Annotated in this window: 43 protein-coding genes (1 of these 43 only partly in view); 22 read left to right on the top strand and 21 right to left on the bottom strand. The window is 67.8% G+C overall.

From position 1 onward, the window contains the following. Positions 1-152: 152 nt before the first annotated feature. Both ACWDMM_RS24030 and ACWDMM_RS24025 read right to left on the bottom strand, forming a co-directional pair. Positions 153-803 (bottom strand): DUF1003 domain-containing protein, encoded by a 651-nt coding sequence (locus ACWDMM_RS24030; RefSeq protein WP_195082126.1) that lies wholly within the window; start codon positions 801-803, stop codon positions 153-155. A gap of 37 nt (positions 804-840) precedes the next feature. Beyond that, positions 841-2121 carry a magnesium transporter MgtE N-terminal domain-containing protein gene (locus ACWDMM_RS24025; RefSeq protein ID WP_449939668.1) on the bottom strand — a complete coding sequence of 427 codons (1281 nt, stop codon included), beginning with the start codon at positions 2119-2121 and terminating at the stop codon, positions 841-843. A 63-nt stretch (positions 2122-2184) separates the two neighbouring features. Between ACWDMM_RS24025 and ACWDMM_RS24020 the strand changes: the two genes are divergently transcribed. The 3 genes from ACWDMM_RS24020 to ACWDMM_RS24010 are packed head-to-tail and all read left to right on the top strand — an operon-like array spanning position 2185 to position 4230. Next, entirely contained in the window at positions 2185-3141 is a 957-nt protein-coding gene (locus ACWDMM_RS24020; RefSeq protein WP_195082124.1) for an HpcH/HpaI aldolase/citrate lyase family protein, read from the top strand. Positions 3142-3153: 12 nt separating this feature from the next. After that, positions 3154-3645: a general stress protein gene (locus ACWDMM_RS24015; protein ID WP_195082123.1), complete on the top strand. Its 492-nt coding sequence runs from the start codon at positions 3154-3156 to the stop codon at positions 3643-3645. Between the two features lie 3 nt (positions 3646-3648). Next, on the top strand, positions 3649-4230 hold the full coding sequence (locus ACWDMM_RS24010; RefSeq protein WP_195082122.1) for a suppressor of fused domain protein: 582 nt from the start codon (positions 3649-3651) through the stop codon (positions 4228-4230). A gap of 10 nt (positions 4231-4240) precedes the next feature. Here the strand turns inward: ACWDMM_RS24010 and ACWDMM_RS24005 are convergent, their stop codons facing one another. Beyond that, positions 4241-5332 (bottom strand): magnesium and cobalt transport protein CorA, encoded by a 1092-nt coding sequence (locus ACWDMM_RS24005; protein WP_357207859.1) that lies wholly within the window; start codon positions 5330-5332, stop codon positions 4241-4243. Between the two features lie 75 nt (positions 5333-5407). On the opposite strand from ACWDMM_RS24005, the gene ACWDMM_RS24000 reads away from it, so the two are divergent. The 4 genes from ACWDMM_RS24000 to ACWDMM_RS23985 all read left to right on the top strand — a co-directional run bounded on the left by ACWDMM_RS24000 (position 5408) and on the right by ACWDMM_RS23985 (position 9806). Next, entirely contained in the window at positions 5408-6262 is an 855-nt protein-coding gene (locus ACWDMM_RS24000; protein ID WP_195082121.1) for a PHP domain-containing protein, read from the top strand. Positions 6263-6267: 5 nt separating this feature from the next. After that, a complete protein-coding gene (locus ACWDMM_RS23995) occupies positions 6268-6525 on the top strand; it encodes a hypothetical protein (protein ID WP_323124372.1) in 258 nt (85 codons plus the stop codon). Positions 6526-6576: 51 nt separating this feature from the next. Continuing rightward, entirely contained in the window at positions 6577-8115 is a 1539-nt protein-coding gene (locus ACWDMM_RS23990) for an FAD-dependent oxidoreductase (RefSeq protein ID WP_449939663.1), read from the top strand. 494 nt (positions 8116-8609) lie between these two features. Then, entirely contained in the window at positions 8610-9806 is a 1197-nt protein-coding gene (locus tag ACWDMM_RS23985; protein ID WP_397071423.1) for a malic enzyme-like NAD(P)-binding protein, read from the top strand. A 155-nt stretch (positions 9807-9961) separates the two neighbouring features. Here ACWDMM_RS23985 and ACWDMM_RS23980 read toward each other — a convergent pair whose 3' ends face one another. Genes ACWDMM_RS23980 through ACWDMM_RS23965 form a run of 4 tightly spaced genes read right to left on the bottom strand, consistent with a single transcriptional unit; the run spans position 9962 to position 13442 of the window. Beyond that, complete coding sequence (locus tag ACWDMM_RS23980; RefSeq protein WP_449939661.1) at positions 9962-10696, bottom strand: ABC transporter permease; 735 nt, start codon at positions 10694-10696, stop codon at positions 9962-9964. Beyond that, complete coding sequence (locus ACWDMM_RS23975) at positions 10693-11352, bottom strand: ABC transporter permease (protein WP_449939659.1); 660 nt, start codon at positions 11350-11352, stop codon at positions 10693-10695. The genes ACWDMM_RS23980 and ACWDMM_RS23975 overlap by 4 nt, the downstream gene beginning before the upstream one ends. Before the next feature lie 43 nt (positions 11353-11395). Then, entirely contained in the window at positions 11396-12544 is a 1149-nt protein-coding gene (locus ACWDMM_RS23970) for an ABC transporter ATP-binding protein (protein ID WP_357207761.1), read from the bottom strand. 13 nt (positions 12545-12557) lie between these two features. Further along, positions 12558-13442, bottom strand: coding sequence for a glycine betaine ABC transporter substrate-binding protein (locus ACWDMM_RS23965; RefSeq protein WP_397071483.1), 885 nt, complete (start codon positions 13440-13442; stop codon positions 12558-12560). A 218-nt stretch (positions 13443-13660) separates the two neighbouring features. Between ACWDMM_RS23965 and ACWDMM_RS23960 the strand changes: the two genes are divergently transcribed. The 3 genes from ACWDMM_RS23960 (at position 13661) to ACWDMM_RS23950 (ending at position 17063) form a co-directional block, all read left to right on the top strand. Next, entirely contained in the window at positions 13661-14551 is an 891-nt protein-coding gene (locus ACWDMM_RS23960) for a glycine betaine ABC transporter substrate-binding protein (protein WP_357109981.1), read from the top strand. Positions 14552-14875: 324 nt separating this feature from the next. Continuing rightward, positions 14876-15574, top strand: a complete 699-nt coding sequence (locus ACWDMM_RS23955; RefSeq protein WP_195082113.1) for a PadR family transcriptional regulator — start codon at positions 14876-14878, stop codon at positions 15572-15574. 10 nt (positions 15575-15584) lie between these two features. Beyond that, positions 15585-17063, top strand: coding sequence for a DHA2 family efflux MFS transporter permease subunit (locus ACWDMM_RS23950; protein ID WP_357109984.1), 1479 nt, complete (start codon positions 15585-15587; stop codon positions 17061-17063). A 40-nt stretch (positions 17064-17103) separates the two neighbouring features. Here the strand turns inward: ACWDMM_RS23950 and ACWDMM_RS23945 are convergent, their stop codons facing one another. From ACWDMM_RS23945 to ACWDMM_RS23920, 6 genes are all read right to left on the bottom strand, one after another. Beyond that, positions 17104-17334: a Uma2 family endonuclease gene (locus ACWDMM_RS23945; protein WP_195082111.1), complete on the bottom strand. Its 231-nt coding sequence runs from the start codon at positions 17332-17334 to the stop codon at positions 17104-17106. A 34-nt stretch (positions 17335-17368) separates the two neighbouring features. Continuing rightward, a complete protein-coding gene (locus ACWDMM_RS23940; RefSeq protein ID WP_195082110.1) occupies positions 17369-18931 on the bottom strand; it encodes a molybdopterin-dependent oxidoreductase in 1563 nt (520 codons plus the stop codon). 120 nt (positions 18932-19051) lie between these two features. Further along, complete coding sequence (locus tag ACWDMM_RS23935; protein ID WP_195082109.1) at positions 19052-20845, bottom strand: AMP-dependent synthetase/ligase; 1794 nt, start codon at positions 20843-20845, stop codon at positions 19052-19054. A 119-nt stretch (positions 20846-20964) separates the two neighbouring features. After that, entirely contained in the window at positions 20965-21879 is a 915-nt protein-coding gene (locus tag ACWDMM_RS23930) for an alpha/beta hydrolase (protein WP_195082108.1), read from the bottom strand. Between the two features lie 22 nt (positions 21880-21901). Then, the gene (locus ACWDMM_RS23925; protein ID WP_195082107.1) at positions 21902-22732 is read right to left on the bottom strand and encodes an SDR family NAD(P)-dependent oxidoreductase; all 831 of its coding nucleotides are present in this window, start codon (positions 22730-22732) and stop codon (positions 21902-21904) included. Then, a complete protein-coding gene (locus tag ACWDMM_RS23920; protein ID WP_195082106.1) occupies positions 22729-24258 on the bottom strand; it encodes a flavin-containing monooxygenase in 1530 nt (509 codons plus the stop codon). Before ACWDMM_RS23920 ends, ACWDMM_RS23925 begins: the two co-directional genes overlap by 4 nt. A gap of 71 nt (positions 24259-24329) precedes the next feature. On the opposite strand from ACWDMM_RS23920, the gene ACWDMM_RS23915 reads away from it, so the two are divergent. Together ACWDMM_RS23915 and ACWDMM_RS23910 are read left to right on the top strand one after the other, a co-directional pair. After that, the gene (locus ACWDMM_RS23915) at positions 24330-24962 is read left to right on the top strand and encodes a TetR/AcrR family transcriptional regulator (protein ID WP_323124375.1); all 633 of its coding nucleotides are present in this window, start codon (positions 24330-24332) and stop codon (positions 24960-24962) included. Between the two features lie 170 nt (positions 24963-25132). After that, the gene (locus ACWDMM_RS23910; RefSeq protein WP_449939653.1) at positions 25133-27226 is read left to right on the top strand and encodes an NERD domain-containing protein; all 2094 of its coding nucleotides are present in this window, start codon (positions 25133-25135) and stop codon (positions 27224-27226) included. A 63-nt stretch (positions 27227-27289) separates the two neighbouring features. Here ACWDMM_RS23910 and ACWDMM_RS23905 read toward each other — a convergent pair whose 3' ends face one another. After that, a complete protein-coding gene (locus tag ACWDMM_RS23905; protein WP_449939651.1) occupies positions 27290-31444 on the bottom strand; it encodes a CHAT domain-containing protein in 4155 nt (1384 codons plus the stop codon). Positions 31445-31641: 197 nt separating this feature from the next. Between ACWDMM_RS23905 and ACWDMM_RS23900 the strand changes: the two genes are divergently transcribed. The 6 genes from ACWDMM_RS23900 to ACWDMM_RS23875 all read left to right on the top strand — a co-directional run bounded on the left by ACWDMM_RS23900 (position 31642) and on the right by ACWDMM_RS23875 (position 35773). Beyond that, positions 31642-31989 (top strand): hypothetical protein, encoded by a 348-nt coding sequence (locus ACWDMM_RS23900; protein ID WP_195082103.1) that lies wholly within the window; start codon positions 31642-31644, stop codon positions 31987-31989. Further along, complete coding sequence (locus ACWDMM_RS23895) at positions 31986-32906, top strand: hypothetical protein (protein WP_449939649.1); 921 nt, start codon at positions 31986-31988, stop codon at positions 32904-32906. Before ACWDMM_RS23900 ends, ACWDMM_RS23895 begins: the two co-directional genes overlap by 4 nt. Before the next feature lie 124 nt (positions 32907-33030). After that, the gene (locus ACWDMM_RS23890; protein WP_357207780.1) at positions 33031-33936 is read left to right on the top strand and encodes an aromatic prenyltransferase; all 906 of its coding nucleotides are present in this window, start codon (positions 33031-33033) and stop codon (positions 33934-33936) included. A 188-nt stretch (positions 33937-34124) separates the two neighbouring features. After that, positions 34125-34421: a hypothetical protein gene (locus ACWDMM_RS23885; protein ID WP_357207782.1), complete on the top strand. Its 297-nt coding sequence runs from the start codon at positions 34125-34127 to the stop codon at positions 34419-34421. Between the two features lie 158 nt (positions 34422-34579). After that, positions 34580-34732, top strand: coding sequence for a hypothetical protein (locus ACWDMM_RS23880; RefSeq protein WP_449939647.1), 153 nt, complete (start codon positions 34580-34582; stop codon positions 34730-34732). 807 nt (positions 34733-35539) lie between these two features. Further along, entirely contained in the window at positions 35540-35773 is a 234-nt protein-coding gene (locus ACWDMM_RS23875; protein ID WP_449939644.1) for a hypothetical protein, read from the top strand. A gap of 236 nt (positions 35774-36009) precedes the next feature. Here ACWDMM_RS23875 and ACWDMM_RS23870 read toward each other — a convergent pair whose 3' ends face one another. Next, a complete protein-coding gene (locus tag ACWDMM_RS23870) occupies positions 36010-36252 on the bottom strand; it encodes a hypothetical protein (RefSeq protein WP_195082098.1) in 243 nt (80 codons plus the stop codon). A 369-nt stretch (positions 36253-36621) separates the two neighbouring features. On the opposite strand from ACWDMM_RS23870, the gene ACWDMM_RS23865 reads away from it, so the two are divergent. Both ACWDMM_RS23865 and ACWDMM_RS23860 read left to right on the top strand, forming a co-directional pair. Continuing rightward, the gene (locus ACWDMM_RS23865) at positions 36622-37419 is read left to right on the top strand and encodes a helix-turn-helix domain-containing protein (RefSeq protein ID WP_449939641.1); all 798 of its coding nucleotides are present in this window, start codon (positions 36622-36624) and stop codon (positions 37417-37419) included. Continuing rightward, on the top strand, positions 37404-37628 hold the full coding sequence (locus tag ACWDMM_RS23860) for a DUF397 domain-containing protein (RefSeq protein ID WP_323124377.1): 225 nt from the start codon (positions 37404-37406) through the stop codon (positions 37626-37628). The genes ACWDMM_RS23865 and ACWDMM_RS23860 overlap by 16 nt, the downstream gene beginning before the upstream one ends. A gap of 393 nt (positions 37629-38021) precedes the next feature. Here the strand turns inward: ACWDMM_RS23860 and ACWDMM_RS23855 are convergent, their stop codons facing one another. The 4 genes from ACWDMM_RS23855 to ACWDMM_RS23840 are packed head-to-tail and all read right to left on the bottom strand — an operon-like array spanning position 38022 to position 40479. Beyond that, positions 38022-38474 (bottom strand): hypothetical protein, encoded by a 453-nt coding sequence (locus ACWDMM_RS23855; RefSeq protein WP_195082096.1) that lies wholly within the window; start codon positions 38472-38474, stop codon positions 38022-38024. Positions 38475-38509: 35 nt separating this feature from the next. Then, on the bottom strand, positions 38510-39832 hold the full coding sequence (locus tag ACWDMM_RS23850; protein WP_195082095.1) for a hypothetical protein: 1323 nt from the start codon (positions 39830-39832) through the stop codon (positions 38510-38512). A gap of 3 nt (positions 39833-39835) precedes the next feature. Further along, on the bottom strand, positions 39836-40138 hold the full coding sequence (locus ACWDMM_RS23845; protein ID WP_195082094.1) for a WXG100 family type VII secretion target: 303 nt from the start codon (positions 40136-40138) through the stop codon (positions 39836-39838). Further along, positions 40135-40479 (bottom strand): type VII secretion target, encoded by a 345-nt coding sequence (locus ACWDMM_RS23840; RefSeq protein ID WP_195082093.1) that lies wholly within the window; start codon positions 40477-40479, stop codon positions 40135-40137. Before ACWDMM_RS23840 ends, ACWDMM_RS23845 begins: the two co-directional genes overlap by 4 nt. A 307-nt stretch (positions 40480-40786) precedes the next feature. Here ACWDMM_RS23840 and ACWDMM_RS23835 point away from each other — a divergent pair, with 307 nt between their 5' ends. Both ACWDMM_RS23835 and ACWDMM_RS23830 read left to right on the top strand, forming a co-directional pair. Beyond that, positions 40787-41044 carry a hypothetical protein gene (locus tag ACWDMM_RS23835; protein WP_449939635.1) on the top strand — a complete coding sequence of 86 codons (258 nt, stop codon included), beginning with the start codon at positions 40787-40789 and terminating at the stop codon, positions 41042-41044. Then, positions 41044-41436: a PIN domain-containing protein gene (locus ACWDMM_RS23830; protein ID WP_195082091.1), complete on the top strand. Its 393-nt coding sequence runs from the start codon at positions 41044-41046 to the stop codon at positions 41434-41436. Before ACWDMM_RS23835 ends, ACWDMM_RS23830 begins: the two co-directional genes overlap by 1 nt. Before the next feature lie 163 nt (positions 41437-41599). Here ACWDMM_RS23830 and ACWDMM_RS23825 read toward each other — a convergent pair whose 3' ends face one another. Both ACWDMM_RS23825 and ACWDMM_RS23820 read right to left on the bottom strand, forming a co-directional pair. Then, positions 41600-45337 (bottom strand): multifunctional oxoglutarate decarboxylase/oxoglutarate dehydrogenase thiamine pyrophosphate-binding subunit/dihydrolipoyllysine-residue succinyltransferase subunit, encoded by a 3738-nt coding sequence (locus ACWDMM_RS23825; RefSeq protein ID WP_449939674.1) that lies wholly within the window; start codon positions 45335-45337, stop codon positions 41600-41602. A 175-nt stretch (positions 45338-45512) separates the two neighbouring features. Beyond that, positions 45513-47110, bottom strand: the 3' portion of a protein-coding gene (locus ACWDMM_RS23820; protein ID WP_449939631.1) for an ABC transporter ATP-binding protein. The gene runs 2167 nt beyond the window's last position; the window shows 1598 of its 3765 coding nt (coding positions 2168-3765); the start codon falls outside the window, past its right edge; it ends in the stop codon at positions 45513-45515.

Here is a 47110-nt window from a genome sequence, read left to right as displayed (position 1 = left end):
CCCGAACCACTCACCACCACACCAGCAACAACCAAAGCCGAGACCGTTATCGGAGCAGATACACGCATTCGGCCACACCCAATCCTCGACGTCGTGGGAGCGGCCGTCCGGGACATCCCCTGCCCAGGCCGCTCTGGACAACGTTGTCCAGGTTACCCACCGGTCAGGTCCTTATTCGGTATTTCCGGTTGATCAGGGCTTATCGACGGTGAAACCCCTGCTGGAGCGGCCTTTCGGCCGGAGCTTTTCTTGCGACCGCCCTTTGCGCCGCTTTCCGCCCTGGCCTCCTGATCCGGGGATTCCGCCGACTCGATTCGGTCCAGAATGCCTTTCAGCTCTTCCAATTCCCGGCGCAGGTAATCGCGGGTGGCCACTTCGCCGACCGCGATGCGCAGCGAGGCGAGTTCGCGGGCCAGGAACTCGGTGTCCGCCTTGGTCTGCGCGGCCCGCACCCGGTCCTCCTCCAAGGCGACCCGGTCCCGGTTGTCCTGCCGGTTCTGCGCCAGCAGGATCAGCGGCGCCGCGTAGGCGGCCTGGGTGGAGAACGCCAGGTTGAGCAGGATGAAGGGATACGGGTCCCAGCGCAGCGCGACCACGAACACGTTCACCGCGATCCAGACCAGCACCACGATCGTCTGCACCGCCAAATACCGACCGGTCCCTAAGAATCGGGCCACCCGTTCGCTGCTGCGGGCCAAAGCCTCGGCGTCCCACTCGAATCGGAACCGGCTTTCCACCGGCGTCTCCAGCCGTTGGCGGGCCCTGCTGGGACCGAGCCGCGCGCCCGGGTCGTTCTCGCTCACGGTGTGTCCTTTCGGGCGGGCGCGGGGCCGTGCGGGCTCACGCTCCGCCCCGCTCGTCGGTCTCTTCCTGGTCGCGCCAGTCCTCGGGCAGCAGGTGGTCCAGGACGTCGTCGACGCTGACCGCGCCGAGCAGGTGGTTCTCCGCGTCCACCACCGGTCCGCAAACCAGGTTGTAGGTCGCGAAGTACCGGGTCACCGCGGCCAAGGGCAGTTCGGGGCGCAGCGGCGACAGATCGGTGTCGAGAATGCCGCCCACCAGATGGGCGGGTGGCTCGCGCAGCAATTGCTGGATGTGCACCGAACCGAGGTAGCGGCCGGTCGGCGTGGCGGTGGGCGGACGGACCACGAACACCATGGAGGCCAGCGCGGGGGTGAGGTCGGGGTTGCGCACCCGCGCCAGCGCTTCGGCCACCGTCGTCGACGGCGTCAGGATGACCGGTTTCGGCGTCATCAGGCCGCCCGCGCTGTAGGGAGAGTGCTCGAGCAGCCTGCGCACCGGCTCGGACTCCTGCGGGTCCATCAGGGCCAGCAGCGATTCGGCCTCGCCCTCGGGCAGTTCGCCCAGCAGGTCGGCGGCGTCGTCGGGGTCCATCGCCTCCAGCACGTCGGCGGCCCTGCGCACCTCGAGGTGGCCGAGCAAGTCGACCTGTTCGTCGTCGGGCAGTTCCTGCACCACGTCGGCCAGGCGTTCGTCGTCCAGCGCGACGGCCACCTCGATGCGCCGCTTCTCCGGCAGCTCGCGCAGCTGCTGCGCCACGTCGGCAGCGCGCATGCCCTCGAAACCTTCGAGTAGTTGTGTGACGTCCTGTCCCGGCCTGCCGATCTCGTACGGCGTCAGACCGGACACCCTGCTCCAGTCCACCACGTGCACCGTGCGCCTGCGGCCGAGCCTGCGGTGCCCGCGCACGGCCACCCTGCTGACCAGCCAGTCCCTGGAACGGGTCTGCTCGATGCCGAGATCGGCCACGTGGACGTCGATGCCGGCGAGGTCGGGCAGGTCCGGGTCGTCGACCCGCACCACCGAGTCGACGATCTGCGCCAGGGCCAGCATCTCGCCCGGTCGCTGGGTGAAACGGCGCAGGCTGACCGTTCCGGTGTTCAGGGTGACCACGCCGGGCTCGATCGCGGTGATCCGCAGGATCGGCACGAAAATACGCCGCCGGGTGGGCAATTCGACGACCAAGCCGTGTACCCGTGGCTGCTGGCGGTCGGATCGGACGGCCACGACGACGTCCCGGATCCGGCCGATAGACTCCCCGTCCGGTCCCAGTACCGCCAAACCGGCCAGCCTGGCGACGTACACCCTGGTAGCTGCCATGCTGCCAAGGCTAGATGTTCGCGGGCGGGTGTTCGCATCCCGCCACGATCGACGGGAGTGATCATGAAGCCGCGCCGTTCGGTGCTCGCCTGCCCCGGCAGCAACACGAAGATGATCGAGAAGGCCAAGACGCTGCCCGTCGACGAGGTGTTCCTCGATCTGGAGGACGCGGTCGCCCCGGTAGCGAAGGCCGAGGCGCGGGCGAACATCGTCGCGGCGCTGAACGACTCCGGGTGGGGAACGCAGCTGCGGGTGGTCCGGGTCAACGACTGGACCACCGAATGGACCTACGCCGACGTCATTTCCGTGGTCGAGGGCGCGGGCGCGCGGCTGGACGCGATCCTGCTGCCGAAGGTGACCGACGCGGGCCAGGTGCGCGCGCTGGATCTGCTGCTGACCCAGCTGGAGAAGACCTGCGGCCTCGAGGTCGGCCGGATCGGCATCGAGCCGCAGATCGAGAACGCGCTCGGGCTGCGCAACATCGACGCGATCGCCACCGCGAGCCCCAGGGTGCAGACCCTGGTCTTCGGCCCGGCGGACTTCATGGCCAGCATCAACATGCGCACCCTGGTGGTCGGCGAGCAGCCGGAGGGCTACGACACCGGCGACGCCTACCACCACATTCTGATGACCATCCTGCTCGCGGCGCGCGCCCACGGCCTCCAGGCGATCGACGGGCCGTACCTGCAGATCCGGGACGTGGAGGGCTTCCGGAGGGCCGCCGCGCGCACGGCCGCGCTCGGCTTCGACGGCAAGTGGGTGCTGCACCCCGGCCAGATCGAGGCGGCCAACGAGATCTTCAGCCCGCGGCAATCGGACTACGACCGGGCCGAGGAGATTCTGGACGCCTACGCCTTCCACACCTCGGCGGCGGGCGGGGCGCGCGGCGCGGTGATGCTCGGCGACGAGATGATCGACGAGGCCAGCGCCAAGATGGCCCAGGTGATCGCGGAGAAGGGCCGCGCGGCGGGCATGACGCGCACCACGCGTTTCACACCACCGCGAGATGCGTCGGAATAGCAGAATGGAACCATGACGAATCCCTTGGGGAACTCGAGCCGCGCGCGACAGGCTCTCCCGACGCCTCCCTCGGGCTGGCCGGTCGGCTCCTACCCGACCTACGCCGAGGCGCAGAAGGCGGTCGACTATCTGGCCGACAACCAGTTCCCGGTGCAGGACGTGACCATCGTCGGTGTCGACCTGATGCAGGTCGAGCGGGTTCTCTATCGGCTGACCTGGGGCAAGGTGATCGGCGGCGGCGTGGTGTCGGGCGCCTGGCTCGGCCTGTTCCTCGGTCTGCTGCTGAGCCTGTTCACCACCAGCGGCGCCCTCGGCCCGCTGGTCGTCGGCTTGGTCGGCGGCATCATCTTCGGCCTGATCTCGACCTCGATCCCGTACGCGGCGACCAGGGGCCAGCGCGATTTCGCGTCCACCATGCAATTGGTGGCGGGCCGCTACGACGTGCTGTGCGATCCGAAGTCGGCCGAGCAGGCACGGGACATGCTCGCGCGGTTGGCGATCTGACGCATGGAAGTGCTGGAGACGGTCCGCACCGAGGTGCTGGGCCATTTCGGCGTGGACGCCGCGAGCGTCGACGCCGCGTCGGTGACGTTTCTCGGCTTGGAGCCGATCGAGATCCTGCGCATCGTCGCGGGCGACCTGGTGCACTACGTGACGCTGGGCGGCAGCAGGCATCCCATGGGCGATCCCACCGAGGTGCACGCCGATCCGCTGCGCGGGCCGCGCGCGGAACTCGTGCTGACGTTGCGGTCGGGGGTGGGCGCAAGCTCCGGCCTGGCCAAATCGCTCGGCGTGCTGGCCGCCGCGCCGGTGGTGGAAGGCGTTGTGCTGCAAGCCGACGCGCTGCTCGACCTGGGCGAGCCGATGTGGCGCGACGCGCCGTTCACCGCGGTCCTGCTCGGCGACAGCGACATTCCAGAGGTGCCGTTGCCCGACCCGGCCGACCCGGTTCGCTACTTCGCGGTGACGCCGGTGACCGCGACGGAGGCGGCGTGGGTCCGGGTGCGTGGCGCGCAGGCGTTGCGGGAGGCGTGGCAGGAGGCGGGCATCGACGTGCGCGACCCGAGGCGCGGCGCCGCCAGCCTGTGATGCCGCCCGGCTACAGCCACTTGTTGCGGCGGAAGGTGAAGAACAGGCCGGTGCAGATGACGAGGATGAGCACCCACACCATGGGGTAACCCCAGACCTGGTGCAGTTCGGGCATGTGGTCGAAGTTCATCCCGTAGATGCCCGCGATCATCGTCGGTACGGCCGCGATCGCCACCCAGGCGGAGATCTTGCGCATGTCGGTGTTCTGCTGCACGCCGATCCTGGCCAGCGCCGCGCTGATCAGCGCGCTGAGCGCCTCGTCGAAATCGTTGATGCGCTCGGCCACGGCGGCGTGATGTTCGGCGACGTCGCGCAGATAGCGCCTGACTTCCTTCGGCACCGGCAGATCCGGCTTGTGGCTGAGCAGTTCCAGCGGCGCTGCCAGCGGGTTCACCGCGCGCCGCAGCTCGACCACCTCCCGTTTGAGCTGGTAGATGGATTCCACCGTGACCTTGCTGCGGGGGGTGAAGATCTCCTCTTCCATCTCGTCGATGTCGTTCTCGACCGACTGGGCCACCTCGATGTAGGAGTCCACGATCCGGTCGGCGATCGCGTGCAGCACCGCGCCCGGTCCGAGCGCCAGCTGCGCGGGATCCTCCTCGAGAGCCTTGCGCACCTCGGCCAGCCCGGAATGCTCACCGTGACGGACGGCGACCACGAAGTCGGGGCCGGTGAACACGATGATTTCGCCGGTCTCCACGATCTCGCTGATGCTGTTCATCTCGTGCGGGACATAGCTGACCGTGCGCAGCACCAGCAGCAGCGAATCGTCGTACCGCTCCAGCTTCGGCCGCTGGTGCCGTTGCAGGGCATGCTCGGTGGCCAGTTGGTGCAGTCCGAACGTCTCGGCGATGTCGTTCATCTGGGTGTCGTCGGGATCGTGCAGGCCCACCCAGACGAATCCGTTGGCCTCCTCGCGGGCGCGCGCGAGGGCCGCCTTGTGGGTGAATCGTCCGGGCAGGCGCTTACCGTCCACGTACACCGCGCAGTCGACGATCGCCTGCGCCGTCGGAACCGGGATGAACCGCTGCCCTTGCTGCGACGGCGTCCGGCCGGATCCACGAAGTGACGAAAGCGGGGAGAAGGACGGCACGCTGACGATGCTACGTCGCCCCGGCCTGGCGGAACTTCGCCTGCGCGTGCGGGACGACCTCGCGGCACTGTAAGACTTGAAGGCGTGCGCATCGACCTGCATACCCATTCGACCGCGTCCGACGGCACCGACACTCCGGCGGAACTCGTGCGAAACGCGGCCGCCGCGGGCCTGGACGTGGTGGCGATCACCGACCACGACACCACCGCCGGATGGGCGGAAGCGGTCGAGGCGCTGCCGAAGGGGGTGACCCTGGTCCGCGGCATGGAGATGTCCTGCGTCGGCCTGGGGGAGGACGGCTGGCCGGTGCCCGTACATTTGCTGGCCTACCTGTTCGATCCGACCCACCGTGGCTTCGCGGAGGAACGCGAGCGGCTGCGCGCCGAACGGGTGGAACGGCTGCGCGCCATGGCCGAGCGGATGGCGGCCGACGGACTGCCCATCGATCCCGACGCCGTGCTGGCCTCGGCCGGGCCGTCGGCCGGGCGCCCGCATCTGGCCCGCGCGCTGGTCGCCGCGGGCGTGGTGGCGAGTGTGGACGCCGCGTTCGACGAACTGCTCGCGCCGCACGGCCCGTACTACGCCGAGAAGGCCGACACCCCGCTGCGTCGCGCGGTGGAGATGATCGCCACCGCTGGCGGTGTCAGCGTGCTCGCGCACACCAGGGCGCGCAAGCGGGGCAGGCTGCTGGCCCTCGACGACATCCGGGAGCTGGCCGCGCTCGGCCTCGGCGGCCTCGAGATCGCGCACCCGGACCACTCCGCGGCCGACCGCGCGTTGCTCACCGATCTCGCCGCGGAATTGGGCCTGCTCACCACCGGTTCGTCGGACTACCACGGGACGAACAAGACCATCCGGCTCGGCGAGTTCACCACCGATCCCGAGCAATTCGAGAAGCTGGCCGGCAAGGCCTCCGGCGTTCCGGTGATCGCCTCGTGAGACTGGTGCGCGGCCTCAGCGGCATCGTCGCCGGCGGCACCGTGGTCGGCATGCTGATCGTGGTCGGCGCCGCGGTCATCGCGCAGCGGCGCGGCTTTCCCGGTCCCGGTGGCGAATCGGTCGCCTGGCATGTGGCGGCCGCGGTGGTCGCCCTCGGGGCGCAGATCTATTCGGATCGGCATCGTGGTTGGGCCGCCTTTGCCGGATCGATGGTCGTTTTTCTGGCTGCTGGACTATTGCTGTGGACGCAATGGTGGAGCTGACCCCCGAGTTTTGGTTGCGGGCCGATGAATTGTGCCCGAACATTTTTCTTTATGACCGAACTCGAGACGGACGTACTGGTAATCGGCGGTGGTCCCGCCGGTGCCTGGGCGGCCGTCTCCGCCGCCGCGGCCGGCGCCGCCGTGGTGCTGGTCGACAAGGCGCGCTGCGGGTCGAGCGGGCCGACGGCGTACGGCGCGATCCCCCTGTGGCACCTTCCGCCCGGCCCGGCGCGGGACGAGGCGGTGCGGCGCGGGCACGCGCACGGCGGCGCGCTGGGTGATCCGGAGTGGATGCACCGGGTGCTCGAGGAGACCCATCAGCGGATCGAGCAATTGGCCCGGTGGGGTTATCGCATCACCGGTGACCCGGCGCGTCCGGCGCGGCGCAGCTATCTGGACGGCGGCCGCTATCTGCGGCGAATGCGCCGCGCGGCCCGGGAAGCCGGGGTGCGCGTATTCGATCATCACCCGGCGCTGCAACTGCTGGCCGACCCCGAGGGTGTGGTGCGCGGCGCCACCGGATTGTGCGCCCAGGACAAGTTCCGGCGCTGGACCGTGCGTGCGGGCGCGGTCGTGGTCGCCACCGGCGGCTGCGCGTTCCTGTCCGGCGCCGCCGGCACCGACGTGGACACCGGCGACGGCTTGCTGTTCGCCGTGGAAGCGGGCGCCGAGCTGTCCGGGATGGAGTTCTCCTGCGCCTACAGCCTGATTCCGCCCGGGAAAGCCGAGCCCGCAGCGCTGCGGAGTCTCGCGTTGCGCTTCGCCCCGCTCTACGACGAATCCGGCGCGGAGCTGTCGGGGCATCGCTCGGCGGCGCTCGCAGCCATCGCTGGAGGTCAGCGGGTGTTCGCGGCCCTGGACGACGTGCCGGTCGCCCTTCGCTCCCGGCTGGCGCGTCACGGCTTCGTCGACCGCGCCGAACGGGTGCCGCTGCGCGCCGTGCTGGAGGGCACCGTGCGCGGCACGGGCGGGTTGCGCGTCACCGGACCGGATTGCGCGACGACCGTCGCCGGCCTGTTCGCCGCGGGCGACGTGGTCAGTCGCGAGCCGGTCACCGGGGCGGTGAGCGGGTTCGGCGGACTGAGCGCGGCGTGGGCGATCGCCTCCGGCGTCTGGGCGGGCGCGGGCGCGGCGAAGTTCGCCAGGACAGCTGACCGGCGCGTCCCCGTGCGCGAGGTGCCGGGGGCCGGGCTCAACGCCGTGGCGCGGATCGACCCGAGGGCGGTGATCGGCCTCGTGCAGGAGCACACCTTGCCGTTGCGGCGCAGCTACTGGCGCAGCGCGGGCAGCCTGCGCGACAGCATCGCCGAACTCGACGGCATGTGGCCGGGGGCGGAATTCGACCTCGGCGGCAGCGGCGCCGAGCTGCTGTGGGCCCGGCAGGCCGCCGCGCTGCTTGCGGTGGCGCGCTGGACGAAATACAGCGCGCTGACGCGCACCGAGAGCCGCGGCATGCACCGCAGAACCGATCATCCCGGCGCCTCCGACACCTGGCGGGTGCGGCTGACGTCCGGTGGCGTGTGCAAGGTGTGGGTGCGCCCGCACGCGCCCCGAACCGTGCCGGAGCAAGCCCGCGATATCGTCGCGTGAGGGTGCGCCGCCGCGCGCTCGCACTCACACCGTCGCTGCCCCGAGCGGTGCGATCGCTCACCGCACGCGGCCGCTGAACGGGGAGTTTCCGCTTACCTGAAGGTAATTCCCGGCCCATAACGTTGGGTGATGGAGCGCGACACGGCCCAGGGGGTAACCGGTTTGGCAACTTGCCCACCGGACTGGCAGAATGTGTCGGATTCCTTGCCTCCGCCACCGCCGGGTGAGGGAATCACGGAGGTCTCCGCCTCGCCGACGTACCGTCGCGACCCGGGAGATCACACCGCATGTTCTGTCCGGGCCCACCCGCCCGGTTCTGCTCCGCGGATCAGTGCCGCGCCCGTCATCGAGATATCGGCAAGTCGTGTCCGCTCACCCGCAGCCGCTCGAAACACGCCGGTCAGCGCACCCGATGAGCGTAGTGAAAACACTTATACCCATTACCCGGTGGTAACCGTCCCCCGGTTTAGCCCGACCCGAGCAGGAGTGAAATCGTGTCACCTGTGACTGACGCACCGAATGCCACCGCAAGCCTTTCCGAAATCACCAACGACGAAATTTTCGCGGGACATCTCGGCGGCAAGCTCTCGGTCGAACTCAGTGCTCCCCTGGAGACCCAGCGCGATCTGTCGATCGCCTACACCCCTGGCGTGGCCCAGGTCAGCCGCGCGATCGCGGAGGACGAGGCGCTGGCCAAGCGCTACACCTGGACCGATCGGCTCGTGGTCGTGGTCAGCGACGGCACCGCAGTGCTCGGCCTCGGCGACATCGGCCCGCGCGCCTCGCTGCCGGTGATGGAGGGCAAGGCGGCCCTGTTCAAGAAGTTCGCCGGGCTGGATTCGATCCCGATCGTGTTGGACACCAAGGATGTCGACGAGATCGTCGAGACGCTGATCCGCCTGCGGCCGAGCTTCGGCGCGGTGAACCTGGAGGACATCTCCGCGCCGCGCTGCTTCGAAATCGAGAAGCGCGTCATCGAGGCGCTCGACTGCCCGGTGATGCACGACGACCAGCACGGCACCGCCATCGTGGTGCTCGCGGCGCTCAACGGCGCGGCCAAGGTGCAGGGCCGCGGCATCGAGGGCCTGAAGGTCGTGGTGTCCGGCGCGGGCGCCGCCGGTGTCGCCTGCACGAACATCCTGCTGGCCGCCGGTGTCCGCGACGTGACCGTGCTCGACTCGAAGGGCATCGTCAACGCCGAGCGCGGCGACCTCAACGAGGTGAAGGCCGAGCTGGCCACCCGCACCAACCCGCGCGGCCTCACCGGCGGCGCGGCGGAGGCGCTGGCGGGCGCCGACGTCTTCCTCGGCCTGTCCGCCGGTCTGATCGCCGAAGAGCTCATCGCATCGATGGCGCCGGAGGCGATCGTGTTCGCCATGTCCAACCCGGACCCGGAGATCCACCCCGAGGTGGCGCGCAAGTACGCCGCGATCGTGGCCACCGGCCGCAGCGATTTCCCGAACCAGATCAACAACGTGCTCGCGTTCCCCGGCGTCTTCAAGGGCGCGCTGGACGCAGGCGCCCGCCGGATCACCGAGGGCATGAAGATCGCCGCCGCCGACGCCATCCTCAGCGTCGTCGCCGACGAACTCGGTCCGGACAAGATCGTGCCGAGCCCGCTGGACCCGCGGGTCGCTCCGGCCGTCGCCGAAGCGGTCGCGGCCGCCGCCCGCGCCGAGGGCGTCGCGTAACGGCACCCCGCATCAGCCGAAGGGCGCCCATTCGACCGCGAATGGGCGCCCTTTTCACCTCCCGCGCCCGGCCTGACATCGGCGCCGTCGCCGGCTCGAGCGCGCCGGACATCGTCGCGGCACTGCGCGTCACCGATGACTGAACGTTTCGCCGGCTAGCTGCGTACGGTGGCTTCGTCCGCGTCCGGCAGTGGAGCCGCTGATGGACGGGCGACCCGGTGCACGCGGCGCCATCGGTCCACTCCCGGCGCGCTGGCCCACACCGCGACGGCCAGCAGCCCGTCCAGCAGCATCGCCAGCACCGCCACCAGCAGCGCGCCGACCAGCACCCGGTCGTAGCGGTAGAGGCTGATGCCGTCGAAGATGTACCGGCCGAGGCCGCCGAGGTCGACGTAGGCGGCGATCGTCGCGGTGGCCACCACTTGGAGCGTCCCGCCGCGCAGCCCGGTGAGCAGGATGGGCAGCGCGTTGGGCACCTCCACCCGGAACAGGATCTGCCGTTCGGTCATGCCCATGGCGCGTGAGGCGTCCACGACGTCGGCGGGGACGTTCGCGATTCCGGCGTAGGCGCCCGCGAGCAGCGGGGGGATGCCGACGGTGATCAGCGCCAGCAGCGGCGGTATCAGACCGAGGCCGAGCAGCAGCACCAGGAAGGTCAGCAGGCCGAGGGTCGGCAGCGCGCGCATGGCGTTGGCGAAGCCGACCAGCACCGCCGCTCCACGCCGGGTATGGCCGATGATCAGGCCGAGCGGCACCGCGATCACCGCCGAGACGGCCACGGTGAGGAAGCTGTACCAGAGGTGCTGGACGATACGGGTCCCGATGCCGGAAGGGCCGCTCCAGTTGGCGCCGTCGGTGCAGTAGTGCCAGGCGTCGAGGAAGAGGTTCACGACCCGGCGCCTTTCGTCCTGACGTCCGCGCGCACCCACGGCGTCGACCAGCGGCCCAGCGCGTACACCACCCGGTCGGCGACCAGAGCGAGCGCGAGCGTCACGATGATGCCCGCCACGATCTCGTCCGGGTAATCGCGCTGATAGCCCTGGGTGAACAGTCTGCCGAGCCCACCGACGCCGATCAGCGCGCCGACCGACACCATCGCGATATTGGTCACCACCACCACCCGCAGACTGGACACGAAGACCGGCACGGCCAACGGCAGGTCCACCGTGAGCGTGCGGCGCAGCGGGCCGTAGCCCACCGCGTCGGCCGCGTCGAGCACCGTGGCGGGCACCGAATCGAGCGCCGCGGGGACCGCGATCACCAGCAGCGCCGTGGAATAGATGGTGAGCGCGATGATCACGTTCAGTGGATCGATGGCCGAGAGGCCCGCCAGCGGAGGAATGATCACGAACAGCGCCAGCGACGGGACGGTGTAGGCCAGGCTCGCTACGGTCACCGTGACCCGGCGCAGCCACGCCGCCCGCCGCACCAGCGCGCCGGCCGGGATCGCGATCGCCAAGGCAGGCAGTAGCGGCGTCATGGCGAGATAGATGTGGGTCGCGGTGATTCCCATGACCTGCGCGAAGTTCTCGACCAGATACCTCATGCCGCCGCCCGGATTCCGTCGCGCACGGCCGCGTCCGGTTCGTTCACGGCACTCGTTCCTCGAAGAAGTGCCGGTTGCGCTCGGCGTCTTCGTGGGCGCGCTGTCCGGCCAGCTGCTCGAGCACCTCGGCGGCCAGCACCCCGCCGCGCACCGCGCCCGCGCTGTCGACGGCGACGCCGATCCCGGACGGCGAGGAGATCGCGGCGTCCAGCGCCTGGCGCAGGTCGCCGGACGGGGTGAACAGCGAACCGCCCGCCGACATACTGTCGGCGAGTGCGCGGCCGGCCCGGAATCCCTCGACGCCGGTGACGTCCATCCAGCCGATCGGCTTGCCGTCGGCGTCCACCACCAGCACCCACTCGCCCGCCTCCAGCCGCAGCTCGCGCACTTCGTCCGCGACGGCCGTCCGGATGTCGTGCAGCGGAACGTCCTTCGCGGACCGGAAGGACAACCCGCGGTAACCGCGGTCGCGGCCGACGAAGTCGGCGACGAAATCGGTGGCGGGCCGAGCGAGCACGCGCTGCGGCGCGTCGTACTGCTGGAGTACCCCGCCGCGCCCGAACACCGCCACGCGATCGCCGAGCGTGATCGCCTCATCGATGTCGTGGGTGACGAACACGATGGTCTTGTGCAATTCCGCTTGCAGCCTTTGCATCTCGATCTGCAATTCGGCGCGCACCACCGGATCGACGGCGCTGAACGGCTCGTCCATCAGCAGGACCGGAGGGTCGGCGGCGAGCGCGCGTGCCACGCCGACGCGCTGTTGCTGACCGCCCGACAGCTGCGCCGGATACCGCTGGGCCAGCGAGCGGTCCAGGCCGACCCGGTCGAGTACCTCGAGCGCCGCGGCGCGGGCGGCGCGTCGCGAGTCACCGCGCAGCACCGGAACCGTCGCGACATTGTCGACGACCGTCCGGTGCGGCAGCAGGCCGCCGCTCTGGATGACGTACCCGATCCCGCGGCGCAGCCGAACGGGATCGACGGTCGAGACATCCTGTCCGGCCACGGTGATCGTCCCCGAGCTTGGCACGATCATGCGGTTGATCATCCGCATCGAGGTCGTCTTGCCGCAGCCGGAAGGCCCGACGAACACGGTGAACGATCCGGACTCGATGCGCAGATCCAAATCGGTGACGGCGTGCGTGCCGTCCGGATAGGTCTTACTGATACCGGAGAATTCGATATCCGACACCGAATTCCCCTTTCTAGCCCACCGGCTTGTTCAGCCCCTTGGCGGTCACCCAAGCCGCGGCGGCGGCTTTGGGCTCGGTCTTGCCCGCGCCGGAGACCGCCTCGTTGAGCTTGATCAGTTCCGCGGTGGTCAGTTGCGCCGACACCGCGTTCAGCGCCGCGAGCGCCTTGTCGGACTTCTTGCTCGCGTTGAGCAACGGCACCACGTTCTGCGCGGGAAAGTTGTGTTTCGGATCGCCCAGCACCACGAGATCGTTCTGCGTGATGGCGGGCGAGGTGGTGAAGATATTGGCCGCGGTCACCTGGCCTTCCACCAGCGCCCGCACCGTGGCGGGACCGCCGCCGTCGGCGATCCGCACGAAATTGTTCGCCGCGATATCGAGGTTGTAGTTCTTCTTCAGGCCGGGCAGGCCGCCCGCTCGCTCCTGGAATTCGGCGGGCGCGCCGAATTTCACCTCCGGCGAGTGCGCCGCCAAATCCGCGATGGTGCTCAGGTTCCAGCGCTGCGCGGTGGCCCGGGTGACGACGACGGCGTCGGAGTCCTGCCCGGGCGCGGCCGTGCCGATCGCGAGATCGGAACCGAGCGCCGTGCCGAGCGCACTCTCCACGTCGGCCGCGCTGGTGGCGGTGGCGTTCTTGTCCAGGTACTGCAGCAGATTGCCGGTGTACTCGGGGATCACCGAAATGGCGCACTGCCGCAACGCGGGAATGTAGGCTTCCCTGCTGCCGATGCCCAGCTTGGTGTCGACGCTGAAACCGTTGGCGCGCAGCACTTCCGCGTACACCTCGGCGATGGTCTCCGACTCCGGGAAATTCGCGGAACCGACGATCAACCCGTCTCCAGCACAGCTGCCGCCCGCGGCGAGTGGATCGGAATTGCCACAAGCCGACAGGGCCATCGCGACGGCGAGGGCCGTCGCGGCCGCGAGGATGCGGGCCGCGCGCACTGCGACGCGCGCGGCGGGGGTGCGGGTGGATTTCACGAGAGTCCTTCCGACATGACGGCGGGCGCGGTCTCGGCACCGAGCGGCCGCCGGTACATTCTGGGTGTCCATACTGCCCGCTTCCGGGTTTTCCTGTTGGCCGTGTCGAGTCGTCGGAAAGTTGGTGTCGCCGGATGGTGTTGGCCGCGTCACAGCGGGTGCTGGCTCGGTTGCTGGTCGTCGCGTCCGTCGCGCTGGTCGTGTCCTGCGGGAACGACGAGCCGCAGCGGCAGATCACGGTCGGCGCGGGTGACTCGATCGAGTCATCGGTGCTCGCCGAGATCTACGCGGGAGCGCTGGCGCGCACCGGTGCGCGGACCGCGGTGGATCCCGGACTGGGCAGCCGCGCGGATTACCTCGCCGCGCTCGACGCCGACCGGGTCCAAGTGGTCGGCGAGCACACCGGCGCGCTGCTGGCCCATCTCGACGAACGCGCCACGGTGCGGCTGCCCAAGGAGGTGGCGAAAGCGGTGAGCGCCGCTTTGCCCGAAGGCTTGGTCGTCTCCGATCTCGCCGACGGCACCGATCTGCGACCGCGGGTATCGGTCACCGCCCAGTCGGCGGCGCGGGACAGGCTGCGCTCGGTCGGCGACCTCACGCCCCGGTGCGGTGGGCTGACCGTCGGCGTGGCGTCCATGCCCGGCCTGCTGCCGTCGGCTGGAAGCGCTCGCGTCGCCGGGTGTGATTTCGCGGCCACCGTCGCCTTCCCGGATCCCGCGGCGCTGCGGAACGCACTGCTGGACGGCAGGGTTCAGGCCGGTCTGTTCGTCGGCCCTCCCGAGCTCGCGCCCGGCGCGACCGACGGATTGGCCGTGCTGTCCGACGGCGAGTACGCCGTGCGCGCCGAGAACGTGCTGCCGCTGTTCCGCGAAGGACTGCTGGATCAGCGGCAGATCAAGAAGCTCAACTACGTCGCCGGCGAACTGACCACGGACGAGCTGGCCGCCATGATCCGCGCTGTCCGCGACGATGGCGCCGCGCCGAGTGAGGTCGCGCGCGCCTGGCTGGACAAACACGCGTTGTAGGGCACACCGCAGCCGAACACCATCCCGCACAGCGCCGGAGAGGGTCGACCTTCGGCGGGCCTGATCGAGAGGCCATCGAGTACAGCAACTCGATGGCCTCTCGTCGTGTATCGGCCCGGACATCGGGAACGCGATACGCGAGGCGGGCAATTGTGTGACCCATCACGGGCGGCAGCGTCTTGTCCACGGGCTGTTCCACGCCGTATATTCCACGTGGAATATTTAGCGTGGAGCATGTCGGGACCGGGCGATAGCGTGCCGGTCGGCGGCGGGCTCGCGTCGGGGCCGAAGGCCCGGGCGAACGAATGACGGAGGTGATCAGGCATGGGGCAAGGGCAGGCGCATCCATCGGTGACGCCGTTGGCCATCGCCGTGCTCGCGCTGCTGGAGGAGCGGCCCATGCATCCGTACGAGATGTTCCAGACGCTGATCGCGCGGCGGGAGGACAAGCTGGTCAAGGTGCGGCCCGGCTCGCTGTACCACACCGTGTCCCGTCTGGCCGACCAGGAATTGGTCCGCGCCGAGGGCGTCGACCGTGCGGGCAACCGGCCCGAGCGCACCACCTACCGGATCACCGCGCGCGGCAGGGAGGCGCTGCGCGACCGGATCGCCGAAATCGTGCGGCGACCCGTTCCGGAGTATCCGGTCTTCCCGCTTGCGCTGGGGGAATTGCACAATCTGCCCAAGGCGGAGGCGCTCACGCTGCTGCGCGAACGAATCGCCGTACTGGAAAACGAACTGGCCGACGCCGACATGTTGAGCGCGTGGGCCGAAGAGCACGTCGTCCCCCGCCGCTACTGGATCTCCCTGCCCTATCTGCGGGCGATGCTCACCGCCGAGCTCGCCTGGGTCAAGGGATTCACCGCCGAATTGGCCAGCGGCGCACTCGAGTGGGAGGACTTCGACCCGGTGACCGGCGCGCGCTCGGGGGGCGAGCCTGCCGCCGACTCCGCGGTGTCGCCGCCGGTGCCTACCAGCGCCGCGGCGAAATCCGCACCCAGATTTTCGGATGATCCGAGTTAGGAACGAATTGATGTCCACCCAACGCAATCCGTGGCTGGCGCTGCTCGCGCTGGTCGTCGGCTTCTTCATGATCCTGCTGGACATGACGATCGTCGCGGTCGCCAATCCCGCCATCATGACCAACTTGCACGCCGACATCTCCCAGGTGATCTGGGTGACCAGCGCCTACCTGCTCACCTACGCGGTGCCGCTGCTGGTCACCGGACGGCTGGGAGATCGATTCGGCCCCAAGAACATCTATCTGATCGGCCTGGCGGTGTTCACCGCGGCGTCGCTGTGGTGCGGCCTGTCCGGCAGCATCGGCATGCTGATCGCCGCGCGCGCCGCCCAGGGTGTCGGCGCCGCGCTGATGACGCCGCAGACCATGGCCGTGATCACCAGGACCTTCCCGCCGGACCGGCGCGGCGCGGCCATGGGTCTGTGGGGCGGCGTCGCGGGACTGGCGACGCTGGTGGGACCCATCCTCGGCGGTGTGCTGGTGGACGGTCTCGGCTGGGAGTGGATCTTCATCGTGAACGTCCCGGTCGGCGTCGTCGCCTTCGCGTTGGCGGTCTGGCTGGTGCCCGCCCTGCCGACGCACGAGCACAAGTTCGACATCCCCGGCGTGCTGCTCAGCGGCGTCGGCATGTTCCTGCTGGTGTTCGGCATCCAGGAGGGCAACACCTACGACTGGTCGCTGCGGATCTGGCTGCTGATCGGCGCGGGCCTGGTGGTGCTGGCGATCTTCCTGGTCAACCAGGCCAGGAACACCGGCGAGCCGCTGCTGCCGCTGAGCCTGTTCCGTGATCGCAACTTCGCGCTGTCGAATGCCGCGATCGCCGCGATGGGCGCGGCGGTGACCTCACTGATGGTGCCGACGTACTTCTATCTGCAGGCCGTGCGGGAGATGTCGCCGACGAAGTCCGCGCTGGTCTTCGCGCCGATGGCGATCGTGACCGGTTTCTCGGCCCCGCTGGTCGGCAAGTTCGCCGACAAGCTGCACCCGCGGATCGTGCCCACCGTCGGCTTCGGCCTGTTCGCACTGTCGGTGTTCTGCTTCTCGATGCTGATGAAGCCGGACTCGTCGCTGGCGTGGTTCCTGGTGGCCGCGGCGCTGGCCGGTTTCGCCAACGCCTGCATCTGGGCTCCGCTGGCGTCCACCGCCACGCACAACCTGCCGGTCCAGCAGGCCGGGGCGGGCGCCGGTGTCTACAACACCACCCGCCAGGTGGGCTCGGTGCTCGGCAGCGCGGCGATCAGCGCCCTGGTGGCGGCGCGGCTGACGGCGAACGGCCTCGGCGGCGGCCAGGTCGCCGAAGGCGGCGCTGGCCAAGGCCCGCTCCCGGAATTCGTCAAGGATTCTTTCAGCACCGCGCTGAGCCAATCCGCACTGCTGCCCGCTGCCGTCCTGCTCATCGGCGTCGCCGCCTCGGTCCTGTTCATCCGCCACGGCGAGTCCGCACAAGCTCAACCTGAGCGGAAATTGGTCAAGGCAGATCTCAGCAGCTGAAGTCCCGCTGATGCCCGCGCGCAAAGCTTCCGGGCGGGCATCAGCGTGCCAGCACGCCCGGCCTCGTCCAGTCGATTTTGATCTCGATCGGCACATCGATCACCGTCTGCGATTCGCTCGGCTCCAGTTTCCTACGCAATCGGTACTGGCTGAGCACTTGGTCGAGTACATAGACCTCGATCGAATCGACGCAATTGTTCGACACCCAGACGATCCAGTACCACGGGATCCCGGCGAGCGCGTACTCCGCGAGCTTGTCGGCCGTGTCCACACGCTCGGTGCCCGGCGCACGACCATCCGGCGTATCAACCTACGCTGACCGTGACCGAGGGGTAGCCGGTCGCGCCGTCGGGGATGACGTCGCGGCGCTCGGCGGTTTGGGTTTCGCCGGCGCCGTCGGTGGCGCGGGCGCGCAGGGTGTGCGGGCCGGGGGTGGCGTCCCAGTCGAAGACCCACTGGCGCCAGGTGTCGATGGACTGCTCTTCGGAGAGGCGGGCCTGTTGCCAGGGGCCGTCGTCGATCTGGACTTCCACGGCGCTGATGCCGCGATGCTGCGCCCACGCGACTCCGGCGATGGGGATGGTGCCCGGCTGGAGGCGGCCGCGGGCGCGTGGCGTGTCGATGCGGGCGCCGGTCTTGATCGGGCCTTGCGCCGACCAGCCGCGGCGGGTCCAGTACGCGGTGGCGCGGTCGAAGCGGGTGACTTCCAGTTCGGTCACCCATTTGGTGGCCGAGACGTAGCCGTAGAGACCGGGCACGACCAGCCGGGCCGGGTAACCGTGCTGCACCGGAAGCGGTTCGCCGTTCATGCCGATCGCCAAGAGCGCGTCGCGTCCGTCGGTGAGCACCGCCAGCGGCGTCCCCGCGGTCCAGCCGTCGGCGCTGTGCGAGAGGACCATGTCCGCGTCGGGGTGTGGCCCCGCCTCGGCCAGCAGCTGATCCACGCGGTATCCGAGCCAGCGCGCGTTGCCGATCAGGTCCCCGCCCACCGGATTGGACACGCAGGCCAGCGTGACCAGGTGTTCCTCCACCGGGCGAAGCGCCAGATCCGCCCAGTCGAGCCGAATCTCGCGATCGACCATGCCGTGGATGCGCAGCGACCAGCCGTCCTTGGACACCTGCGGCACGATCAGGGCGGTGTCGATCCGGTAGAAGTCGTCGTTCGCGGTCAGGTACGGCGTCAGCCCTGGGACGCGGAGGTCGACGCCGGGCGGGACCGGCTCGGTGGGCGCCGACGGTTCCGGCAACCGCACCGCGGCTCGCTCGCCGGACACGTCGCTGCGGCGCGCGCCGAGCACCCGCCCGCCGATCCCCGTGACCGCCGCCAGCCCGCCGGCCACCAGCAGTCCCCGCAAGACTTGCCTGCGTTCCGGAGCCGCCGAGCCGGACTCCGATGTTCCGCTGGCCGATGCGGGCGAGGCCGCCTCGGCCTGCCGCTCCCCGGACGCCGCGTCGATGCGACGGGTCAGCGCGCGCAGCGAGTAGATGCCGACGGCGACGCCGACGACGGTCGGCAACGCGGCGGCCAGGCCGGTCCGCGATACCGCGATCCATGCCGTGATCACCCCGAACACGGCGAACAACCACGACCCGGCGGCCCGGGTGGTCCGCTCGATCGCACCGGCCACCCCGGCGACCAAAACGGCGATCACGCCCATGATCACGTACAGCGCGGCCTTGTCGCCGGTGCCGAAGGTGGTGATGGCCCATTCCCGCACCCCATCGGGGGTGTGGTCGACCACGGCCGAACCGAGGACGTGCAGCGGCGCGCTGTCGGGGCCGAGGAAGGCCGCGAGCAATTCGGCGACGCCCAGGGTCAGACCCGCCGAGACGATCCCGGCCACCACGCGCGGTCGCAGATCGGCCATGGCATCGAGACTACTGCCGGTCGTCCGCCGCGCGGGTCGGCCACCCACTACTCCCTGGTGGCGGTCCGTGACACGCGAAAAGCGCTGCCCGCGCACGGACAGCGCCTTTCTGCGATCGGTTCAGTTGTAGATACTCGCCACGTCGTCGGCGTGCTGCTTCATCACGACCGCGCGCTTGAGCGACATCTTGGGGGTGAGCTCGCCGGTCTCCTGGGTCCAGTCGATCGTCAGCAGACGGATCTTCTTGATCTGCTCGGCCTTCGACACCTTCTTGTTCGTCTCGGCCACCGCCGCGTTCACCTCGGCGAGCAGATCCGGGTTCTCGATCAGCTTCTCGATCGGGGTGTCGGCGGGCAGGCTGTTGCGTTCCTTCCAGCCGGGCAGCGACTCCGGGTCCAGCGTGATCAGCGCGCCGATGAACGGCTGACCGTCGCCGACCACCATCACCTGGCTGATCAGCGGGTGCGCCCGCAGCGAGTCCTCCAGCAGCGCGGGGGAGACGTTCTTGCCACCGGCGGTGACGATGATCTCCTTCTTGCGGCCGGTGATGGTGATGAAGCCGTCGGCGTCGATGGCGCCGAGGTCACCGGTCTTGAACCAGCCGTCCTCGAAGGCGTCCTCGGTGGCCTCCGCGTTGCCCCAGTAGCCGCTGAACACGACCGAGCCGCGCAGCAGCAGCTCACCGTCCTCGGCGATCTTGGCGGCGTGGCCCTCGATCGGCCGGCCGACCGAGCCGACCCGGATGTGCTCCGGGGTGTTGACCGAGATGGCCGCGGTGGTCTCGGTGAGGCCGTAACCCTCATAGATGGTCACGCCGACGCCGCGGAAGAAGTGGCCGAGCCGCGCGCCGAGCGGGCCGCCGCCGGAGACGGCCGCCTCGCACTGGCCGCCCAGGGCCGCCCGCAGTTTGCTGTAGACCAGCTTGTCGAACAGCGCGTGCTTCAGCTTCAGCACCACGCCGGGTCCGCCGTTGTCCAGCGACTCGCTCCACGCGATCGCGGTCTCGGCGGCGGCGTCGAAGATCTTGCCCTTGCCGCCGTCGTGCGCCTTCTGCTTGGCGCTGTTGAACACCTTCTCGAACACCCGGGGCACCGAGAGGATGAAGTGCGGCCGGTAGCTGCCGAACTGCTCGACCAGGGTGGACCAGTCGGCGGTGTGCGCGACGATCACCTTCGCGTCGAACGCGGCCAGCGCGACTGCGCGGGCGAAGACGTGCGCCAGCGGCAGGAACATGAGGGTCTTCTTGCCCTCGGTGACGTACTTGTGCAGCGCGATCCGGTCGGATTTGGACTCCGCGTACAGGTTCGCGTGGGTCAGCATGACGCCCTTCGGGCGGCCCGTGGTGCCCGAGGTGTAGATCAGCGTGGCGGGCGACTTCGCGCCGACCTGCGCGCGGCGGCCGTGCACGATCTGGTCGTCGAGGTCGGCGCCTGCGGCGGTCAGCTCGTCCAGCGCGCCCTTGTCGATCTGCAGGGTCTGGCGCAGGTCGGGCAGCGACCCGGCTTCGATCTCGTCGATCACCTTGCGATGCTTGTCGCTGTCGACGATCAGCAGCTTGGTGGCCGAGTCCTGCAGGATCCACTTGGCCTGCTCGGCGGCGGAGCTGTCGTAGATCGCGACGGTGCAGCCGCCCGCGGCCCAGATGGCGAAATCGAGGACGGCCCACTCGTAGCGGGTGGGGGCCATGATGGCGACGCGATCGCCGAGTTCGAGACCCGAGGCGATCAGGCCTTTCGCCACCCCGGTAACCGTTTTCGCGAATTCCGCGGCGGTGACGTCCCGCCACCCGCCACCGCCGTTCGGCACGTTGAACAGCACCGTGTTCGGCGACTGCTCGGCGTGGCGGAAGACGTTGTCGGAATTGTTCGCGTCATCCGGAATGGTGTAAGAAGCCGGGACTTCGAACTCTCGCATCAGTGCCCTTCCACGTGGGTTTACTCGCCAGTAATCTACGACACCTGCGCCAGGGCCGTGAGGTCGACCACCGCCAATCGCCTCCGTACATCACCGCAGGCTGGGGACCCGCTCGAATTTCATCCTAGTTCGCGCAGGTCCGCCGGTTGAACGGCTTCGCGCAGGAACTCGGCGAGTTCGCGCAGGACGGCCGCGGCGGGCGCCGCAAGCGCGGCCTGCAGTTGAGCGACGTGCCACAGGCCCTCGCTTTCGGTGAAACGCACCTGCACCCCCGCCGCGCGCAGCGCGGCGACCAGCGCGACGCACTGCCGGTGCAGCAGTTCGCTGACGTCCACCTGCACATAGGTCGGCGGCAGGCCGCGCAACTCGCCGGTCAGCGGGGCGTAGACCGGGTCGGCGGCATCGCCGTCGCCGAGATAGGCGGCGGCGCAGGCGCGTGACCAGGGCTTGCTGATCACCAGATCGCGTTCCCGATCCGGGATCTCGTTCGGGTCTGCCCACGGCGCGATCAAACCGAGCGCGGCCGGGGTCTGCCCGTGCCGGGCGATCAGTCGCTGTGCCAGCGCGAGCGACAGCCCGCCGCCCGCGGAGTCACCGGAGACGGCGATCCGGTCCGGCCGCAGACCTGTCGCCACCAGCTCGAGGAACGCCGCCTCGGCGTCGTCCAGTGCCGCCGGTAAGGGGTGCTCCGGCGCCAGCCGGTAGTCCAGCACGTAGACCGGGCAGCCGACGTCCCGCGCCAGCCGCGCCGCCAGCGAGCGATGTGTCGCGAGCGAGCCGACCGCGTAGCCGCCGCCGTGCAGATAGAGAACCGCGCCGTGCTCGCAGGTCTTCGCGAAGTCGATCCGCTCGGCGGGCCTGCCACCGAGGCGCGTGGGTCGTACCACGGCGCCCGCGGGCAGCAACTGCGCCCGCGAACTCACGTCGAGCAGCCTGCGCTGCAGCGTGAACGGCAACCGCTTGTTCAGCGTGGCCCGGAAGATCGGATTCAGTACCGCCCGCGCCAGCGGCAGGGGCAGGTCGATGTCCCGCATTCGTCGTTCCTCGAATCCGCGATCAGGGCAGGAAGCGGCGTTCGACGTTGGCCGCGATCCGCTGATAGCCCGACGCGGTGACCCGCACGAACAGATCCAGCAGCTTGGCCTCCCAGCCGATCAGCACCCGGCCCTGCCCCTTGCGCACGCCCTCGACGATGGTCTGCGCCGCCATCTCCGGGGTGTGGATGGCCAGCTTCCGGTCGAACATCGACGCGGCCGACTTGGCATCGATGCCCTCGGCGTAGGTGGCGTTGCGCGCGACGGCGGTCTTGATGCCGCCGGGATGCACACAGGTGACCTTGACCGGGTGCCGGGCGACCAGCATCTCCTGGCGCAGCGACTCGGTGAAGCCGCGCACCGCGAACTTCGCCGCGTTGTAGGCGCTCTGTCCGGGGATCGCGATGAGGCCGAAGAGGCTGGACACGTTGACGATGTGGCCGTCACCGGACTCGATGACCATCGGCAGGAACGCCTTGGTGCCGTTGACCACGCCCCAGAAATCGACGTCCATCACGCGCTCGAAGTCCTTGTACTCCGAGCGGACGACCTCGCCGTGGTGGGCGATGCCCGCGTTGTTGTAGACCTGATGCACCGTGCCGAAGTGCGCTTTCACCGCGTCGGCGTAGAGAATCACCGCTTCGCGTTCGACCACGTTCAGCCGGTCGGACTTGACCTCGGCGCCGAGCTGCTCGCAGCGGCGCACGGTCTCGGCGAGACCATCGACATCGATATCCGACAGTGCCAGCTTGGCGCCGCGCCGGGCCAGATTCACCGCCAGCGCGCGGCCGATCCCGGAACCCGCTCCGGTGATCACACATACCTTGTTCTTGAAGTAAGCGTCACTGCTCACGATGCCACTGCTTTCAGGTCTGCCGAGGAAATGGAGATGTCGTACGCCGCCACGTCGAATGTCTTGGTCAGCCGACGGAATTCGAAGGTGAAGTCCGGCCACAGCGTGGTGTTGTTGCCGTGCTTGTCCAGGTACCAGCTCGAGCACCCGCCGGTCAGCCAGACGCTGCTCGCCAGCTTTCTCTGCAGGTCGGCGTTGTAGGCATCCTGCACGTCGCGGCGCACTTCCACGGTACGCAGGTCGAGACGGTCGAAGGTAGCCAGTGCGTCGGCGATGTAATTGATCTGCGATTCGATCATGTACACCATCGAGGTGTGCCCCAGGCCGACGTTCGGGCCGAGCAGGAAGAACATATTGGGGAAATTGGCGATCGCGGAGCCCTTGTATCCCTGCTGGCCGATCTCGTCGAACACCTCCGACAGGGTGCGCCCGTCGCGGCCCGTGATGGTGTTGTAGGTGGGGGAGTCGGTGACGTGGAAGCCGGTCGCCACGATCAGCGCGTCGATCTCGCGCTCGGTGCCGTCCTTCGTGACGATCGAGTTGGCGCGCACCTCGGCGATGCCGTCGGTGACCACGTCGACGTTGGGACGCGAGAGCGCGGGGTAGTAGTCGTTGGAGATCAGCATGCGCTTGCAGCCGATCCGGAAATCCGGCGTCACCTTCGCGCGCAGTTCGGGGTCGCGGATCTCGTAGCGCAGTTTGGCCTTCGCGATCGCCTCGAACAGCTGCATCAGGGCGGGCGCCTTGGCCAAGCCGATCACCTGGGTCTCGCGCGCGGCGTAGATGGCCGCGCGGGACAGTCGCTGCAGGCCCGGCACGTGCTTGAAGGCCAGTCGCTCGGCCGTCGTGTACGGGCGGTCAAGGCGCGGCAGCAGCCACGGCGCGGTGCGCTGGTAGACGTCCAGGTGACCGACCTTCGGGGCGATGGCGGGCACGATCTGGATCGCCGAAGCGCCGGTGCCGATGATGGCGACCCGCTTGCCGGTGAGGTCGGCGTCGTGGTTCCAGCGCGCGGAGTGGAAGATCTCGCCTTCGAACGCGCCGATGCCCTTGATGTCCGGCAGCGCGGGCTCGCACAGCGCGCCGACGGCGGAGATCACGGTGTTGGCGGTGAAGCTGCCCTTGGTGGACTCGATCTCCCACAGCGCGGTCTCGTCGTTCCAGCGGGCGCTGGTCACGTCGCAGTCGAAGATGTGCTTGTCGCGCACGTCGTAGCGCTTCGACACGTCCTGGATGTACTGCTGGATCTCGCCCTGCCGGGAGAACGAGCGCGACCAGTTGGGGTTCAGCGCGAACGAGTACGAGTACAGGTGCGAGGGAACGTCGCAGGCCGCGCCGGGGTAGGTGTTGTCGCGCCAGGTGCCGCCGACGTCGCTGCCGCGCTCCAGCACGAGGAAGTCGTTGCGACCCTGCTGGGTCAGCCGGATGGCCAGACCCAGACCCGCGAACCCGCTGCCGATGATGATCGTCCTCGCGTGGCGCGTGGGTCGGCCGGCGACAGCTTTGTCTGTAACCTTGCGACTCATGTAACTCAGCCTACGGTCCTATTGAGCGCGAGTCAACAGTGTATTGACTGGCGTTCAGTAGGATTGGGCGCGTGACGAGAACCCAGGCAGACGCGCCCAAGCGCACGCGGCTGAGTCCCGACGAGCGCCGTGAGCAGCTGATCACACTGGGCGCGAAGATGCTCGGCGAGCGTTCCATCGAGGACATCTCCGTCAGCGAGATCGCCGCCGAGGCGGGCATCTCGCGCGGCCTGCTGTTCCACTATTTCCCGACCAAGCAGGACTTCCAGCTGGCGATCGTGCAGCACGCCAACGCCGAACTGCTCGAGCGCGTCGCCCCGGATCGCTCGCTCGGCCTGTTCGAGATGCTGCGCGACTCGATCGAGCGCTACATCGAGTACGTCACGGAGAACCGGATGTCGTATCTCGCGCTGCTGCGCGGACCCACCAGTGTCAGCCCCGAGCTGGCCCCGCTGGTGGACCAGACCCGCGATGCCATCATCGGGATCATCCTGGCCGAGACCCCCGTTCCGGTCGCCGAAGACGACCATCCCCGCCTCATGCTCGCCATGCGCGGCTGGATCGCGTTCGTCGAGGAATCCACGCTCACCTGGCTGCGTTCCGAGCCCATCTCCCGCACGGAGCTGATCGACCTGCTGGTCGAATCGCTGATCGCCATAGCGTTCTCGGTGGATCCGGCTTTGGCTGCGGCGCTGAGGGGTTGACGAGTTCCTGCGTGGAATCGGTCGCCGCTGTGGCGCTGCCCACACGCCGCACTTCGCATGCCCTTGTGCTGCCAATACCGTGCTGCTCCAGTGCCTTTCGATTTTGTGTCGGAAATCCCGGCGCATACCGTTGTGTGGTCGATGGTGTGGGACGGCGATGGAGGCCGCCGATGTTGGTCATCAATGAACGAACGACGGCGCCGCGATCCGAACAGCGCGTGCTCGACTGGATGCGGACCTGGACCGGCCAGTACGTCATTGTCGGACTCGCGATCTCGGGGTGTTACCTACCCGACCGTGAGCGCAAGGACGAAACGCAGGAAGCCGATCTGGTGGTGATCACCCCCAGGGCGGCGGTCGTCGTCGAGGTCAAGGGCACCGTCCCGGAGGCGACGAGCGGTGTCCTTTCGGTGCAGGCCAACGGCCGCTGGCGGCTGTCCGGCTACGCGGGCGACCCGATCCACGTGCGCGACCACGACAGCAGTCCGTTCGACCAGGTGACGAACAACGTCTTCAATCTGAAGGCGCTGGTGCGCAAGCACAACGCCGAGGCGTTCGTCGACGGTCTGATCGTGGTGGTGCCGCCGAAGGATTCGAACCTCACGCTGAACATCGAGTCACGCAGGCGCGGTTGCGCGGTGGTGCTCGGAGCCGGGCAGGCCGATCTGCGGGCGTGGTTCCACCGCACCGCGAGCCGCAAACTCCTCTGGACCGCCGAACGCACCCATGCCCTGCTGACCGACTTGAACCTGGGCGATCAGGTCACCGTGGACGACCTGGTGGCGGACGGTTTTCCGCCGGAGCGCAAGTTGCGGGCCGGGACGCTGGCGGCGTTGGACAGCGTCACGCGCAAGGCTCCTGAACTCGACGGCAGGGGGTCCTCCGAGGATTCCGACGCGGGTGACGTGTCGGCTGGTGCGGGAGCGGCGGCCGTGGCAGCTGTGCCGGAGCAGCCCGATGCGGTACCGGAGGCACGGGATGCTGTGCCGGAGGTGCCCGATGCTGAACCGGAGGCACGGGATGCTGTGCCGGAGGTGCCGGATGCCATTGCGGAGTCGCCGGCTGCCGTTCTGCAGTCGCCGGACGCCGTTGCGGAGGCCGCGAGCCTCAGCGCATCCAGTTCGACGGAAACGTCCGGGAACGGAGGCGAGCGAGAGGTAGATCGGCAGGTCACGGAGTCGGAGCAGTCGCCTGCGTTGCCCGCGCCGAAGGAGACCGCCGCCTCGGAACTCGATACCGAGCATGAGGTGTCGGAGCCTGTGTCTTCGGCGCGGTCCCGTGCCTCGAGCGCATCGCAAGCCGACCGGTCATCTCGGCAGTCGCTGGAGGACACCGCCCTCCCGGACAGCAGCCAGGCCCCCGCGTCCGAGCCGCATCCCGCGCACGCACCCGTTACGCCTGCACGCGCACCGGCCGCTGAAGTGGACCCTTTCGCACCGGAATTCCTCGCGCCGGAGCCGGTACCGGCGCCTACGTCGGACACGGCAGCTCATTCCGACCGGTACGCCTGGGAAGAAAAACGGCCGGCCTCGCATCTTTCGGATTCGCCCCCGCCCGATTCCGATGTGTGGAAGAACGATCGCCACGAGTCGCCTCGCTTCGAAGGCAGGCTCGCGGCGAGGCCCGAGGCCGAGTCGGATCCAGACGAACCGGAACCGTTCGCGACCGGAGCTGCGGCGTCGGTACGGCCTGCCCCGGCTGAGCCCGACGGGCCTGCGCCGACTGACGCCGAACTCGATTCTGTCGATGCGGAATACGGCCCGGCCGCGCGCCCAGCCGCCGCACCGTCGTCGTTCACCGACAGTTGGTCCTCGTGGATCGATCCCGCCCCCGACCGGCCGCTACGCCCCCGTCCGGTGCAGGCTCCCGTGCCGAGCCGACCCACGTCGTGGTCCACACCCACCCGCGATCCGGAGCCACTGCGTCGCCCCACGCCGACCGCCGTTCTCGAGCGGCGTCCACGGGTGGCGGTGCGCGAGCAGCTGACCGCACTGTCCGCGCGCATCCCGGGGCGCGGCTCCGAGAAATCGAAGTCACGCGGCCACCGCTCGCAACAGATCGCCGCGGTGGCGCTGATCGTGCTCGTCATCGGAACGATCTGGATATTGGCCGCCTCCTGCTCGACACCCGCGGGCGGCGCCGTGCGCCCCACCCAAGCCCCCGTGCTCACCACCGTGGCAGTTCCGCCTCCGCCGACCGTCACCGAAACCCCGGCCCGCATGAACCTGCTGCCGTTGTGCACTCCGTTCACACCCAAGTGCTGACGACGTAGTACGGCACGCGCTCAGAGGCGTCGGCCGCCGGAGCGCTCGGCTGCAAGCGGGGTCTCACGCCCCGGCGTGCAGGTAGGCCGCCCAGAGCGAGGGCGTGGCGGGAAGTGCGTCGCGCACCTGGTGGACGGCTTTGTGTAGTGCGTATGCGGCATCGGTTACGTCGTCCAGCGCGGTGTAGAACGCGTCGGCGATCTGGACAGCGATTTCGTCGTCGATGGTCCATAGCGTGCCGATGACGTGCGGGTATCCGGCGAGCTGGAACGCCGAGGCGAGATGGATGGCTTCGTCCAGGAGCCTGCCGTTGGTGGTCAGGGCGGTTTCGCAGGCCGAAAGGTAGGCCAGCCGTGCGCGGTCCAGTTGGACCGAGGCGAGTTCGGCGACGGTGAGCGGATCCGTGTCGTGGTCGTGCAGCAGCAGGTGGCTGCGGGACGGGTCGGCCGGATCGTTGGCGCCGTGGCAGGCGAAGTGCACGATGGCGCAGTCCGCCAAGCGATCGAGGACATTGGCCTTGGTCGGGAAGGCTGTGGTAGCGCCAGGTGACGCCGCGATCGCCGAGCCGTCGGTGAGACCGGACTCCGGTTCGGTGAGCGTCGTCGCGGACGGCAGGTGGGCGGCGACCGCGCGGACTTCATCGGGCACGTGGTGCAGGCGCCCCGCGACCCCCGGAGTGGTAGGCATCGCGACGATGAGTGCGCAGCCGCGAGCAGGCTCGGTGCTCGATGAACGCCCGCGCGCGTGGCGAAGGGCGGCGATGGTGGGCGTGTAGGAGGAGACCACCCGGTCCAGCACCGCACGACCTGCGGGACCAGGGGGCTTGGTGTGGTATCCGGCGGCGTGGATGGGCAGCAGCCCCAGCAGACCACCCGGTATCCACCAGACCCGAGGGCCTGCCCCATCCGCGGCGGACCGTTCCCGGTAGCCCAAGGCGTCCAGGACGGGGCCTGCGGCGTTGTCCCACAACCATTCCAGGATCCGGCTGAGCTGTCGCTGGGCCGCTTGCCGCTCCTGCCCGGTGCGGCCTTCGCCTGCGACTCGCAAGGCTTCGTGGAAGGCGAGAACCTGGTCGATCACGGTCTCGAGCGACAGGCCGGGCAGCGGCAGGCAGGTGGTTCCGCCAGGGGTGAGCAGAAGCGCATCGCAGCGATATCCGCTGATATTGAACGCCACCACCGGGCCGTGGCCGGCCTGAGCGATGAGTTCCTCCGCCGATGGGGGCAGAGCGAAGGATGCGAATTCAGGGAGCGCACGAATTCGCGCCAGCACCTCGTTCAGCTCCCGCGCCGATCGTGCCCGGTCCGCGATCGGGTCCGCGGCCGCGTCGGGCGCGGCGGGGGCATCGGTAGGTCGGTCGAGCAGGTTCCGGAGTCGGACGAAGTCGGAGGCCAGCTCGGGGTGCTGCGCTTCGAGGTCGGTGAGGTCACCGCGGACCTGCACTGCTTGGCTCGACAGCACCGCCCGCCCCGCCTCCAGCAGCCGTAACGCCAGAATGGGGCGCTCGTCCGGTGGTGTGCCCGGATCTCGCAGCGCCAGTGCGGCCGCGTCGGAACCGAGTCCGGCGTACTCGCCGAGGACATGCTGTTGATCCGGCCGCGCCAACTCGCGTGGCGCGAGTTCGGGCAGCAATCGGATCGCTTGTCGCAGCAGCTCCGCCGCTCGGCCCGGCTCCGCTGTCGCGGCCAGCTCGGCCGCACTACGAGCTGCCCGTATACGTAGCGAGGGCGCGGCTGTGGCCAGCTCGGCGGCGGCCTGCATGGCGTTCGTCGCCTCCTGCCGATCAGCCGCGCTGCCGGTCCGTTCGGATCGGGCTGCCACAGCTTCGGCGAGGTTGATCCGCACGATGGCGTGTTCGGGATGGTCGGCGGGCATGGCCGCGACTGCCTGCCGGCCGATTCGGATCGCTTCGTCCAAATCGTCCGGCATTCCGGTCTGCTCGAACCGGATATGCAGCGGGAGGGCGAGGTTGGACAACCGGTTGGCGAGGTCGGGGTGGTCTGCGGGTGTCGCCTCGACCCCCTCCCGGCATAGTGCGATCGCTTCGTCCAGATCAGCCGCCGACCCCGTCCGTTCGGACCGCTTCGAAAGGACAGCACCGAGATCCGACAGCGTCTCGGCACGAGCGGGGTGGTCGAGCGGGAGGATGCTCGAGGATTGCCGGAGGGTGACGATGGCTTCGTCCAAAACGGCCGGCGTTCCCGTCCGCTCGAATCGCCTCAGCATGGATGCCGCGAGCTCCGACAGCATGGCGGAAAGATCGGGATGATCGGTTGGCGTGGCCGCGACGGCCTGCCGACCCATTCGGATCGCTTCGTCCAAATCGTCCATCGCACCCGTCCGTTGGAACCGAATCCGCAGGGGGATGGCGAGATTGGACAGGTGGCGGGCTCGGAGAGGGTAGTCGGCCGGTGTGGCCGCCACCGCCATGCGATTCACTCGGATCGCCTCGTCCAGATCGGCCTGCGCACCCGTTCGATCGAACCGCCTCCACAATCCGACACCGAGATTCGACAGCATCGTGATACGCCAGGGATGGTCGGGAGCAATGATGTCCACGGCTTTCCGGAGGGCGCTGATCGCCTCGTCGAGGTCGGTCGTCAGCCCTGTTCGGTGCGACCGGGCCACCAGGCAGGTGGCCAGATTCGAGCGGGTGACGGCCAGGCCGGGGTGGTCCGCGGGCGTGGCGGCGACCGCATCCCGGCCGATCCGGATCGCCTCGTCCAAGTCGGCCATCTCGCCGCTGCGCTGAAATCGGCTCAGGAGGCAGGTGACGAGATTGGACAGTGTGGTGGCCAGGTCGCGATGGCCGGTGGGCACGGCCGCCACCGCCTGTCGGCCGATCTCGATCGCCTCGTCCAGATCGGGCGGTCCTCCTATCCGCTCGAACCGCTTCAGCAGGGCATTCGCCAGATTGGACGATGTGCTTGCCAGGTCGGGATGATCGGCGGGCGTGACGTCCACGGCTTCCCGAAGCGTGGCGACAGCCTCGTCCAGATCGCTCATGTCGCCGATCCGCTCGAACCGCCGCAACACCGTGGCCCCGTGAGCGGACAGGATGTTGCCCAGGTCCAAGCGGTCGGAGCCGAGTGCCACCGCCTGCCGACCGAAGCGAATCGCTTCGTCCAGGTCGGCCTGTGACCCGGTACTTTCGAACCGGTTCAGCAAAGCGGTCCCGAGCGTGGACAGCGACACGGGGCGGCTGGCGTCGTCGGCGTATTCCGCGGCTTCCCGGAGCAGAGCGATGGCCTCGTCCAGATCGGCCGCCGAGCCGGTTCGCTGGGACCGTAGATGCAGGGCGGTTCCGAGAATGGACGTACTGTCGGCGCGCTCGGGATGATCCGGGGTCGCGGCCGCTACCGCTCGCCGGCCGAATTCGATCGCCTCATCCAGGTCGTGCGATCGCCCTGCCAGCGCGAATCGGGTCACCAGAGCCCGGCCGATGCTGGTCATCCGGCCGGTGCGCTGCGCGTGACCGGGTGGCGTGCCTGCCACCGCCTGCCGACCGATTCGGATCGCTTCGTCCAAGTCGTCCCACGCACCGGTCACCTCACCTCGCATCCGCAGGGAGACGCCGACATCGGACAGAATGTCGACACCCTCGAGGTGGTCCGTGGCCGCCACCGCCTGCCTGCCGACCCGGATCGCCTCGTCCAGATCGGGCAACGCCATCGTCACCGTGTACTGATGCCGCAGGGCGCGACCGAGCGCGCTGATCCTTCCGGCGCGCTCGGGATGGTCGGTGGGCGTGGCCGCGATCATCGACCGCAGCATGAGGACCGACTCGTGCAGATCGGCGATCGTTCCTGTCCGCTCGAACCGGATCCGCATGGCCAACGAGACAAAACCCAGCAGTCCGGCCACGTCGGGGTCATCAGGCGGCGTGGCGTCCACCGCTCGTCGAGCTGTGCGGATCGCCTCGTCCAAGTCGGCCGACGTCCCGGTGTGCTGGAAACGGGTCCACAGTCCGCCACCTAGTTCGCCCAGGACGACGGCGAGGTTCGGGCTGTCGGCGGGGATGGCATCGACGGCTTTCCGCAGGGAGTCGATGGCGTCTTCCAGATCGGTGATCGCCTCTGTCTCCTTGAACCGGCGATAGAGAGCGTCCGCGAGGCGGAACAGAAGCAGCGCCCGCGCGGGGTGGTCGGCGGGGGTGGTGGCCAACTTCCGTCGCAGGAGTTTGATCGCGCCCGTGCACAAGGTGGCGTTGACCGTCACACCGCATCGACCCCCACGGTTTGCCCATCGCCTGCCAGCTGATCACCGATCACCTCTGGCACAACGGTTTACGGCGATATGATCGCACGGCACGCGCTCACCGGCAGTGGCTCCGGCGGCAGTGCCTGTCGTATTCACCTGTGCACCTGGGGGTTCGGTTGCCGCCGTCACAAGATGCAGCGCGAGTCACCGCCGGGTTGGCGTATCTCTGTGGTCACCTGCAGGAGATCCGCAGCACCCTCGGCGACGACGAGACGGACGCCTCGACCCCGTTGCGAAAGCTACTCGACGCGGTCCGGTCGGGGTCCGGGGCGGACATCGCGACCACGCTGGATGCGGTGCACGCCGCTCTGCGCACGGTGGGCGACGCGCGCGGAATCTACGGACACCACCGCGGTCTGACGCCGGTCGGCGTGCACAGCATCGAGGTCGTCTACCGCTGCCCACTCGAACGCTGCGACGGCCGTGGGCGCGACGAGGTCGATGCCGACCCACCCCACTGCGCGATCAGTGGTCAGGAACTGCGACGAGAACGGCTCTCATGAGCGGGCTGTGGAGCGAACTGGCGAAAAAGCTCGCCGAGAAGTGGTTCTCGCTGCTCGTTCTGCCCGGCGCGTTCTATCTGGCGCTCGCCGCCACCGCGCGCACGCTCGGCCATGCGCACGCACTGGACGTCGGCCTGCTCACTCGGCGTGTCACCGACCACGCCAAGAACCCCGCGGTCACCAGCACCGGCGGGCAGGTCGTCGTCCTGGCCGCGCTCATCGCCGCCGCCGCGGCGATCGCTTTCGTCGCCCAATCGCTCGGAACGCTCATCGAGCGAGGTGTACTAGCCGCGGAATGGCAAGCGTGGCCGCTGCCGGGACGGTACCTGGCTCGGCGATCGCTGTCCCGCCGTCAGCGCCGCTGGGACAGCGCCAACGCCGACTATCTCCGGGAATACCAGCAGGCTTTGGCTCCCGATCCGACTGCCCGACCCGATCCGGCGCTGCGACACCGTGCGGCCCGCCGACGAGCGCGCATTTCGGTCGAACGCCCCGAGCGCCCGACCTGGAGCGGCGACCGCATCCACGCCGCCGCGCTCCGGCTCGACCGCGACCACCATCTCGACCTCGCGCCCGTGTGGCCGTCGCTATGGCTGGTCCTGCCGGATCCCGTTCGCGACGAGATCACCACCGCCCGCACCGCGCTTTCGCGAGCCACGACGCTCGCGGCCTGGTCCGTTCTCTACCTCGCCCTGACCATCTGGTGGTGGCCCGCCGCACCCCTCGCCGCCGTCATCGCGGCAACCGCCCATCATCGAATCCGCACGACGACCGACACCTACGCCACCCTTTTGGAAAGCGCCGCCCGTCTGCACGCCACCACCCTCGCCACCCAACTCGGCATCGACCACACCGGTCCACTCAGCCCGCAGCTCGGTCACGCCCTCACGCGTCACCTGCGCCCGTCGACCGCATGACCCTGGCAGGGGCCGCAGCGTAAAGTGTTGGCTGCGTTGCCCATTCGACTCCAAGACGCTGTTTGTGTGCTGAGTGTCGGCGGAATCGTGACGCTGCCAGTAGCACCGATCTCTGGAAGGACGCGTGTTCACCACTACCGAATCCGAGCTGGACGATCTCTACGCGGCCATTGAGAAATCCGCGCGGTTATGGAACGTGCCTTGCACCCGAGAGGCTGTCCAGCCCACTCTGACGGCATACGGCGCGATGCTCACGCGCTCGGTGATCTCTCTCCGAGTTGTCACCGACGCCCGCCGCGCGGGAGATCTCGATTACCGCTTCTTGACGCTGCCCAGCGACGTCGACCCCTACGGCATCGCCCTTTCCAACGGGCTCCTTCCCGAGACCGATCACCCGATCGGCGCTCTGCTGGACCAGGTCCGCGAGCGGTACCCCATCCACAGCTACGGAATAGATATCGGTGTAGTCGGCGGCTTCAAGAAAATCTGGCCGTTCTTTCCTGCCGACGGCATGCAGAAGGTATCCGAACTCGCCGAACTACCGTCCATGCCACCCGGTCTCGCCGACCACGCGCGCATGTTCGCACGTCACGGTTTGGAAGACAAAGTCGGCTTGCTCGGCATCGACTACCACGACAAGACGATGAACGTGTACTTCCCCGGACTGCCGGCCGACTACTTCGAACCCCGCGCCATCGTGTCGCTGCACCGGGATGCCGGACTTCCGGACCCCAGCGATCGCTTCCTCGCGCTCACCGAGAAAGCATTCGATATCTACGCCACCATCAGCTGGGAATCACCCCGCATCGAGCGCCTCTGTTTTCCGGTGATAACACCGGACCCGAGAACGCTTCCGGTTCCGATCGAACCCCGCTTCGCGCACCTCGTCGACGAAGTTCCGATCAGCACGCCCGACCGCCGATTCACCTATGCCGCCACCTCGTCACCCGACGGGGAGTCCTACAAGTTCAGTTGGTTCTATCAGTGGCAACCCCGGATTTTGGACAGGATGAAGACTTCCGATTCATAGAACTGTCGACAGGGCGTGTCAGCTGACGAGTCCCACTCCTGCTGACACGGCCTTTCGATAGCGGTGCCGACCGGGGGAGTTGGACGGCCGCCTCGAACGGCGCCCCTGCTGATGAAGATGTTCGGCGCGTAATCTGCCGGTCCTGGAATCGGTGTACCGGCGGTCGCCTAGGGGATGACAGGGCTGCTGTGACGTGGTCGATCCGCCGCCCGCGGATCAAGCATGTCAAAGGCGTTCCCAACAACAATCCTTCGAAGGGGACCTGGCCCGACACGATTACAGGCGAGGAACTCGATGAGCTGGCCGAAGCGGCTGAGAACTCACCGGCACGCGGACCCAACCACGACGGCAACTTCGAACGCGAGGTCGACGCCGGTAAGGTCATCGGCAGCGTGTCGGAGCAGTTGGGTGGTCACGCCACCAGCCGGTACAAGATCATCACCGACCGATTCGGCGGCATCATCACCATGTATCCGATCCCGTAAAAGCCAGGGAGTTGAATTGGGAATCGACATATGTGCAAAATCAAATCCACGAACGGCTCGAACTGGTATACGGGGACGTGGAGGACACGCTTGTCAAGTATCGAGAGAATGCTCCGGCGGGCTCACTGCTTCGGGGTCTCCACGCGCACGCGGACACAATGTTCAACACGACCCAACTGGCCATGCTTTTGGACGAGCTAGCACATCTGTCGCCGAACGACGACAAAGAAGCGGAGATGCTCGCAGTATTGCGCGATGCTGCCGAAGCCGCCATCCGTAGGAACGGGTATCTCTGGTTCAGTGGAGACTGAATTCATGCACGTTTCCGCCACTGCTGTAGCCGGTCCTGCGCGCAGCGCGCGGCGGCGAATTCGCGCATACGGGTGCCCGGTCTAACGGCCGGTATGGCCACGATCTCCGCGCTCATGCCCGCTCGATGACGCTCGGTCGGCATGCCGAACCAGGGCGACGTGCCGACTCGACAGTCGTGGGAGAGGAAAGGCACGTGTGCTCTCCGCTGGTTCAGCGCCGCCCTTTCCCCATACACCGTCGTCGTCCTTCGGGAGGCCTCAGGATCACCCGGCGGATGCCTGTGTGGTGTACGAACGCCTGCTGCCGTTCCTTCCCGGCCCTGGCGCCCCCGTCGATCCTGCCGAGCTGTACCTCCCAGGCTTTCCCGACCCTACGCGAATCTTCCGGCGGCCCAACGCACCGCTCGAGACTTCGCAGATCGAACCCACCCGCCTGCGGCCCAACGCCGCGCCGCCGACCGTCCCGCTCTCGGCGATGCACCTGCGAACCGCGATCGAATCGGCGGAACGGCGCTACAACGAATCGCTGGAGCAGGGCCGATTCGATCAGGCCGCGGCCGCGCTCACCGCTGTCCTCGACAGCGCCGCCGAGGTCAATGGTGCGGACAACCTCGCGGTCCTCAGATTGCGCAGCCTGGTCGCGGCCGCCTGGTCGCTGGGTGGGGAACACGGCAAAGCGAAGCGAGAGTTCGAGGCGCTCGCCGAGGCCGTGTCCAAGGCCGCTTCAGCGAGTTCGCGTGGGACAGCCGCGCCGGCGCCGCCCGCTGCCGCATCGCACTGGGCGACATCGACGGTGGCATCGCCGCAATGCGGTCGGTACTGGACGAGGTCGTCTCGGCCAACAGCGACGGCGGCGAAATGGCGTTGGCCCTGCGCTTCGACCTTGGCGAAATGCGCGCGAGTACTGGCCAGTGCGACGAGGCGCGGACGTTGCTCGGCGCACTGCACGAAGATCTTTGCGTTATCAACGGGCTTGCGGACGAATTCACGGTGGAAGTCGCGGAACTGCTGCGGACATTACCGGAGGAAGATCCGCACTGATCGCCCGCAGCCTGCTTGCGGCGGTCACGGACCCAAGTAAAGGCGCTCGCATGGCAACCGTTCGAGACCTCGTGTCGGGCCGGGAATGACGGTGATCGGTTCGTGCTCGCGCGCATGCCACTCGGCGATGAAGCGGAGGGCTGCGGTACGGCACGCGGCGTAGTCCAGACGGATTCCGTGCAAGAAGATGCTCAGGTGGAGGTCCGGTTCGCCGGGGCACGGTGTGCTGGGACCGGTCACGGGGCGCAGGCGACGAGAGCGTCGAGCACGGTCTTCAGGCATGGGCGGTAGCCGTCGCGAGCCGGTTCTACCCATCTGCGATAGGTTCCCCGGTCCGTGGGAGAAGGCAGTGCGACGATGCCGAGCGGCGGGATGATCAGCGAGTTCGTCCGGAGCAGGGTGCGCGCGTAGAGCGAATGGTCCTCGGCCTCCGCGGAGTAGCCCGTGAGAAACGTGTACCTCCGCGATCGATGCCACACGATCGGTCCTGTCCACGACCGCGCGAGTAGGTACTCACGGATCGCGTTTCCGAGTGGTTCCGGCGTAGTGACCGCGCGGACTCGACCGCCAATGGTTACGGCGATCCGGCCGGAAGCATCAATGTGGCAGGGCAATTGGCAGACGGTGCGGTAGTAGTGGCAGCGGCCGAGTGCGTCCGCTACGGCGGATACGAACATAGTTACCCCCTCGATGCGCGTACGTGTGAGTGCGCCCGGTCCGACATGATTGACGGCGTCGGATCGGGTTGCGAGGGCGTTCGCGCCGTCGCTTCCTTCCGGGCGCATTGATAGCTTGACGCTTCAAAAGAATGTGATCCACGGCACCTAAGAGACGTCTATGATGCATCCATGCGACGCAAGCGGCTGATCGACGCGCGCAAGGCATCGGGGAAGACTCAAAAGCAGATCGCAGAGTTCGTGGGGGTCGACAGAACGACACTAGGCAAGTGGGAGCGTGGCGAATCCACGCCGCAACCAACCCAGCGAGAACGGTATGCCGAGGCTGTCGGTGTGTCTATGCGTGAGCTGGACGCGATGATTAGCGGGGTAGATCCGGGCGCCCAGAAGATGCCGGAGTGGTTGACTACTTACCTCGGCATGGAGCAGTCTGCTGAGACTCTCCGGGCTCACGAGCCACGCGCGATATACGGCTTGGTACAAACGGTTGGTTACCTTGAGAATCTGGTCAGTACAGTCGGTATCTCGGGAGTCTCTGGCACCTATCTGCAGCGGACAATCGACCAGCGTTTGTACCGACAGAAGCGGGTTCGCAACGGCGATATGACCTTGGATTTGATCCAGACAGAATCGACGCTGCATCTCCGTATCGGTAACAGCTCTGTCATGGAAGAGCAGTTGCGGGTCATGGCCGAACTGGCTGAACTGCCCAATGTGACGATCCGAATCACAAGATTTGACGCCGGACAGTACGAAGCCTTGCGCCTCGGTGACTTCGCGATCATGACGCATCCGTGGGGCAGCCAGCGGGTGCACCTCGAAGGCTACGGCGGTGGCCAGTCCATCACAGATCCCGAAGAGGTTGCGTACTTCAGCGCGGCGTATGAACATGCCTGCCGGGTAGCCCTTTCGCCATCGGAATCTCTAGAGTTCATCCTGGAACGAGCTGACAGATGGAGCAAGGAATGAAAAACTGGCTATCTCATGGCGACCTTGTGTGGCGTAAGTCGAGCTTCACTAACCCCGAGACTTGTGTTGAGGTCGCCGCGGTTCCGGAGGGTGTGCTGGTCCGCAACAGCAATGCACCACAAGCCGGGACCCTGGAGTTCACCCGAGCCGAGTTCGCCGCTTGGCTGGAGGGATGCAAAGCAGGAGAGTTCGACGACCTCGCTGTCTGATGCCATGGGCGGCGTGAGCGCTGGGAAGCAGCGGTTCGACCTCGTTGCGCCACATGATCGAGCCCGACCGCCACCGATCAATTGTCTGCGAACACCGCGGCCGCCGAGTTATCGCGGTGCCGTTGTTGTCGTAGGCCGAATGGCACCTGGTCGCTCGTGCTCATGTACGGGTTTGGTCAGTCCTGGCCTAATTTTCTGGACAGCAGAGTGTTCCAGTAGGGGCTCGAACCCGGCGGCTGCCAGAGCTTTGCCGAGTGCGCTGTCCGGATCGGCAGGGCACATGACCGTGCCGCCCGGATCGGGTGTGACATCGTATTTGGCGAGCAGACGCTCATGTAGCGTCGCCGGTCCTGCTCCGGCGACTCTGCCGTTGCTCTCGGGTATTTAATCCATTCAATTTTCGCTGACGCCATCGATTGCATTCAGGGCCTCTATTACTTCGTCTTCGTAGAATCCTGTTCGATAGCGTGTTTCAAGCTCTCCCAGGGCTTCAAAAGCTGCTCTCAACAGATTCGGATACACGGCCGCGATCGACTTGGGCAAGTATCTCACGATATCGCTCGGTGGTTCGGTATCTTCCTCGGCGACATAGGAGCGGCCCGGGAGTGTCGGATCGTTGATTTCCTCATCGAGGATGACTAACTTCACCCGAGTAGGAGCTGTGATCTGAGATGGCACCGATCGCGCGAGTTGTTTCAGATAATCGCCGTTCTTCGGATTCCATCCCAACTCGACCATCGGTTCTCTGGGTACATTGGCCAGCTCGAACGTCAGCTGTCGAATGACCTGGAAATTTTTTGCGCTTACGAGATGCTCTCGATAGCGTCCGAGGTTCGGTTCTGGCATCTTCTCCGGGTCCTTCCTGTCAATCCAAGTCATCGTTACAGGCCGTCGAAGTACTCGCGTCCGTCCTTTGGCGTGAACACGGTTCCTCCATCTCCGTCCTCGATGACTACAGCACCTTTCTCCGGATCCCAATATGCCGTTCGGCCCCTGGGTAGATGCTTTACCTCCGTCGGTACCTCGCCGTCGAGGACCTTGCGAACGTACTCGGGAAGTTCCGCGGCGCCTACGCCGGATACGTAGTGTGAGCCATCTCCCTGTGCGGCACGTCCATTCGCGTGATCGGCGATCTTCTTCGCGATCTCTTGTGTAATCGGATCGTCCCCGCCCAGGGCTGGCGTCGCTGTAGGGCTGTTGTCGTCGATGAGGACCTTCATCGCGATGATGGCGGCCAGTTTGGTGAGTGTCGCGGTGACGTCGGGGACCTGGCCGAATGCGTCGACAACGCCGACGGCGACGCTCGCAGCCAGGGTGATCTTGAGGATTTGGAATAACCGCTTTGTCGTGTAGAGGCCGCGAATGGTGGCGATCGTGTCCTCAACAGCGAGCGCGACACCGCCGCCGGCGACCGCGAGACTGCCGCCGAAGCTGAAGATCGCTCCTACGATGGCCCCGGTGACCAGCAGTCCGACGGCCCAGGAGAAGGTGGTCATCGCCGTCTTGATGCCTTCGCCGACTTCGACTGTCGAGCTGTGATAGTCCGCGACAGGGGCGGCGACATTGAGGGACGCGGTGGCCAGGAGTTCGGCGCTGGACTTCAGTGTCCCGAAGTGTTCCTGGATCTTGGCGCGATTCTCTGCCGCATCCATATCGTCGAACAGCGCGGCGATCCCGCTGATCTTGGCCGCAGCTCCGGTGATGGTCGCGTGGTTGGCGAAGGTTTTCCACGTGTCGGCGGCCTTGGAGAGTTTGTCGACGTCACCGTTGGGAAGTTTCCCGAAGGTACTGACGATCTTCGCAGTGAGTTCGTTGAAGAACTCCTCCACGCCACCGTTGTGTTTGACGCCGTCGCCGTTGTCGCGGACGGAGGTCGGGATGGTTACCTGGTACTCGGAGACCTGGTGGAGAGTCGGTCGCTGGGGTTTGGCGTTGTCTGCGATCGCGTATTTGTAACCATTCGCGTAGAGGACGTTGCCGAAGTTGGTGAGGGCGTCGGACAGGTGTGTGCAGGTCTGCATAGTGTCGCGTGCGTACCGGTCGTACGCTTCGCCCCATTGCTTGCATCCGGGGGCGTCCCCGGCCATGCCAGCACAGTCACCCTTGACGGCGTCGTGTAGCGGTTTGTCGGTTCGACGCAGCTCGGCGGCAAGGTCATGGCATTGTTTGCCGGCATCGAAGTACGTTTGCCAATTGACGCGCACTAGTTATGCCCCTCGGAGCATCTTCAGGTTTTCCTCGATCGCGCTGGTGTAGCCGGTGTGCGCCTTGCGGGCTGCTTCGCTGATATCGCGGACACCTTCGGCGAATTCCCGCGCCCCGCCCGACCACTCGCGGTGGGCGTCGGAATAGGCTTGGGCGGCAATGCCTTCCCAGCCGGTACCCGCCAGCGCGGCAACCTTGTCGTCGATCGTGTCGAGGTGCTCGGCGATTACGCTTGCGAGTGCGGACAGGCGGATCACGACCTCATCGAGGTGGTCCAGGTCGACTTGGAACTCATCGGAACTCATGGCAGGTCCAAACTCGAGCTGCTCGCGTTGTACAGTACGGCGGCGTTGCTCCCGTCGAGGTCTTCATAGGTCGAGGCTGTGACACCCAGTTTTTCGGCCATCCCGGACAGGGCGGTGATGATCTGGGCGCCGCCGTCACGGATATCGGTCCAGCCGTCAGCGAACTCGCTCGCCAGATTCCCTCTCCATGTTCCATTGACCAGTGATTCGACATCCTTGGCAGCAGAGTCGAGTGCCGTCCGCAATGCCATCGATAGCTCATAGACTTGCTCGCCGACCTCGCGAACTTTCTCGGGGACCACAGAGAGATTCTGGGTCGATGGCGTCCCCCCGTTGCTCATGACCGGCAGCGTACTGAATGTCCGCCCGACCTGTCGAGGGACCCGTTGTGCCTATCGGAGGGTGTCGACGCCGATCATCGTGGTGGGCCACGTTTGCGGAAAGCGTTGGGACTCGCCCAGCGTCGATTTGCCGTCGGTGCCGGCATCGCGAAGAGCATGGTGAGAAAGTGGCGACACCCGGGCGACACGATCGAGATGGGTGACGAGTGCGCCGACAGTATGGAGACGATGCTGAGCCGGGCTTCGGCACGCCTTTGAGGGCAGCCTGCATGGCACCGCGATTGCTACCCTTGGTAGCATTGGGCGCATGGGTGGTAGCAAGAAATACTCGATCAGCCTCCCGGAGGAGCTCGCTGAGCAGGCTCGAGCCCATGTCGGCCCCGGAGGCTTCTCCGCCTACGTCGCCGAGGCGTTGGAGCAGCGAGTGGCGATGGACAAGCTGGGGGAGTTGGTGGCCGATTTCGAGAAGGACAACGAGCCGCTGACTCCTGCGGAAATCGATGAAGCGCGGGCGGAGTTGGGCTTCGAGCGGCGCCGTCGGGGTTCGCGCGGGTCGGCCGCCTGATGGCGGACGTTCTGTTCCTGGATAGCGAGGGGCTGTCCACGCTGTATCGGAAGGATCGCCGCATGGTTGCCTGGGTGCAGGCGGCCAAAGAAGACGGCGTTCGAGTGGCGACCACGGCTATGACGAGTGTGGAAGCCGACTACAGCGAAGTGCATGCCGCCCGGATCGCCTGGACGCTGTCGCAGATCGATGTGCATGCCGTCACTCGCGAGTTGGCAGGCCAGGCCGCTGCCCTATTGCGCGAGCACGGCCTCGGTGGACACAAGTACGCGATTGATGCCGTCCTTGCTGCGTCGGCCCGCTCTGTTCAGGGGCTGGCGACGGTGGTTACGTCGGACCCCGAAGGCATGGCGTTGCTGTGTGGCTCGGAGATCGAGATCGTCAAAGTGTGAGCTTGTTCGACCGTGGGCAGCGATCGAGAGGACCAACGGCACTGTGTCGCAGTCGGGATGGTGAGACCTCGTTCGGCGTCCGCACACCGTCAGCACCGCGAATACGAAACCGGGCCGGATCGCTGAAGGATTGAGCGATCCGGCCCGGCGTCAGAGCAGGAAACTAACTAGTCGGCTCGAACGCCTCCGCGATGATCTCCGCCTGTTCCACCGCGTGCACCTTGCTCGACCCCGAGGACGGGGCCGACATGGCGCGGCGGGAGATGCGGCGCAGGCGGGTGTTGGCGAAGCGGGCGGGGAGGGTTTCGGGGAGGTTGAGGCCGAAGAAGGGCCAGGCGCCCTGGTTGGCCGGTTCCTCCTGGACCCACGCCAGGTCGGTGGCGTTGGGGTAGCCCTCCAGGGCCTCGTTGAGGCGGCGGGTGGGCAGCGGGTAGAGCTGCTCGATCCGCACGATGGCGACGTCTTCGCGCTTCTGCTTGGCCTTTTCGGCGGCGAGTTCGTAGTAGAGCTTGCCGCTGGTCATCAGGATGCGCTTGACCTTGCTGCGGTCGCCGATGCCCTGCTCGTAGGCAGGTTCGTCGAAGACCGAGCGGAACTTGCTCTCGGTGAAGTCCTTCAGGTCGGAGACCACGGCCTTGTTGCGCAGCATCGACTTCGGGGTGAAGACGATCAGCGGGCGGCGGATGCCGTCGAGCGCGTGGCGGCGCAGCAGGTGGAAGTAGTTGGCCGGGGTGGACGGCACCGCGACGGTCATCGAGCCTTCCGCGCACAGCTGGAGGAAGCGCTCGATGCGGCCGGAGGTGTGGTCCGGGCCCTGGCCCTCGTGACCGTGCGGCAGCAGCAGCACGACGTCGGAGAGCTGGCCCCACTTGGCCTCACCGGAGGAGATGAACTCGTCGATGATCGACTGCGCGCCGTTGACGAAGTCACCGAACTGCGCCTCCCACAACACCAGCGCGTTGGGATTGCCCAGCGAGTAGCCGTATTCGAAACCGACGGCGGCGTATTCGCTCAGCGCCGAGTCGTGCACGGCGAACCAGCCCGGGTTCTCGCCGCCGATGTTGTGCAGCGGGGTGTACTCCTCGGCGGTCTTGCGGTCGATGATCACCGCGTGCCGCTGGGTGAACGTGCCGCGGCGGGAGTCCTGACCGGTCAGGCGCACCGCGCGACCCTCGTCGATCAGCGTGCCGAAGGCGAGCAACTCGGCGAAGGCCCAGTCCACCTTGCCCTCGTAGGCCATCTCGCGGCGCTTCTCCAGCACCGGCTTGACGCGCGGGTGCACGTTGAAGCCGTCGGGCACGTTGAGGAACGCGTCGCCGATGCGCTGCAGGATGGACTTGTCCACCGCCGTCACGACGCTCGCGGGCACCGGCTGGTCGCCCTCGACCGACTCGCTCGGTCCAGGCGAGTATTTCTCCAGCTCACGGACCTCGTTGAACACCCGCTCCAGCTGGCCCTGGTAGTCGCGCAGCGCGTCCTCGGCCTCTTTCAGCGAGATGTCGCCACGGCCGATCAGGCTCTCGGTGTACGCCTTGCGGACCGAGCGCTTGGTGTCGATGACGTCGTACATGTACGGCTGGGTCATCGACGGGTCGTCGCCCTCGTTGTGGCCGCGACGGCGGTAGCAGATCATGTCGATCACGACGTCTTTGCGGAACTTCTGCCGGAAGTCGACCGCAAGGCGCGCCACCCAGTCGCACGCCTCCGGGTCGTCGCCGTTGACGTGGAAGATCGGCGCGCCGATGAACTTCGCGATGTCGGTGGAGTACTCGGTGGAGCGGCTGTTCTCCGGAGCGGTGGTGAAGCCGATCTGGTTGTTCACCACGATGTGGATGGTGCCGCCGACCCGGTAGCCGCGCAGACCCGACAGGTTCAGCGTCTCGGCGACCACGCCCTGACCGGCGAACGCGGCGTCACCGTGCAGCATGAGCGGCACGACCGAGAAGCCTTCCGCGCCGTCGCCCTTGTCCAGCAGATCCTGCTTGGCGCGCACGAGGCCCTCGAGCACCGGGTCGACCGCCTCCAGGTGCGAGGGGTTCGCGGTGAGCGAGACCTCGATCTCGTTGTCGCCGAACATCTGCAGGTAGGTGCCCTGCGCGCCGAGGTGGTACTTCACGTCGCCGGAGCCGTGCGTGGCGGCCGGGTTCATGTTGCCCTCGAACTCGGTGAAGATCTTCGAGTAGGGCTTGCCCACGATGTTGGCCAGCACGTTGAGCCGACCGCGGTGCGGCATGCCGATGACGACCTCGTCGAGGCTGTGCTCGGCGCACTGGTCGATGACGGCGTCCATCATCGGGATGACGGCCTCGGCGCCCTCCAGCGAGAAGCGCTTCTGCCCGACGTACTTGGTCTGCAGGAAGGTCTCGAAAGCCTCGGCCGCGTTCAGCCGGTTCAGGATGTACTTCTGCTGGGCGACCGTCGGCTTCGCGTGCTTCTGCTCGACCCGGTCCTGGATCCAGCGCAGCTGCTCCACGTCCAGGATGTGGGTGTACTCCACGCCGACGTGGCGGCAGTAGGCGTCGCGCAGGACCGACAGCACGTCGCGCAGCTTCATCCGCTCCTGGCCGTGGAAGCCGGCCACGTTGAACGTGCGGTCCAGGTCCCACAGGGTCAGGCCGTGCTGGGTGACGTCCAGGTCCGGGTGGCTGCGGAACTTGTCCTTGACCAGCCGCAGCGGGTCGGTGTCGGCCATCAGGTGGCCGCGGTTGCGGTAGGCCGCGATCATCTCCAGCACGCGCGCGCTCTTGTCGACGCCGCGTTCGCGGACGTCCTTGCGCCAGCGGACCGGCTCGTACGGCACGCCGAGACCGTGGAAGATCTCGTCGTAGAACTCGTCGGCGATCAGCAGCTGGTGGATGGTGCGCAGGAAGTCACCGGACTCCGCGCCCTGGATGATGCGGTGGTCGTAGGTGGAGGTGAGCGTCATCAGCTTGCCGACGCCCAGATCGGCGATGCGCTCGTCGCTCATGCCCTGGAACTCGGCGGGGTACTCCATCGCGCCCGCGCCGATGATCGCGCCCTGACCGTTCATCAGGCGGGGCACCGAGTGCACGGTGCCGATGGTGCCCGGGTTGGTCAGCGAGATGGTGACGCCGGAGAAGTCCTCGGCGGTGAGCTTGCCGTCGCGGGCGCGGCGGACGATGTCCTCGTAGGCGGTGTGGAACTGCCCGAAGGTCATCGCCTCGCAGCCCTTGATGGCGGCGACGACCAGCGATCGGCTGCCGTCCTTGCCGGGCAGGTCGATGGCGAGGCCGAGGTTGGTGTGCGCGGGGGTGACCGCGTTCGGCTTGCCGTCGATCTCGGCGTAGTGCCGGTTCATGTTCGGGAACGCCTTGACCGCCTGCACGATGGCGTAGCCGAGCAGGTGGGTGAAGGAGATCTTGCCGCCCCTGGTGCGGGCGAGGTGGTTGTTGATGACCAAGCGGTTGTCGATCATCAGCTTGGCCGGGATGGCCCGCACGCTGGTCGCGGTGGGGATGCTCAGCGAGGCGGACATGTTCTTCGCCACAGCGGCGGCCGCGCCGCGCAGCACCTTGGACTCGTCGGCGGCGGTGTCGGCCTGCTTCGGGCCGGAGGTCGGCGCGGCGTTCGACGTCGGCGCCGGGGTGGTCTGCGGTGCGCGCGTGGTCACGGCGGCGGGCTTGGCGGCGGCCGGTGCGGGCTTGGCGGCGGCCGGTGCGGGCGCTTTCGGGGCCGCGGGGGTGGCAGGCTTGGCGTCGTTGCGCGTGGCGGCGGCGGGCTTGGTGGCCGTCGAAGCCGGTGCGGCAGCGGCAGCCTGCGCGGGCGCGGGGGCGGACTGGCTGTTGCCGGAGTCGCCACTCGCGTCAGGCGTGTAGTCGGCCAGGAACTCGTGCCAGCTCTCGTCGACCGATGATGGATCTTGTTTGAACTTCTGATACATCTCGTCGACTAGCCACTGGTTCTGTCCGAACTGGGATGTTGAGCTGCTCACAGCAGGTGTTCGCCTCATTTCGTTCTTCGCGCTGCGACGTTTGTGACGTGCCCGGCACGGGGATCAGCGGATTGCGCGCCGATGCGCCCTATCTGAGGATAGGCCCAGCAGCAAATCGGCGGATTCACTGACCACCCGACACCCCCGACCCTATTGGTGATGACCCGGCGTCATCCGAGAATATTCCCTCCGACGCCTGCGCCGCTGCCCAGAGCCGGGCATACTGCCCGCCCGCCGCGAGCAGCTCCGCGTGCTCGCCGAATTCCACGATCCGCCCATGGTCGACCACCGCGATCCGGTCGGCGCGCGCGGCGGTGCCGAGCCGGTGCGCGACGATCACCGTGGTGCGGTCGCGGCTCAGCGACCGGCTCGCTGCCAGCACCGATGCCTCGGCGTCCGGGTCGAGCGTCGCGGTGGCCTCGTCGAGCAGCAGCAAGTCCGGAGCGACCAGTTCGGCGCGGGCCAGCGCGATCAGCTGCCGTTGGCCGGCCGACAGGCCGCGGCCCCGCTCGCCGACCGGTTGGTTCATCCCGAGCGGCAGGCCGTCGATCATCTCCGTCGCACCTACCGCGGCCGCCGCGGCGGCGATCTCTTCGTCGGTCGCGAATGGTTTCCCGAATGCAATGTTGCTCGCCACGGTCCCGGTGAACAGGTGAGCTTCCTGAGGGACGATGCCCAGCCGCGAGCGGTAGTCGGCGAGGCGGTAGTCGCGGAGGTCGACGCCGTCCACCCGGATCGCGCCGGCAGCGGTTGCCTCGGCGAGTTCACGCGGGTCGGTGCGATCATCCGCGGGCAGGTCGTACAGCCGCGCGAGCAGCTTGACGACGGTCGACTTGCCCGCGCCGGTCGGACCGACCAGGGCCAGGGTGGAACCCGCCGGGACGCGCAGCGAGACGCCGTCCAGCGCCGGAACGCGACTGCCCGGGTAGTGGAAGCGGACGTCGTCGAACGCCACGTCACCGCGCAGCCCGGAACCGATGGGCACCGGGTCGGCCGGGTCGGCGGCGATCGAGGACGGCGTGCGCAGCAGGTCACCGATCCGGCGCAACCCGACCCTGGCCTGCTGGTAATTGTCGAAGACCTGGGACAACTGCAGGATCGGCACGAACAGCAGCTCCAGATACAGCACGAACGCGACCAGGGTGCCCGCGCTGGTCGCCCCGGTGGCGACCTCGCGGGCACCGAAGTACACCACCACCGCCAACGCCACGTCGGCCCAGCCGACGACGAACGCGAAGTACAGCGCGATCGCCCGCTGCGCCCGCAACCGGCTGTTGCGGTAGCGCTGTGAGTACTCGGCGAAGCGACGGGCGGCGCGCGGCTCGTGCCGGTTGGCCTGCACCGCGCGCAAGCCGGTCACGTTCTCCTGGAAGTCGGCGTTGACCGCCGACACATGCTCGCGCGACACGGTGTACGCGGCGGAGGACACCCGCCGGAACAGCACCGTCGCGATCGCCAGGGCGGGCACCGTCGCCAGCACGACCAGAGCCAGCGACGCATCGATGACCAGCAGCGCGACCGTGATGCCGACCAGCGTCAGCAGCCCGACCAGGCTGGTGGCGACGCCGGTCTGCAGGAAGGTCGACAGCGCGTCGACGTCGGTGGTCATCCGCGTCATGATCCGCCCGGACAGCTCGCGCTCGTAGTAGTCGAGGCCGAGCCGTTGCAGGTGCGCGAAACTGCGGACCCGCAGGGCGAACAGCACCCGTTCCCCGGTGCGCG

Source organism: Nocardia sp. NPDC003726 (genome assembly GCF_053586955.1).
This window is presented reverse-complemented; position numbering and strand designations above follow the sequence as displayed.

What these genes read in the sequence shown, in the direction of transcription:
- ACWDMM_RS24025 (WP_449939668.1), bottom strand. Translation starts at nt 2,121, where the DNA reads ATGGCAGCTACCAGGGTGTACGTCGCCAGGCTGGCCGGTTTGGCGGTA.
- ACWDMM_RS24020 (WP_195082124.1), top strand. Translation starts at nt 2,185, where the DNA reads ATGAAGCCGCGCCGTTCGGTGCTCGCCTGCCCCGGCAGCAACACGAAG.
- ACWDMM_RS24015 (WP_195082123.1), top strand. Translation starts at nt 3,154, where the DNA reads ATGACGAATCCCTTGGGGAACTCGAGCCGCGCGCGACAGGCTCTCCCG.
- ACWDMM_RS24010 (WP_195082122.1), top strand. Translation starts at nt 3,649, where the DNA reads ATGGAAGTGCTGGAGACGGTCCGCACCGAGGTGCTGGGCCATTTCGGC.
- ACWDMM_RS23990 (WP_449939663.1), top strand. Translation starts at nt 6,577, where the DNA reads ATGACCGAACTCGAGACGGACGTACTGGTAATCGGCGGTGGTCCCGCC.
- ACWDMM_RS23975 (WP_449939659.1), bottom strand. Translation starts at nt 11,352, where the DNA reads ATGAGGTATCTGGTCGAGAACTTCGCGCAGGTCATGGGAATCACCGCG.
- ACWDMM_RS23965 (WP_397071483.1), bottom strand. Translation starts at nt 13,442, where the DNA reads ATGGCCCTGTCGGCTTGTGGCAATTCCGATCCACTCGCCGCGGGCGGC.
- ACWDMM_RS23960 (WP_357109981.1), top strand. Translation starts at nt 13,661, where the DNA reads ATGGTGTTGGCCGCGTCACAGCGGGTGCTGGCTCGGTTGCTGGTCGTC.
- ACWDMM_RS23955 (WP_195082113.1), top strand. Translation starts at nt 14,876, where the DNA reads ATGGGGCAAGGGCAGGCGCATCCATCGGTGACGCCGTTGGCCATCGCC.
- ACWDMM_RS23950 (WP_357109984.1), top strand. Translation starts at nt 15,585, where the DNA reads ATGTCCACCCAACGCAATCCGTGGCTGGCGCTGCTCGCGCTGGTCGTC.
- ACWDMM_RS23940 (WP_195082110.1), bottom strand. Translation starts at nt 18,931, where the DNA reads ATGGCCGATCTGCGACCGCGCGTGGTGGCCGGGATCGTCTCGGCGGGT.
- ACWDMM_RS23935 (WP_195082109.1), bottom strand. Translation starts at nt 20,845, where the DNA reads ATGCGAGAGTTCGAAGTCCCGGCTTCTTACACCATTCCGGATGACGCG.
- ACWDMM_RS23930 (WP_195082108.1), bottom strand. Translation starts at nt 21,879, where the DNA reads ATGCGGGACATCGACCTGCCCCTGCCGCTGGCGCGGGCGGTACTGAAT.
- ACWDMM_RS23920 (WP_195082106.1), bottom strand. Translation starts at nt 24,258, where the DNA reads ATGAGTCGCAAGGTTACAGACAAAGCTGTCGCCGGCCGACCCACGCGC.
- ACWDMM_RS23910 (WP_449939653.1), top strand. Translation starts at nt 25,133, where the DNA reads ATGTTGGTCATCAATGAACGAACGACGGCGCCGCGATCCGAACAGCGC.
- ACWDMM_RS23895 (WP_449939649.1), top strand. Translation starts at nt 31,986, where the DNA reads ATGAGCGGGCTGTGGAGCGAACTGGCGAAAAAGCTCGCCGAGAAGTGG.
- ACWDMM_RS23880 (WP_449939647.1), top strand. Translation starts at nt 34,580, where the DNA reads ATGTTCAACACGACCCAACTGGCCATGCTTTTGGACGAGCTAGCACAT.
- ACWDMM_RS23875 (WP_449939644.1), top strand. Translation starts at nt 35,540, where the DNA reads ATGCGGTCGGTACTGGACGAGGTCGTCTCGGCCAACAGCGACGGCGGC.
- ACWDMM_RS23865 (WP_449939641.1), top strand. Translation starts at nt 36,622, where the DNA reads ATGCGACGCAAGCGGCTGATCGACGCGCGCAAGGCATCGGGGAAGACT.
- ACWDMM_RS23860 (WP_323124377.1), top strand. Translation starts at nt 37,404, where the DNA reads ATGGAGCAAGGAATGAAAAACTGGCTATCTCATGGCGACCTTGTGTGG.
- ACWDMM_RS23855 (WP_195082096.1), bottom strand. Translation starts at nt 38,474, where the DNA reads ATGCCAGAACCGAACCTCGGACGCTATCGAGAGCATCTCGTAAGCGCA.
- ACWDMM_RS23845 (WP_195082094.1), bottom strand. Translation starts at nt 40,138, where the DNA reads ATGAGTTCCGATGAGTTCCAAGTCGACCTGGACCACCTCGATGAGGTC.
- ACWDMM_RS23840 (WP_195082093.1), bottom strand. Translation starts at nt 40,479, where the DNA reads ATGAGCAACGGGGGGACGCCATCGACCCAGAATCTCTCTGTGGTCCCC.
- ACWDMM_RS23835 (WP_449939635.1), top strand. Translation starts at nt 40,787, where the DNA reads ATGGGTGGTAGCAAGAAATACTCGATCAGCCTCCCGGAGGAGCTCGCT.
- ACWDMM_RS23830 (WP_195082091.1), top strand. Translation starts at nt 41,044, where the DNA reads ATGGCGGACGTTCTGTTCCTGGATAGCGAGGGGCTGTCCACGCTGTAT.
- ACWDMM_RS23825 (WP_449939674.1), bottom strand. Translation starts at nt 45,337, where the DNA reads ATGTATCAGAAGTTCAAACAAGATCCATCATCGGTCGACGAGAGCTGG.